Source organism: Paenibacillus sp. MZ04-78.2, assembly GCF_024213375.1.
GTDB lineage: Bacteria > Bacillota > Bacilli > Paenibacillales > NBRC-103111 > Paenibacillus_G.
Window position 1 is genome coordinate 115344 of the sequence record NZ_JANAVJ010000008.1, and the last position, 57671, is coordinate 173014.

General features: G+C 52.2%; 56 protein-coding genes and 1 pseudogene (2 of these 57 cut by a window edge). 10 read left to right on the top strand and 47 right to left on the bottom strand.

What is annotated here, in order from left to right; genetic code table 11:
• A protein-coding gene (locus tag NLX71_RS08940) for a response regulator (protein ID WP_254363265.1) crosses the window boundary here: on the top strand, positions 1-1151 show its 3' portion. It extends 481 nt beyond the left edge of the window; 1151 of the gene's 1632 nt are visible here — the last part of the coding sequence; the start codon falls outside the window, past its left edge; it ends in the stop codon at positions 1149-1151.
• Positions 1152-1560: 409 nt separating this feature from the next.
• Here NLX71_RS08940 and NLX71_RS08945 read toward each other — a convergent pair whose 3' ends face one another.
• Positions 1561-1734: a hypothetical protein gene (locus NLX71_RS08945; protein ID WP_254363266.1), complete on the bottom strand. Its 174-nt coding sequence runs from the start codon at positions 1732-1734 to the stop codon at positions 1561-1563.
• Between the two features lie 241 nt (positions 1735-1975).
• Between NLX71_RS08945 and NLX71_RS08950 the strand changes: the two genes are divergently transcribed.
• Entirely contained in the window at positions 1976-3550 is a 1575-nt protein-coding gene (locus NLX71_RS08950) for an alpha/beta hydrolase (protein ID WP_254363267.1), read from the top strand.
• Between the two features lie 98 nt (positions 3551-3648).
• Here NLX71_RS08950 and NLX71_RS08955 read toward each other — a convergent pair whose 3' ends face one another.
• Together NLX71_RS08955 and trmL are read right to left on the bottom strand one after the other, a co-directional pair.
• Positions 3649-3897 carry an AbrB/MazE/SpoVT family DNA-binding domain-containing protein gene (locus NLX71_RS08955; protein ID WP_254363320.1) on the bottom strand — a complete coding sequence of 83 codons (249 nt, stop codon included), beginning with the start codon at positions 3895-3897 and terminating at the stop codon, positions 3649-3651.
• Between the two features lie 140 nt (positions 3898-4037).
• Positions 4038-4502, bottom strand: a complete 465-nt coding sequence (trmL, locus tag NLX71_RS08960) for a tRNA (uridine(34)/cytosine(34)/5-carboxymethylaminomethyluridine(34)-2'-O)-methyltransferase TrmL (RefSeq protein ID WP_054977773.1) — start codon at positions 4500-4502, stop codon at positions 4038-4040.
• 127 nt (positions 4503-4629) lie between these two features.
• Here trmL and NLX71_RS08965 point away from each other — a divergent pair, with 127 nt between their 5' ends.
• On the top strand, positions 4630-5346 hold the full coding sequence (locus NLX71_RS08965; protein WP_302058141.1) for a response regulator transcription factor: 717 nt from the start codon (positions 4630-4632) through the stop codon (positions 5344-5346).
• Between the two features lie 118 nt (positions 5347-5464).
• Here NLX71_RS08965 and serC read toward each other — a convergent pair whose 3' ends face one another.
• Positions 5465-6553, bottom strand: a complete 1089-nt coding sequence (serC, locus tag NLX71_RS08970) for a 3-phosphoserine/phosphohydroxythreonine transaminase (RefSeq protein WP_254363268.1) — start codon at positions 6551-6553, stop codon at positions 5465-5467.
• Positions 6554-6658: 105 nt separating this feature from the next.
• Between serC and thpR the strand changes: the two genes are divergently transcribed.
• Positions 6659-7243 (top strand): RNA 2',3'-cyclic phosphodiesterase, encoded by a 585-nt coding sequence (gene thpR / locus NLX71_RS08975; RefSeq protein WP_254363269.1) that lies wholly within the window; start codon positions 6659-6661, stop codon positions 7241-7243.
• A gap of 67 nt (positions 7244-7310) precedes the next feature.
• Here the strand turns inward: thpR and NLX71_RS08980 are convergent, their stop codons facing one another.
• Together NLX71_RS08980 and NLX71_RS08985 are read right to left on the bottom strand one after the other, a co-directional pair.
• Positions 7311-7454, bottom strand: a complete 144-nt coding sequence (locus NLX71_RS08980; protein WP_254363270.1) for a hypothetical protein — start codon at positions 7452-7454, stop codon at positions 7311-7313.
• A 169-nt stretch (positions 7455-7623) separates the two neighbouring features.
• Entirely contained in the window at positions 7624-7965 is a 342-nt protein-coding gene (locus NLX71_RS08985; protein WP_090670648.1) for an XRE family transcriptional regulator, read from the bottom strand.
• A gap of 268 nt (positions 7966-8233) precedes the next feature.
• Between NLX71_RS08985 and NLX71_RS08990 the strand changes: the two genes are divergently transcribed.
• Both NLX71_RS08990 and NLX71_RS08995 read left to right on the top strand, forming a co-directional pair.
• A complete protein-coding gene (locus NLX71_RS08990; RefSeq protein WP_254363271.1) occupies positions 8234-8605 on the top strand; it encodes a helix-turn-helix domain-containing protein in 372 nt (123 codons plus the stop codon).
• Positions 8606-9198: 593 nt separating this feature from the next.
• Complete coding sequence (locus NLX71_RS08995) at positions 9199-9567, top strand: helix-turn-helix domain-containing protein (protein ID WP_254363272.1); 369 nt, start codon at positions 9199-9201, stop codon at positions 9565-9567.
• Between the two features lie 56 nt (positions 9568-9623).
• Here the strand turns inward: NLX71_RS08995 and NLX71_RS09000 are convergent, their stop codons facing one another.
• The 20 genes from NLX71_RS09000 to NLX71_RS09095 form a co-directional block, all read right to left on the bottom strand.
• Entirely contained in the window at positions 9624-10139 is a 516-nt protein-coding gene (locus tag NLX71_RS09000) for a DUF4916 domain-containing protein (protein WP_254363273.1), read from the bottom strand.
• A 12-nt stretch (positions 10140-10151) separates the two neighbouring features.
• Complete coding sequence (locus NLX71_RS09005) at positions 10152-10985, bottom strand: SGNH/GDSL hydrolase family protein (RefSeq protein ID WP_254363274.1); 834 nt, start codon at positions 10983-10985, stop codon at positions 10152-10154.
• 182 nt (positions 10986-11167) lie between these two features.
• Positions 11168-11506: an XRE family transcriptional regulator gene (locus NLX71_RS09010; protein WP_254363275.1), complete on the bottom strand. Its 339-nt coding sequence runs from the start codon at positions 11504-11506 to the stop codon at positions 11168-11170.
• Between the two features lie 114 nt (positions 11507-11620).
• On the bottom strand, positions 11621-12823 hold the full coding sequence (locus tag NLX71_RS09015; RefSeq protein ID WP_254363276.1) for a glycosyltransferase: 1203 nt from the start codon (positions 12821-12823) through the stop codon (positions 11621-11623).
• Between the two features lie 24 nt (positions 12824-12847).
• Complete coding sequence (locus NLX71_RS09020) at positions 12848-14092, bottom strand: O-antigen ligase family protein (RefSeq protein ID WP_254363277.1); 1245 nt, start codon at positions 14090-14092, stop codon at positions 12848-12850.
• A gap of 32 nt (positions 14093-14124) precedes the next feature.
• Entirely contained in the window at positions 14125-15450 is a 1326-nt protein-coding gene (locus NLX71_RS09025; protein ID WP_254363278.1) for a UDP-glucose dehydrogenase family protein, read from the bottom strand.
• Between the two features lie 35 nt (positions 15451-15485).
• Positions 15486-16904 carry a sugar phosphate nucleotidyltransferase gene (locus tag NLX71_RS09030; RefSeq protein WP_254363279.1) on the bottom strand — a complete coding sequence of 473 codons (1419 nt, stop codon included), beginning with the start codon at positions 16902-16904 and terminating at the stop codon, positions 15486-15488.
• 42 nt (positions 16905-16946) lie between these two features.
• The gene (locus NLX71_RS09035; RefSeq protein WP_254363280.1) at positions 16947-17537 is read right to left on the bottom strand and encodes a WcaF family extracellular polysaccharide biosynthesis acetyltransferase; all 591 of its coding nucleotides are present in this window, start codon (positions 17535-17537) and stop codon (positions 16947-16949) included.
• Positions 17538-17563: 26 nt separating this feature from the next.
• Positions 17564-18445: a glycosyltransferase family 2 protein gene (locus NLX71_RS09040; protein WP_254363281.1), complete on the bottom strand. Its 882-nt coding sequence runs from the start codon at positions 18443-18445 to the stop codon at positions 17564-17566.
• Positions 18438-19730, bottom strand: a complete 1293-nt coding sequence (locus NLX71_RS09045; protein WP_254363282.1) for a glycosyltransferase WbuB — start codon at positions 19728-19730, stop codon at positions 18438-18440. Before NLX71_RS09045 ends, NLX71_RS09040 begins: the two co-directional genes overlap by 8 nt.
• A 15-nt stretch (positions 19731-19745) precedes the next feature.
• Positions 19746-20954 carry a glycosyltransferase gene (locus NLX71_RS09050; RefSeq protein ID WP_254363283.1) on the bottom strand — a complete coding sequence of 403 codons (1209 nt, stop codon included), beginning with the start codon at positions 20952-20954 and terminating at the stop codon, positions 19746-19748.
• A 33-nt stretch (positions 20955-20987) separates the two neighbouring features.
• Complete coding sequence (locus tag NLX71_RS09055; RefSeq protein WP_254363284.1) at positions 20988-21995, bottom strand: O-antigen ligase family protein; 1008 nt, start codon at positions 21993-21995, stop codon at positions 20988-20990.
• A gap of 205 nt (positions 21996-22200) precedes the next feature.
• Positions 22201-23883: a murein biosynthesis integral membrane protein MurJ gene (gene murJ, locus NLX71_RS09060; RefSeq protein ID WP_254363285.1), complete on the bottom strand. Its 1683-nt coding sequence runs from the start codon at positions 23881-23883 to the stop codon at positions 22201-22203.
• A 120-nt stretch (positions 23884-24003) separates the two neighbouring features.
• Positions 24004-24996 carry a GDP-mannose 4,6-dehydratase gene (gene gmd / locus NLX71_RS09065; protein WP_254363286.1) on the bottom strand — a complete coding sequence of 331 codons (993 nt, stop codon included), beginning with the start codon at positions 24994-24996 and terminating at the stop codon, positions 24004-24006.
• On the bottom strand, positions 24993-25958 hold the full coding sequence (gene fcl, locus NLX71_RS09070; protein ID WP_254363287.1) for a GDP-L-fucose synthase: 966 nt from the start codon (positions 25956-25958) through the stop codon (positions 24993-24995). Before fcl ends, gmd begins: the two co-directional genes overlap by 4 nt.
• A gap of 25 nt (positions 25959-25983) precedes the next feature.
• Positions 25984-26640 carry a sugar transferase gene (locus NLX71_RS09075; RefSeq protein WP_254363322.1) on the bottom strand — a complete coding sequence of 219 codons (657 nt, stop codon included), beginning with the start codon at positions 26638-26640 and terminating at the stop codon, positions 25984-25986.
• Positions 26641-26664: 24 nt separating this feature from the next.
• The gene (galU, locus tag NLX71_RS09080; RefSeq protein ID WP_254363288.1) at positions 26665-27558 is read right to left on the bottom strand and encodes a UTP--glucose-1-phosphate uridylyltransferase GalU; all 894 of its coding nucleotides are present in this window, start codon (positions 27556-27558) and stop codon (positions 26665-26667) included.
• Positions 27559-27796: 238 nt separating this feature from the next.
• Positions 27797-28483, bottom strand: a complete 687-nt coding sequence (locus NLX71_RS09085) for a CpsD/CapB family tyrosine-protein kinase (protein ID WP_254363289.1) — start codon at positions 28481-28483, stop codon at positions 27797-27799.
• On the bottom strand, positions 28464-29219 hold the full coding sequence (locus NLX71_RS09090; RefSeq protein WP_254363290.1) for a YveK family protein: 756 nt from the start codon (positions 29217-29219) through the stop codon (positions 28464-28466). Before NLX71_RS09090 ends, NLX71_RS09085 begins: the two co-directional genes overlap by 20 nt.
• 478 nt (positions 29220-29697) lie before the next feature.
• Positions 29698-30453: a tyrosine-protein phosphatase gene (locus NLX71_RS09095; protein ID WP_254363291.1), complete on the bottom strand. Its 756-nt coding sequence runs from the start codon at positions 30451-30453 to the stop codon at positions 29698-29700.
• Positions 30454-30743: 290 nt separating this feature from the next.
• Here NLX71_RS09095 and NLX71_RS09100 point away from each other — a divergent pair, with 290 nt between their 5' ends.
• Together NLX71_RS09100 and NLX71_RS09105 are read left to right on the top strand one after the other, a co-directional pair.
• Entirely contained in the window at positions 30744-31025 is a 282-nt protein-coding gene (locus NLX71_RS09100) for a helix-turn-helix domain-containing protein (RefSeq protein ID WP_309248929.1), read from the top strand.
• Between the two features lie 100 nt (positions 31026-31125).
• On the top strand, positions 31126-32592 hold the full coding sequence (locus NLX71_RS09105; RefSeq protein ID WP_254363323.1) for a glycoside hydrolase family 55 protein: 1467 nt from the start codon (positions 31126-31128) through the stop codon (positions 32590-32592).
• A 68-nt stretch (positions 32593-32660) separates the two neighbouring features.
• Here NLX71_RS09105 and NLX71_RS09110 read toward each other — a convergent pair whose 3' ends face one another.
• The 8 genes from NLX71_RS09110 to NLX71_RS09145 all read right to left on the bottom strand — a co-directional run bounded on the left by NLX71_RS09110 (position 32661) and on the right by NLX71_RS09145 (position 42462).
• Positions 32661-33782: a twin-arginine translocation signal domain-containing protein gene (locus NLX71_RS09110; RefSeq protein WP_254363292.1), complete on the bottom strand. Its 1122-nt coding sequence runs from the start codon at positions 33780-33782 to the stop codon at positions 32661-32663.
• Between the two features lie 336 nt (positions 33783-34118).
• A complete protein-coding gene (glnA, locus tag NLX71_RS09115) occupies positions 34119-35543 on the bottom strand; it encodes a type I glutamate--ammonia ligase (RefSeq protein ID WP_254363293.1) in 1425 nt (474 codons plus the stop codon).
• A 258-nt stretch (positions 35544-35801) separates the two neighbouring features.
• The gene (gene aroF, locus NLX71_RS09120; RefSeq protein WP_254363294.1) at positions 35802-36848 is read right to left on the bottom strand and encodes a 3-deoxy-7-phosphoheptulonate synthase; all 1047 of its coding nucleotides are present in this window, start codon (positions 36846-36848) and stop codon (positions 35802-35804) included.
• Between the two features lie 128 nt (positions 36849-36976).
• Complete coding sequence (locus tag NLX71_RS09125) at positions 36977-37510, bottom strand: DUF2062 domain-containing protein (RefSeq protein WP_254363295.1); 534 nt, start codon at positions 37508-37510, stop codon at positions 36977-36979.
• Positions 37511-37540: 30 nt separating this feature from the next.
• Entirely contained in the window at positions 37541-38494 is a 954-nt protein-coding gene (locus NLX71_RS09130; protein WP_254363296.1) for a 4-hydroxy-3-methylbut-2-enyl diphosphate reductase, read from the bottom strand.
• A gap of 37 nt (positions 38495-38531) precedes the next feature.
• Positions 38532-40049 carry a sensor histidine kinase gene (locus NLX71_RS09135; RefSeq protein WP_254363297.1) on the bottom strand — a complete coding sequence of 506 codons (1518 nt, stop codon included), beginning with the start codon at positions 40047-40049 and terminating at the stop codon, positions 38532-38534.
• Position 40050: 1 nt separating this feature from the next.
• On the bottom strand, positions 40051-40743 hold the full coding sequence (locus NLX71_RS09140; RefSeq protein WP_254363298.1) for a response regulator transcription factor: 693 nt from the start codon (positions 40741-40743) through the stop codon (positions 40051-40053).
• 114 nt (positions 40744-40857) lie between these two features.
• On the bottom strand, positions 40858-42462 hold the full coding sequence (locus tag NLX71_RS09145) for a S1C family serine protease (RefSeq protein ID WP_254363299.1): 1605 nt from the start codon (positions 42460-42462) through the stop codon (positions 40858-40860).
• A gap of 221 nt (positions 42463-42683) precedes the next feature.
• Here NLX71_RS09145 and NLX71_RS09150 point away from each other — a divergent pair, with 221 nt between their 5' ends.
• Positions 42684-42863, top strand: coding sequence for a hypothetical protein (locus tag NLX71_RS09150; RefSeq protein WP_254363300.1), 180 nt, complete (start codon positions 42684-42686; stop codon positions 42861-42863).
• Positions 42864-43132: 269 nt separating this feature from the next.
• On the opposite strand, the gene NLX71_RS09155 is transcribed toward NLX71_RS09150, so the two are convergent.
• From NLX71_RS09155 to ytxC, 11 genes and pseudogenes are all read right to left on the bottom strand, one after another.
• Positions 43133-43549 (bottom strand): YugN-like family protein, encoded by a 417-nt coding sequence (locus NLX71_RS09155; protein ID WP_254363301.1) that lies wholly within the window; start codon positions 43547-43549, stop codon positions 43133-43135.
• A gap of 213 nt (positions 43550-43762) precedes the next feature.
• Positions 43763-44647: an oligopeptide ABC transporter permease gene (opp4C, locus tag NLX71_RS09160; RefSeq protein ID WP_254363302.1), complete on the bottom strand. Its 885-nt coding sequence runs from the start codon at positions 44645-44647 to the stop codon at positions 43763-43765.
• Between the two features lie 3 nt (positions 44648-44650).
• Positions 44651-45622 carry an ABC transporter permease gene (locus tag NLX71_RS09165; RefSeq protein ID WP_254363303.1) on the bottom strand — a complete coding sequence of 324 codons (972 nt, stop codon included), beginning with the start codon at positions 45620-45622 and terminating at the stop codon, positions 44651-44653.
• A 52-nt stretch (positions 45623-45674) separates the two neighbouring features.
• Positions 45675-47339: a peptide-binding protein gene (locus NLX71_RS09170; protein WP_254363304.1), complete on the bottom strand. Its 1665-nt coding sequence runs from the start codon at positions 47337-47339 to the stop codon at positions 45675-45677.
• Between the two features lie 40 nt (positions 47340-47379).
• Entirely contained in the window at positions 47380-48336 is a 957-nt protein-coding gene (locus NLX71_RS09175) for an ABC transporter ATP-binding protein (protein ID WP_254363305.1), read from the bottom strand.
• Between the two features lie 27 nt (positions 48337-48363).
• Complete coding sequence (locus NLX71_RS09180) at positions 48364-49326, bottom strand: ABC transporter ATP-binding protein (RefSeq protein ID WP_254363306.1); 963 nt, start codon at positions 49324-49326, stop codon at positions 48364-48366.
• A gap of 265 nt (positions 49327-49591) precedes the next feature.
• Positions 49592-49914: pseudogene (locus tag NLX71_RS09185) on the bottom strand (M3 family metallopeptidase); the annotation flags it as partial.
• A 229-nt stretch (positions 49915-50143) separates the two neighbouring features.
• Positions 50144-50290: a hypothetical protein gene (locus tag NLX71_RS09190; protein WP_167670167.1), complete on the bottom strand. Its 147-nt coding sequence runs from the start codon at positions 50288-50290 to the stop codon at positions 50144-50146.
• Between the two features lie 65 nt (positions 50291-50355).
• Entirely contained in the window at positions 50356-51009 is a 654-nt protein-coding gene (locus NLX71_RS09195; protein ID WP_254363307.1) for a 3D domain-containing protein, read from the bottom strand.
• Positions 51010-51202: 193 nt separating this feature from the next.
• Positions 51203-53140, bottom strand: coding sequence for a threonine--tRNA ligase (thrS, locus tag NLX71_RS09200; RefSeq protein ID WP_254363308.1), 1938 nt, complete (start codon positions 53138-53140; stop codon positions 51203-51205).
• Positions 53141-53469: 329 nt separating this feature from the next.
• Positions 53470-54402 (bottom strand): putative sporulation protein YtxC, encoded by a 933-nt coding sequence (gene ytxC / locus NLX71_RS09205; RefSeq protein ID WP_254363309.1) that lies wholly within the window; start codon positions 54400-54402, stop codon positions 53470-53472.
• Between the two features lie 211 nt (positions 54403-54613).
• Here ytxC and NLX71_RS09210 point away from each other — a divergent pair, with 211 nt between their 5' ends.
• The gene (locus NLX71_RS09210) at positions 54614-56146 is read left to right on the top strand and encodes a L,D-transpeptidase family protein (RefSeq protein ID WP_254363310.1); all 1533 of its coding nucleotides are present in this window, start codon (positions 54614-54616) and stop codon (positions 56144-56146) included.
• An 88-nt stretch (positions 56147-56234) separates the two neighbouring features.
• Here the strand turns inward: NLX71_RS09210 and mqnC are convergent, their stop codons facing one another.
• Both mqnC and NLX71_RS09220 read right to left on the bottom strand, forming a co-directional pair.
• Positions 56235-57374 carry a cyclic dehypoxanthinyl futalosine synthase gene (mqnC, locus tag NLX71_RS09215; protein ID WP_254363311.1) on the bottom strand — a complete coding sequence of 380 codons (1140 nt, stop codon included), beginning with the start codon at positions 57372-57374 and terminating at the stop codon, positions 56235-56237.
• Positions 57375-57509: 135 nt separating this feature from the next.
• Positions 57510-57671 carry the 3' end of an EAL domain-containing protein gene (locus NLX71_RS09220; protein ID WP_254363312.1) on the bottom strand. Its footprint extends 1212 nt past the window's final position, so 162 of the gene's 1374 nt are visible here — the last part of the coding sequence; the start codon falls outside the window, past its right edge; it ends in the stop codon at positions 57510-57512.

Genomic DNA, 57671 nt, shown 5'->3' on the forward strand with positions numbered 1-57671 from the left:
ATGCCCAGCACGCCAAAGCCTTGGACGCAGAGTTCGGGCTTGGACCTGCGGTAAAAGAGTGCCGGATCGCCATCTTGAGCCTGGATACGATAAGCCTCAGCTTCAAGGACAAGTTTATGGCCGATTACGAGCTGCTCTTTTTCTCGCTCACGAACATCTGCAACGAGCTGCTGTCCGCGCGCGCGTCCGGAGGCCCCCGGCAAGGCATCGCCTACCGGTATTGGAACAGAGACAGCGAAGCGATCCTGCTGCTTTACGGTGAACTGGACCAGACGCAAGCATTGCTTGAACGCATTCGGGAAGGCATCCGGGACACGTTCCGCAGCTCCTTCGATACGGGCGTCAGCCGGGTGCAGCTGTTTCCCGAAGGACTGACGGCCGCCTATCTTGAAGCCAGGCAGGTGCTTCGCAGACGGAATCTGCTGATCCGGGAGAAGCGCACGCTGATCGCCGGACCCGCAGCGGCGGCGTCAAGCAGCCGGCAGCTTTCTTTTACGGATTACGCCGAACCGATCCGGCTCTCGGTGCAAAGCGGCAGCGAGGAGCAGATCCGCCGCGCGGTCGCCGCGTGGTTCGCGAACGTGCGCAAGCTGGATTGTATCGACATGGAGCAACTGGAACATTGGTGGCATGAGTACAATGTGGTGCGCAGCCGCTGGCAGGCCGAGCTGTTCGAGGGCGACGGGTTCCGCGGCGAGGAGGAGCACAGCGCGTCGTTCGTCGTTCCGCTGGACGAGGAAGGCTTTCTGTCCCTCGACCGCTGGGAGCAGCAGCTCGTCCGCAGCTTTTCCGAGCTCTCGCGGCTGCTGCTGTCGCATCAGCGGCAGGATAGCAACGTTATATTTGAAATTGCCAAATTTATTCAGAATCATTACCATCAGGACATTACGCTGCAGGAAATCGCCAACCATTTTTACTTGAGCCGCGAATATATTTCCCGTAAGTTCAAGCAGGAATTTCATGTGAATTTATCCGATTACATCAGCGGCATCCGCATCGATAAAGCGAAGCTGCTGCTTTTGAACCCGAATCTTCGCATTTCCCAGATCGCAGCCATGGTCGGCTACGACGACGAGAAATATTTCAGCAAAGTGTTCAAGAAGACGGTTGGCGTCTCTCCTAACGAGTACAGGAAGGTGAACCAACCATGAGTGACGGACAGATAATCAACCAGCCGGCCGATGCCGGAGGGCGCCTGCGGCCGCTGGCGACGCAATTCTTGTTTTTCAAGTAATATTCACATATTTAGCGTTTTCTTTTGCCAATCGGTTGGTTATAATATAGGCGGGAGGTGCTGAGTACATGTCAGTCACATTTTGGATCGTGATCCTTGTTTTTCTTATGTTTATCGTCTCGATGCTTACAGCCTCATACAATGATGACAAAACCAAGGGACTTTAATCATACGCTTCCTTCGCCTGCGGGTTGAAAGACTCGGCTTCCGAATCAATCAAGGTAGGTTACAGCACCTGATTGCATTTGCGGCCGACATCTTTCAACCCGTTTTCGCGCTTCGCGGATACATTCTGTATCTATCCCCATAAAAAAAAGAACCCCCGGCTAACGTGTGTCTTCATTCTCCTCCGCAGCTGGCTGCGAAATCTGGCCAAGGGTTATCGGACTGCTGCTGAACTTTTGCCAATCGAGCGGATTGAGCCCAAGCTGCCTCATGATTTCATGGATTTCCAAATGTATAACGTTTTCATTTTCAGTAGTCATTGTGATTCGCTCCATCCGACAAGTCCACCTCTATATAGTTATGTTTTTGTATGAGCTTGACCGAAAAATCTAAAAATCCTTTACACGCATTCTAGCATAGCAAGCGTTACAGAATGGTTACAAAAATTAAAGAATTCATAAATTTTCCTTTTGCTTTATTAAATTTTGGCTAAACATTTGATATAATATCCAAAGACCTAGTCCTGTTAGACTAATTTTAATGAAAACTCAAATCCAACTGGGGGACTTTGGGCTTATGGCATTTTTCATTTCCGCCGATTCTCTGATGTATTACGAACTTTACGAGTGCCCCGCGAAGGGAGCGAAAACTTTGGTTATGATCCACAGCGCCGGATTGAACTCCACCTTCTGGCAGTCCATTGTCCCGCTTCTCGAATGGCGTTATTCCATCCTCTTGTACGATTTAAACGGCCACGGACAAAGCAGTGAAAGACACACGGACATTTCATGGGAGCTGCTGACCGGAGAACTCCATGCTCTGCTGCACTTTCTTAGATTGGAGCGTGTCACCCTGCTGGGTCACGACTTCGGGGCACACCTCGCCATCCAATTCGCATCGGCGTACGGCTCAATGGTTGAAAGCCTCATTCTGATCTCGCCGTTCGCCCACCTTCCGCTTACCTCACTTCATAAAGAATACAAGCTGCGCATCTCCCTCGCCAAGAAACTGGCCCGTCCAACGCTTGGGGAAGCTATGGCGAAGCGCATGTCTGTCAAGCATATGGATACGGTCTTGATGCAGCGAATCGTGCAAGCCTTTGAACGGGTCCATTTCCCCACCTATGTTCAAATGCTGGAACTCGCGACAAAGCCCGTATTTCTAAAAGATTTCCTCGTCCTCCAAAAGCCTTCGCTGCTGCTCTCCGGCGAGCAGGACCCTGTCTTTACGCCGGCGCTGGCCGGTCTGACGCATGCGCAGTTGGAGACGACGGCCTTCTTGGTCGTCCCGGACGCCTCAAGCCTGCTGTTCGTCGATCAGCCGATTTATTCGTCCGACTGGATCGATGCCTTTATCCGCAAGCCGTTTTCCGGACAACGCAATAATGCCATAAACCGCGAGCTGCGGCAGCACGTGCGGCAATTGACCAAACAGGGCTATGAGCATTGGGGCGGCAACCGGATTCGCATCCGCTGCTTGGGCAAGTTCGAGGTCTGCCTGAACGACCGGATCGTGCCGGACGGCTGGAATACCCGGTACGCCAAAAGCCTGATGATCTATCTGGCCTTTCATCCGACCGCTACGCGGGAGCAGCTGTGCGAAGCTCTCTTCCCGGAAGTCGAGCACCCGAATGCGCTGCGGAATTTGCGGGTCTATTTAAGCCACTTCTCCAAACTGCTGGAAACGAATGATACGGAGAAGCCGTGCGTGACCATCGGAAGAGATGTCGTGAAGCTTCATTATCTTGTCGATTGCGATTTAATGGAATTTCTGAACGATCTGCAGCAGGTCGCCGCGGAGCAGGATAACGAGGTGAAGTACGGGCTGTGCGAAGATTTGCTTAGCCGGCTCAGCGGCAAGCTCTTGCCGGGATGTTACGATCCTTTTGCTTTATCGCTGAAAGAAAAAGTCGAGCAGCTATGGGAAGGCATCACCTTATGGGCGGCCGACTATTGCATGCTGACCGAAAGAAGCGGCCAAGCGATTCCATTCCTGCTCAGCGGACTACAGCACGGCATGGCGGACGAAACCTTGTATTATGACCGGTTGATCTCCATTTATCAGCAGAACGGCAACGCCAAAGAGCTGCGCAAATGGGTCCGTAAAAAAAGAAGCAGCTTATCCGCGCCCCCGGCGGAGGAAAAGCTGTAACGCCGCTTCGATAGACGGAAAAGCACGGCCGGCGTCCCTTACGGAACGTTCCGGCCGTGCTTTTCCAGTTGCGGATTATCCCTGCGTGGCTGCGCGAATTACCCTTTCAATAGATGCATCTCGCCCAGACATTCGTTGCAAATGTGTCTTTCCTTAAAATCGGTCACTTGCTCCATCGAGCCGCAAAATACGCAGCGTGGACGATACCTCTCCAGAATGATATGATCACCGCTTACCAATATTTCAACAGGATCGCCTTCGTTCATTTGGTATCTTTTGCGCAGCGACTTCGGAAGTACAATTCTGCCGAGTTGGTCGACTTTTCTTACTACTCCTGCCGGTTTCATCATCAATTCACCTCACTTTCGCACGATTACACTTGCCCTCCATATAGTTCGACGCTGATGTCAAAATTCCTTCCCAAAATTGCGAGTTTTCTCGGTTGATTTCGATAAGAGTCGCATTTTTGCAACGAATAGGCCAAGCTTCAGGACAATTCTGGAAATCCGGTCTGCCGGAGCGCTTCGAACAGAACAATCGCCGCGGCGTTGGACAAGTTCAACGAACGGACGGCGTCCGTCATCGGCAGCCGCATCAACGAATCCGGGTGCTCTGCCAAAATCTCGGGAGCAAGCCCTTTCGTTTCTTTGCCGAATACCAGAAAATCGCCGTCTTGAAATGTCAAATCCGTGTAAACTTTAGACGCCTTGGTCGTAGCAAAAAAGAAACGGCCGTCCTTGTATTTGTCCTTTACTTCCTGAAACGAATCGTGATACTCCAGCTTGACAGCGTGCCAATAGTCCAGTCCGGCCCGCTTGAGGGTCCGGTCGTCCGTGTCGAAGCCGAGCGGACGGACCAAGTGCAGCCAAGTGCCGGTAGCGGCGCACGTTCTGGAGATATTCCCCGTGTTGGCCGGTATTTCCGGCTCTACCAGTACGATATGAAAAGCCATGCTGCTCCTTTTTCCTCCCGAATGCCTTTTTTAATTTTACATACGTTTTACCTGTTCTTAATACGAAGATGATAGTGGCCTGAGATAATGAATTCATCCAAGCGACTACAAAGGAGACTATCCGAAAATGATGAAGAAGAAAATTCTTGTCGTCGACGACGAACCTTCAATTTCGATGCTCATAGAATTCAACCTGAAGCTGGTCGGCTTCGAAGTGCATTGCGTCTACGACGGCGAAGCGGTATTCCAGGCGATTCAGCATTTCCGCCCCGATCTGATCGTGCTCGACCTGATGCTGCCCAAGATGGACGGCATTCAAGTGTGCCGGAAGCTGCGCGGCCAGAACAATCTCGTGCCGATCATTATGCTGACGGCGATGCAGGACTTGTCCGACAAAATCGCAGGGCTCGATAACGGCGCCGACGATTACATGACGAAGCCTTTCAGCCCGCAAGAGCTCATTTCGCGGATTCAAGCGATCCTGCGCCGCATTCAAACTTTGCCTTCCGCAAGCCCGAACACGCCGGTCTCCATCGGGCAGATCGTCATCCAGCCCGATCAGCGGGAAGTGAAGATCAAGGGCAAGCCGATCGAGCTGACGCCCAAAGAATTCGATCTGCTGCTCTTTCTGTGCAAGCACCGCGGCAAAGTGCTCAGCCGCCAGCAGCTGCTGCACGGCGTCTGGGATTATCATTTCCTTGGCGATACGCGGATCGTCGACGTGCATATCAGCCATTTGCGCGACAAAATTGAGACCAACGCGCGCAACCCTGAATATATCGTAACCATTCGCAATGTCGGTTACAAATTGGCCGAGCCTGCCATGAAGGAATCTTACGCCTAATATTCGATACAACGAGCGCCGCCCAAGCTTGCCGCGGCGTTCTTGCCATATTCGCGCCGTACAAAAAGCAGCCTTCGCTCGGCTTCATGCCGTGGCGAAAGCTGCCGGACGGGTTCGATTACCCGTTGCGTTTTTGGAAATCAACCATGAATTCGGCCAGCGCGGCGCAAGCTTCGTAAGGAACCGCATTGTAAGCGGAAGCGCGAATGCCTCCAACGCTGCGGTGACCGGCCAAACCGACGAAGTTGTTCTTCTCCGATTCCTTGACGAAGGCTTTCTCCAGCTCTTCGCTCGGCAGGCGGAACGTAACGTTCATGATCGAGCGGCTGTCCGGGGCGATGTTTCCGGTATAGAATCCGCCCGATGCATCGATGACATCGTAGAGCAGCTTCGTTTTGGCGACGTTCTGCTTCTCCATCGCCTCTACCCCGCCGTTCTCCTTCACCCATTTTAGCATCAGGTTAACGACATAGATCGAATGTACGGGAGGCGTGTTATACAGCGACTGATTTTTGGCATGCGTCGTATAGCGCAGCATGACGGGTACATGCTTCGGCTCTTCCTGGAGCAGATCGTCGCGGATGACCGCAACGGTTACGCCGGCAGGACCGAGGTTTTTTTGCGCCCCCGCATAAATCATCGCGAATTTATGGGCATCGATCGGACGGCTCAAAATGCCGCTGGTCATATCGCCGATCAGCGGAATGTCTCCGGTTTCCGGAATGTCGGACCATTGGGAGCCTTCGATCGTATTGTTCGTTGTCATATGCACGTAAGCGGAGTTCGGATCGATCCGAAGTTCTCCGGCTTTCGGCAGACTTCTCCAGTTCGTTTCTTTATTGGAGGCGGTGATGACCGCTTCCCCGACAATTCGGGCATCCTGATAGGCCTTCTCGGAAAAGCTACCCGTTACGAGGTAGCTCCCGACCTTGCCAGGCTTCAGGAAGTTGAGCGGAATCATTGAAAATTGCATGCTGGCGCCGCCGCCCAAAAATAGTACCTGATAGCCGGACGACAAACCGAGCAGTTCGAGCATCAGCTCTTGGGTTTCACGGTTCAGCGCTTCATATTCCTTGCTGCGGTGGGAGATCTCCGTCAGCGACATGCCGATGCTGTTGTAATCGACGAACGTTTCCTGAGCTTTCTGCAGCACTTCGAGCGGGAGCGCAGCCGGGCCGGGATTGAAGTTGTAAGCGCGCTTGGACATGTTTAAAACCCCTTCGCTTTTCATATGATATGGCTATGATAGCAAAGGTTGCATCGTCGCATCAAGTGTAAGTTTCTTGAACATCCGAAAGGAGAGAAGACTCCAATGGAAGAGAAGACTCCAATGGAATCGTCCGACCGCCTGTTCGTCGCCGTCCCAGCTCCGCCGTCCGTAATTTCCTCCGCCGAGTCCTGGGTCCTGCGACTGAAGGACCAGATCGTCTTCGCCAAATGGGTCCATCCTCAGGATTTGCATCTTACTTTGCAGTTTCTCGGCGACGTTGCGCGGAACCGGATCGATCGAATCGCGCAAGCAGTCGAACAAGCGGCTGTGGGCGCAGCTCCCTTCTCGCTTCATTTTCAAGGCTTGGGAGTATTCGGCAAGCCGAGTGCTCCGTCGGTGCTGTGGGCCGGGGTGCAGGGAGAAGTGGAGAAATTAGGGCAGCTTCAACGCCAGATAGAGGACATGATGACAACGCTGGGGTTCGTAGCGGAAAACCGTCCGTATAAACCGCATTTGACGCTGGCCAGAAAATTTACAGGTCCGGCCGGAAGCCAAGCTGCAATGCTGGACATTGCGCTGCCCGACGAATGGCAGACGCCTTGGCGGGTCAAGGAGACCGCTCTTTATCGCAGCCGCTTGGGCAGCCGTCCGATGTACGAGCGTGTCGCCTCGTTTCCTCTCGGCTGAAAGAACGCGAACAAACGGTGAGCTTGGCAGAGGAAAGGCAGCAGGACATCGTACCCTGAGGCAGGGCCTATTCGTCGGTCTCATCCGGCGGGTCCGTATCTTCGGGCGGAGGATCGGGCTCCTCAATGGTCAAAAACTCCATGGCTTTCATCGGATTTATGCCTAACTGACGCAGCAAATCTCGAATATCGAGCAATATGGTTTTGTCCATAGCTACCTCTCTTCAATGGTTATCCTCAGGGTCTCCTTGTCTATGCTTATGTATTGTAACGGAATGTTCATCTTTTTTGATAGTCTAAAATGGTTATTTTATCGACTCTAAAGTTTTTTTTAGCAGGTCTGTCAAATCACGACAATAAGCGCGCGTATGGATGATTTTGTCACTGGGCCTGGTCGTAAGTCACCGTTTGTCTCATCTTCAGCTGCACGACGATTTTGCGAAGCGACTCTTTGTTCAAGCCGAGCTCGTTCAGCTCCTGAATCAATTGAACCCATTCCTGGTCCAGCATCTCGGGCTTGTCCCCCTGATCGTGCAAAATAAGCGTTTGTACGTTTACGCCGAGTACGGGCGCAAGCTTCCGAAGAAACTGGATGGACGGATTCGATTGCAAGTCCCTTTCGATCGAACTCAAATAAGATTTGGCGACGCCGGCGCGGGCTGCAAGCTCCGTAAGCGACATGCGTTTCTGATGTCGAAGGGACTGAATTCGTGCCCCGATCATGATTAATTCCTCCTTAGTTTTCCCGAAGGCCGAGTTTAATAGTTTTAGTTCTATATTCATACTAATTGTATCATATTTCGATACGCTTTGTATCTGTATTTGAAAAATTTTATTATTTTTTGCCTATTGACCTCAACTTTTTTTTGAAATAGGGTTCTTCACAAACTTTGCTACGTAATGTATAATCTAGTCAAGCTTGAATTCAACAGATTTCGACAAAAGTCACACGGAGATTAGTACATCGGCAATGTTTTGGAGGGAAACGGAAATGGTCAGAATCGGGGACAAAATCGCTCTGCTCCGCGAAAAGCAAGCGCTCACTCAGGAAGAGCTTTCCAGCAAAATCAACATCTCGCGCGCTTCGCTCTCGCATTACGAGAAAAACCGAAGGGAGCCGGACTACGAAACCGTGGTCAAAATTGCAGATTTTTTCAAGGTATCCATCGATTACTTATTGGGAAGAACGAAGGACCCAAGAGTCGTACTGGAGCCGGAAGTACGGGCTTTCGTAGATAGTTTGGAGCTGTCCGACGAAAAGATTATCGACCGATTCTCCTTAACCGTAGACGGCATGAAACTGACTTTTGACGAGGCAAAGCGGTTCATCGCCTTCGTAAGGGCCGAAAGATCGCTCAAATAACGCTTCCAGCTTCCCCTCCTGTCAAGCAAGCAGCCTGGCTCGATCCTCATTTCCATACAATCAGGTATACATGCACCCCGCAATGGCAATAATGGGCAATTGAGCGCTCTGCACGGTTCGCCGCGGATCGATCCTTATTCTGGCTTCATGTGGCTTGGCGATACGGACGGACGCTTGGGTTCTCCTGTACAAGGTTTGGGCACAACGGCATCAAGTATACTCATTGTATCACAAAATAGATACAAATTGTAACTGTTTTTTTGTTTTCTTTTCCATTCGTTAACAAAATATATCCAAAACGGGGAGAACCATCCTTCACAAACGTCGATACGTAATGTATAATTTAATTACTTCCTAACACAGTCTGGGAGCTTGACTCTTCGTTACGGCCGTTCTTTATAGAAAACAAGCCCCGCTGTGACAAGAGAAGCAAACGCATTCAATTGGTCTGGAAAGTTTGCTCCTGAAACGGTTTTCTCCGGATTGTGTTTTAGGTACAACGACTCATCGCAACGATTTGACAGACCTGGAACGAGATATTTCTTCCTATCCGGAGGACTATCGTATACTTAAGATGATCGGGGTGAGAACAGTTGGGGCAAATTGGAAACCGCATCGCTGCATTAAGGGAAAAGCAAGGATTGACGCAAGAAGAGCTTTCCTTCAAACTCGACATTTCCCGCGCCTCCCTCTCTCATTATGAGAAGAACCGCCGGGAACCCGACTACGATACCCTGGTGAAAATCGCCAATCATTTCAAAGTATCGATCGACTATTTGCTTGGTCGCACACAGGACCCGGAAATGGTGCTGGATCAGCAAGTCAGACAATTCGTCGACAGTCTGGAGCTGTCGGATGAACGAATTTTGCAGCATTTTGCGCTTACGATTGACGGAAAGCAGCTCACGCCGGAGGAAGCCAAGCGGTTCATCGCCTTTGTCCGGGCAGAGCGGTCCTTTTAAGCATACAATATCGGAAAAGCTGACCTTGGGCTTGCCCCAAAGGCCAGCTTCTTTGTTTATCCGCCTCTTAAGAGCCTCAAGCACCGGTTAAGGACGTGCTGCTGATCGAACCCGATTTCTTCCGCAGGCGGCAGCCGCTCCGGCTTAAACCACGCAAAAGCGAGCGCCTCGTTCCGCGGCTCGATATCGCCGGCCACCTGCACGACATACGTGAGTCCGATCGCATGTTTTCGGGGATCGATCGCATCGAATCCGCTGACGGGGGCCGCCGATGGGGCATACTGCGCCACATAGAGCGGCCGTCCGTCGTCGACAGGGCTCGTGACGGCCAACCGTTCCCCCAGCGTCTCGCTTAACTGCCGTCGGATGCCGCTTCCGATCGTTTCTCCATAATGCAATCTGCCGCCAACGGTACACCATTTGTTTCCCTGATGGGGCGTTGCCCTCCATATTAACCCGATGCGGAGAAGGGTGTCCGCTTCGTCTAATTCGACAAGAAGCACGTCAGTGCAGACAATGGGAACCAAGGATTGGACCTGCTCCCACATCTGCGGTTCAATCCACGGAGCCAAGTCGCTTCACGCTCATTTCTTCTGTTCAAAATAGGCTTTCACAATATCGAACCAAATCCTGTAGCCGACATTGTTAGGATGAACGTTATCGGCGAGGAAGGCGTTGATGTTCGAATTTACCTCCATCATCCGGCTGTAAATATCGATATAATCCAACTTGTTGGCGGCGGCAAACTCCTCGGATACGGCGACATAGTCTTTGTAATAAGCGCCTGTGCTGTTCTTGGCTTCGCCTTTCTTCGGATTCGGCGATAGCACGATGACCTTGGCCTGCGGCAAGGCCTCTTTGATTTTTTGAAGCATCGACTCCAAGTTCTCCCTCGTTTTCTGGAGCGGAATGGATTGTCCATAATCGTTAAGCACGAACGTTTCAAACAAAATAATGTGCGGCTTGGCCTCGATGACGTTGTTTACATAATTTTGAAGTATGATCATCTCGGTAGAATGGCCGGGAAAACCGTTGGATATCAGCGCCGTATTCCGCAAACCGTCGGTTCCCTGAATGTAACGGATTAGAAGATTGGCCCATTTATACTCCGGGCCGCTGGCTCCGTCCCCATTGGTTACGCTGCTGCCGAAGGTCGCTATTTTCACTTCCCCTTGGGTCAGCGTCATATAATATAAATCGTCGATGACGGATCTGGGATTCCCGTTCGGCTTGTATTTATTAATCTCGGCGATTTTTCTCTCTTCGCGGCGAATCAGTTCTTGTTCCCAAGCCGATCTGGCTTCCTTCGCCTGAATGGCGCTTACGGCTTCCAGATGCTTTTGCCCGTAGTATAAGACCCCGATAATCATCCCGAAGCTGATTACGCTTATGGAGAAAAATTTCGTCGTTATTTTCAACTTATGCCTAGTCTTTCTACCCCCAACCAACACCTTACACCTCCGTTGTGTATCCGAATGCCAAGAAGTGGGCAGGGTGTTCGGAAGGCACCTCTTCGCCTCGTCAGGCTATCCCACAGATACATATTGTAACATAATACGACTTTAAACAAAACATTTCGTATCAATTTAGTTTACGTCGTTCATCCTTCGGTCGTTTGCTCGATCAACTTGCATTTCTCCACATAGTGGCGGACGTCGTGGATGCTAATTCCGGCGCTGCTCGCTTCTCTCGCGAACTGAAGCCATTCCAGGTCGTTTGAGGATAGCTGATAGCCGTAAAGGGGAACGTCATGAATCAAGGCTTCGACCTCCACGTTCAGCACAGCGGCGATCTTGTGCAAAAATTCAATGGACGGATTTTTTTGAATATTTCTCTCCATCGAGCTCAAATAAGATTTGGCCACGCCGGCCCGGTTGGCCAGCTCGGTCAAAGATATACGCTTTTGCTTGCGATAATGCTGAATGCGATTACCAATCATGAAATCACCTTCGTTCGCCCGCTTGGTGGGACGTATGTGATATCTCATTTATGGTTAATCCCGAACCGGAGACGTAATGCAGTCCCCGGCACAGGATATTATTTCGGACCGACGTTAGACCAAGGCCCCCATGACGTTCAATCTCGATTTGGTTGAGTTAATAATTTTTTTGTACTCTTCTTCCAGCACAACGCCGATTTGGCTCCAGTTATAATATTCGGCAACAAATTGTTTGCCCAGCTCTCCCATCTTTTCGCAAAGGTTCGGATTCGAAAGCAGCAATGCCATTTCTTTGGCAAATTGCTCCGCATCGCAGGAAGCCGCTCTTCCCGCTTGATGTGCGACTACCTCTCTCCAAATGTTCACTTTGTCCGAGATCAACACCGGAGTGCCGCAGATGAGCGCTTCGATGACCGAGATGCCAAAATTTTCAGAATACGATGGAAGTACGAAGAGATCCGCTTCCTGCAACACGGCCAGCTTTTGCTGTCCGGTCACCATGCCGGTAAACAGCACCTTATCCGTCAAATGCCGCTCCCTGATCCACTCCTTGACCTTGCTGCCGTAATTCTCGTTATCCGGTCCGGCAATAACCAGATGCGCGTCGGGATGGGCATCCTTTATTTTGGCGAAGGCTTCGATAAGGATGTCCAGCCCTTTTTTGAAATTCAGACGGCTGAAAAACAACACGATTTTTTTACCATCCAGCTCCGGATACAGCTCCCGGAACGTGCCCTTGGGAGGCAGCGTCTTGTATTCCGACAGATCGACCCCGTTCGGAACCACGAATCCTTGACTGTCGAAGGTGTAGGGTTTGGCCAGGACCATTTCCTCTTCCGTTGTGTAATGCAGCGCCGAGGCCCGCTTGATGTTCTGATGTTCGAACAGCCACTCCATCACTCGCTTGCGGCCCCGGTTCCGTTGATAAATATAAGGGTCCAGCGTCCCGTGAGGACGGACAATGTAGGGAACGCCGAACTTCCGGCAGTAATGGCCGCTCACCCAGTTGTGAAACAAGTATAACGAGTGCGTATGCACGATGTCGTAGTTCGGAATGTGCTCTTCGATCGCTTTGGCAAGCCCGAAGGAGGTCCCCCAAAATTTAGGCTGCTGGATCGGAAAATACCGGATTTCTACGCCATCCTTGTACACCGGCTCGTTCAAAGGGACGTCAAGCGTTCCAGGCCCGTCCTGATTCGTCGTGAAGATCGTCACTTGATGTCCCCGTTCGACCAGCGACCGGGTCATTCCCATGATTGCCTTTGCCGGTCCCCCGTATCTTGGCGCCAAATTCGCAATCACGTGCAGGATTTTCATAATCTCCATTCCTTTCCGACTAAACTACAAAAATGTGGGTCTTCGTTTCAGCTTCACCTGCTGAAACGGACTGGGCTTTACGGATCGCGCAACATCTGTATCTTTTGCGCGCCGGCCCGTCAAGTGGATGCCGATGGAACACCATAGGAAGAAGCTGACGGCATTGCCCAGCGTGAACAGAATGCTCTCCGCGAAGGAGTATAACAGCAGAACGATAAAGATGGTCAGCAAAATTTCCAACGAGACGGAACTCTCCCGGATATATTTCTTAAGCAGAAAGTACAGAGCCGACACCGCCATAATCAGAAAGCAGATTAACCCCAGTATGCCGGTATTCAGCAGGACGACCAAATAATAGTTGTCTCTGGAAACGCTCGCTTTCGCCATGCCCTGGCCGAATATATATTCGTTGATCGTTTCGGTGCCGGCCCAAAAGTTTGACCAGATGGTCAGCCGGTTACTGAGAAGTTTATCCACATCGGCGATCAGGCTTTCTATATCGACGAACTGTATGAGGCAGATCACAAATATAAGCAGCATGCACACGCTGATGACCGATGTTCGGATCGACCAATAAAACAGACGGAACACGTACTTGCGGACCAGATACACGGCGAGCAGCAGCACGACGCACAGCAGCGCCGTACGACTGACGCTTAAGTAGATCAAGTACGCGAAGAACGGTACGGTAAGCAGGTACCTCTTCTTTTTCGTCATGCCGTAAATCAGCATCGATACCGCAAAGCCGAAAAAGGCGTACAATCCCATAAAATTGGGGTGGCGGAAATAGCCCAAGTACCGGTTGCGCAAGCTGAACGGGTCCAGGTGAAACGCCTTCGGATCGGACAGCCCGAGCACGACGGCGAGCGCCATGCAGCAAACGATTGTAAAATAGGCGACTTTGACGAAGCTGACGTACTCGATCTGGTGCAGCCGCATATAATTGGGAAGCAAAATCATACTGTAGAAAAAAAGCAGGATATATGTTCCGATCGACATCAGGCTGCTCAATGTCTGTGCGAACGTCGTGCTGTTGGTCAGGCCGATGCACATGACGATGGTCCAGCAATGAAAGACTGCGATCAAGTACTTCATCATCGGCGTGATCGAGACCGGCTGCTTGATCATATGCAGCAGCAGAATCAAGAAGTGGATGAAAATCAAGCCGAATTTGAGCGCATAGATCAAGTCACCTTCAAATTTCATGAAGGAAAGCATATTGCTGGCGATGATCAATATAATCGAAACATGAAACGCTAAGCTTCTCATTATGACACAACCTTTATGCGAGCTTGTGACGCTTATCCTACCGGCTGGACTGTTTTCCGGACAGCGGGTCTCCCCACCGACACGTAATCGATACCGGCCGACTCCGCGGCGGACAGCTTGAAGCAGTTTCTTCCGTCAAACATCGCCGAACGTTTCATCAGTGAACGAAGCATGCGCAAATCGATTTGCTTGAACTCCTCCCAATCGGTCAGCAGGAATACGCCGTCGGCCTCCCGGAGCGCTTCCTCCCACGATGCGGCATACTGCGTGGCCGGATGAAGCCATTGCGGCGCTTTATCCATCGCAATCGGATCGTAAGCGACAACCTCCGCTTCTTCGCTCACCAGCTGTTCGATGACCCGAATGGACGGCGCCTCGCGCATATCGTCGGTATTCGGCTTGAACGCAAGCCCCAGCACGGCAAATCTTAGTCCCTTCAAGCTTCCATAGTACGCTTTGGCCTTCCCGAGGATGCCGGTCTGCTGCTTCCCGTTCACTTTAACGACAGAGCGCAGCAGTTCGAAGTCGTACTGCATATTCCCGGCAATTTGAATCAGCGCATTCGTATCCTTCGGGAAGCACGAGCCTCCGTAACCGATGCCGGCCTTCAGAAATTGATTGCCGATCCGTTTGTCGAGCCCCATCCCTTCGGATACGTTCTCCACGTTTGCGTCAAGCATTTCGCACAAATTCGCGATTTCGTTAATAAAGCTGATTTTCGTAGCCAAAAAAGCATTGGAAGCGTATTTGATCATTTCGGAGCTGCGCCGGTCGGTCATGACGATCGGAATCCCGAGCGGCTCGTGAACCCGGCGGACCGTTTCACCGGCGCTGTCCCGATTGGTCCCGATGACGATCCGGTCCCCATGGAACGTATCGTAAATGGCCGTGCCTTCCCTCAAAAATTCCGGGTTCGATACGACTTCAATCTCATAGTCCGGCGAAATCCGGTCGCGGATCAGCGCTTCCACGTGATCTCCCGTTCCAACAGGTACGGTGCTTTTGATAACGAGGACCGCCTGCTTTTTCAAGTAAGGTATAGAGGATAAAGCGGCGCCTTCCACAAAGGAGATGTCCGCCATCCCGTTCGCTTGGCTCGGCGTCCCGACCGCTATAACGATCACGTCCGCCATCGGAATGGCTTCCTCATACGAATCGGTGAATCTGAGTCGGCCGCCGGTAATATGTTTTTCGAGCAGTTCTTCCAATCCCGGCTCGTAAATCGGCGAAACGAAACGGTTTAATTTCTGAATTTTATCGAGATCCAGATCAAGACCGACAACCTGATGCCCAATTTCCGCATAGCAAACCGAACTGATGAGTCCGACATAACCTGCGCCGATGACAGCAATATTCATAAGTTTTCTCCTCCCGTTTCCGCGGCAGCTCGAAATCAAGCGCCCTCCATCAGATTATCGTCTTTTTTCGGGGAGCCCGAGTACGTCTCAAAATGCTGTTCAATCTCAGCCCATTGGATAAGCAGGCGAGTCGTGTTCTCGGTATGAAGCTCGCGCCCCATATGAACCTCAAGCCACTGCATATCGGTCAGCGCCCTCAAGCTGTGCGGCGCTCCGGCTGGAATGTGCAGCATGTCGCCGGCGCGTACGCGGAAAATTTTTCCATCTAAGGCGAATTGTCCGGCTCCCGATACGATGGTCCAGCATTCGCTGTAATGCTCGTGCGAGTGATAGCTGAGGCATTGTCCTTCCGTCATTTGAACGAGACGGGTCAGTACCTCGGTGCCGTCCTGCTGTTTTTTAAAATCCAGGACTTTATATTCCCCCCATCGCTTCTCTTCGTACATCGGAGGCTGATCCGTATGCTTCAACAGTTCTTTCAGCCGCGGGCTGGAAACTTTGTCTGCAACCAGAATGCCGTCCGGGCTCGCCGCCACAACGATGTCCTTCAAACCGATTACGGTTACGGGCACGTCCAATTCGTTGACCACGTGCGTATTGGAGGAGCGTTCGCAGATTACGGCTTTGCCGATCATGTTCTGGCTCATCTCTTCTGTGAGCGTATTCCAAGTTCCCAGGTCCTTCCAATACCCTTCATACGGAACGACGACCACCCGTTCGGCCTTCTCTACCACTTCGTAATCGAAGCTAATGTTCGGCGTTTTATGATACTGCTTGAGCATCTCCTCGTATTGGATCGGAAGTCCCTTTTCCATCAGCAGGTTGATGACGTAATTGAGCTTGAATGCAAATACGCCGCAATTCCACAGCGCCTGCTGCGCGATCAGGCCTTCGGCTTCGTGCTCGCTCGGCTTTTCCGTGAAGCGGTGAACCGGCCGGTACCAAGCGTCCGCTTGCTCTCTGCCCTGCTTCGGAATGATATAGCCGTATTTGCCGGAAGGATAGGTCGGCTTCACCCCGATTAAAGCGAGGTCCGCCCCCGTTTCCTGAATGCAGCCTTCAAGCCGTTTTATATAATGAAAGAAATCATTTTCTACGTAAGGATCGACCGGCAGGACCGCTACAACCTCGTTTAATCCCGTCCCGACAATCGAATACAGATAGGTTGCCGCCAAGGCAATGGCCGGGAACGTGTCCCGGCGTTCGGGCTCGACGACGATTCTTGCCAAATGGCGAAGCTGCCGCTGCAAAATTTCGGTCTGGCTCTTGCCGGTAGCGACAAGCACATCGTCGGACAAGCCTGCGGATTCGAGCTGCCGCCATACCCGTTGGACCATCGATTCTTTTTCGCCTTTGTCATTTTGAAGAACTTGCAGGAATTGCTTGGATCGCGCATCGTTGGATAAAGGCCACAGCCGTTTGCCGGAACCTCCGGATAACAAAACCAGCTTCATGTTCCCCACTCCTTTTTATCTATGGTTCGAGCCTGCGCACAATCAAATCATGTGCAGCCGCGCTTTTTCCTGAAGCGCTTTTTCCTGAAACCGCTCTTTGACAAACTTGGCCGGCGTGCCGGCGAATACCTGGTTGGCAGGTACGTCCTTGACAACTGTGCTTCGGGCAGCTACTACCCCCATCACTCCTACCGTTACGCCCGGGTAGACGAAGACGTCGCTGGCAATCCAGGCGCCGTCCCGGATAACGATCGGACGGATGAGCAGGCCGAAGGCTTCGTCGGTCATATCGTGGCTTCCCGTGCATAAGTAGCAATGCTGGGAAACGACGCAATGCTCGCCCACTTCGATCCGGTCCAGACTGTAAAATTCGACGTTGTCGCCGATCCAGGAATAATCGCCGATGGATACTTTCCAAGGATACGTAAATTTCGCCGTGGCCCGGACCTGCACGCCCCTTCCGATTCTGGCCCCGAACATTCGGAGCAGGAACCGCCTCCATCCGTACATATTGTGAAGCGAGAAGCGAAACAGCGTCCCCTGCACGAGCCACCACAGCAGCACGACGGCATTGCTTCGGCCGCGGGAATACCAATCCTGATTGTAAAGATCAAGCCGAATCCTATTCTTCATCGCTCGATGACTCCCATTCGAAATAATTAGGCTTTCGCGTTCGTTTGCTGTACGAACGGGACGGACGCTTGATCCGATTTGCGCCGAAGCTCGGCGATCTTGATCTCGACCTGCCAGTAATACACGGAACGTGCAAATGCAAAATGAAATCCGGCAGAGCCGTCCAGAAAGCCCAGTTTAAAGAAATAGGAATGCAGGAAGGCAAAAGCCCATTTCATCGGGAGCGCGTTGAACACTTTTTTCTGCAGCGCCCGCGACGCTTTCTGGGATTCCTGCGGGTTGCTCAGCAGCCCCTTCAGGCGAACCGTCGCTTCCCAGTCCGAATAACGGTTATGCCGGGCAAAATAGTCGAATATCGCATCGTGGTCGAAGTGCAGCATCTTGTGGCGCAGCAGCTCCACCTTGCCGTTAATTTGCGGCTGATAATGCCCCTCCACCTCCCACATGTTGGCTGCGCCCAAATCGTCATAATCGAGAAACCGGCCTTCGTGCCGGTTAAACAGCACGAGCTTGTGCACTTGATGGCCGTGCTTCAGCACCTTGTTCATAAACACGTAGTCATAGCCGACAAAATACCCGTTGTGGGCCGGCGTCTTCTCCATCACAGCGGCAATTTCATCGGAGAGGCCCGACGTCACTTCCTCGTCGGCATCGACATACAGAACCCAATCGTTGCTGAAAGGCAGGTTTTCCAAGGACCACTGCTTTTTCTTGGGATATTTGCCGTCCCAGGTAAAGTTTACGACCTTGGCGTCCAAGCTTTCGGCGATCTCGACGGTTTTATCCGTGCTGTTCGAGTCGACGACGAAAATTTCGTTGAACTGGCTAACGGAACGAATACACTTGGCAATGTTTTTCTCTTCGTTTTTTGTCATAATAATGACCGATACGGGAATGAGCTTAGCCATGCACCTTGATACCACCTTCATGAACGTTTTCTGTTTTTTGAAGCAGCCCCTTGAACGCTACATCCAAATCTTGCATGATGGATTCGATGCTCAGCCGATGTTCAGCATAAATTCTTGCATTGCTGCCGAGCATCGCCCGGCGTTCCCGCTCAATCGACAGCGTGTATACGGCATCCGCCAGCTTCTCCGCCTGCTCGGCCGGAACGGTGATGCCGGCTTGCGATTCCGTTATCACCGCATGGACGGACGTGCCTTCGTCCGCTGTCGCAAGAACCGGTTTCCCGCTGGCCAGCATGCCGGTCAGCTTCGAAGGCATGACCAGATCGGAGGCGCTGCCCTTCTGAATCAGCAGATGAACGTCGGCTGTATTCAGCAGCGCATTAAGCCGTTCTGTCGGCTGGAGAGGAAGAAAATGGATCTTATCCAATTGCCGTTCCTTGGCCTGCCGGACAAGCTCCGCTTTGGCGACGCCGTCTCCGCACATCATAAATTTGATGTGCGGAATCGCTTTTGTACGCTCGGCTGCGTCCAGCACGATTTCGAGGCCCTGCTTCGCCCCCATATTGCCCGAGTACAGGAACACGACGTCGTCCGGAGCAATGCCGAGCTGCTTCCGGTAATCGTTCACCGGTTCAGGAAGCGGATAAATGGCAGACGTATCGACCCAGTTCGGAAAAAACTTTATTTTTTTCTCCGGGACGCCCTTGCTAAGCAATTTCTCCGTCATTTTGGGAGAAATGGATGACACCGCGTCGAATCGTTTCATCAGCCACCGCTCCATGCCGAGCACCGCTTTTTTCAACGCCGGCTTTTGCGGAAGCAATCCTAAATCGAACGCGGCATCGACCTCGAAATCCTGAACATGCAGCCAAGTCTTGGTCCGAAACAGCTTCGAGAGCAGGACGGACGCCGGCGAAATAACCAACGGCGGCTCCACCGCAAGCAGGATATCCGGACGCCTGAGCAGTTGGGCGATTAAGACCGGAAGGCTGGAGACCGCGAACGAGGCCAGGTGAATTAGTCGTTTGACGCCCGAAGCCTTGGCCGGAACCCAGACCGGACACCGCCATACCTTGACGCCCGGGGCCCATTGTTCCTTCGCGTATTTGGCCCCGGAGTAGCCTTCCTTCACTTTCCACTGGGGATAATAAGGCGGAGCAGTAATGACCCGGACGTCATAGCCTTGCCCGGCAAGCCATTCGGCCATTTCCCCGTTGTATTTGCCGATCCCGGTCAGCTCGGGGGCAAAGTTGATGCTGTAGAGCAGGATCTTCACAGGTCTCATCGTTCTCCTCCTTTCTTACGAGGTAGGGGTGGTTTCTACCAAGAGGTTCCCTGCCTCTCCCGTCTGAATGATATGCTGGTATTCGCTTTCGAGCGATTGCCCGATATGGTCCCAGTGATACTGATTCCGGACCATCTCGAGGCCGCTGCGCCCCATCACTTCCCGCTTTCCGGGATCGTCCAGCAGCGCAATGATCTGCTCGGCGACCGAAGCCGTCTCGCACTTGCATACGAGACCCGCCCCATGGGAGACGACTTCCCGCCAAATGTTCACTTTGTCCGAAACGAGCACCGGGGTGCCGCAGACCAGCGCTTCGATGACCGCAATGCCGAAATTTTCGGAGTACGAGGGCAGCACGAATAAATCGGCGTCCTGCAGCACCGCCAGTTTGTCTTGTCCGGTCAGCATCCCGGTGAACAGCACATGGTTCGTCAGGTTCTCCTCCCGGACCCACTGCCGCACCTGCGCCCCGTATTGTTCGTTGTCGGGCCCGCTCAGCACCAGCGCCGCATCCGGATGCGCCTGCAGGACGGAGCGGAACGATTGGATCAGCAAATCCAGTCCTTTTTTGAAATTCAGTCTGCCGAAAAACAGGATCATTTTTTTGCCCGTCAGCTCGGGGTAGCGCGTTCGGAACGCCCCTTTGTCCGGCATGTGGGCAAACTCCGCCAGATCGAGGCCAATCGGAACGACCATTCCCTGTTGATCGAAAGACACCGGCTTGGCAAGATGCATCTCCTCTTCGGTAATGAAATGCAAAGCGGCCGCATTCCGGAAGTTGCGGTTCTCGAACAGCAGCTCCATCAGCCGTTTGCGTCTCCGGTGGCGCTGATAAATGAACGGGTCCAGCGTGCCGTGCGGACAAACGATATAAGGCACTTTGTATTTTCTGCTGTAATAGCCGGCTGCCAGATTGTGGAACAAATATAGCGCGTGAATATGCACAATGTCGTATTTGGGAATATCCCGCTTTAATGCGGCTGCCATCGGCAAGGACGTGCCCCAAAAGCTCGGCTTTTGAACCGGGAAATAGGTAATTCCCACTCCGTTTTTCAGGACAGGTTCACCCAGCGGAACGTCAAGCCGGTCCGGCCCGTCTTGATCGGTTGTAAAAATGCTGACCTGATGACCCAACTTCGCCAACGCTGCCGACATCTCCAAAGTCGCTTTTGCCGGTCCCCCGTACCGGGGAGCCAAGTTGGCAATCACATGAAGAATTTTCATGAATCATCCTCTTTCCCATGGTTTGGATATGTTTCAAGTGACTGTGATCGCATACGACGGTTGGGCCCCACCGCTTTCCTGCATCCGCCGTATGATTCGCACGTCCTGAAAACAAATGCCGACGGAGGACCAGAGGAATATACTTGCCGCATTGCCAAGTGTAAACATCACGCTTTCGGTAAACGAGTACAGCGCAAGCGAAATCATCATGGCGATAATCATCCCCAGCGTCTTCGAGGGCGTTTCGTTAAACTGTTTAAGCAGGCCATAGAAGGTATTCATCAACATGATCACGAACATCGCGAGCCCCAAAAAACCGGTGCTGGTCAGGACGACCAAATAATAGTTATCCATACTTTCGTCGGTTTTGAGCGTTCCCTGCCCGATGATAAAATTCAGAAGGCTTTCGTTTCTTTCCAGAAGGCCGCTCCATATGGAAATCCGGTTGCTTAGCGCTTTATCGACGGCTTCGAGCAGCGTGGCCCGGTCCACAATCGTCAACATTCCGAACAGGAGGCATGCCAGCATCGGGAAAAAGATAAAAGGGTATTTCAGCACCAGCAGCATCCCCGTATACAGAATCCGCTTGAGCATAAAAATCAACAGCATCGCGATGACGGTATATAATGCGGTCCGGCTTCCGCTCATCACAATCAGCGTAAGGTAGAACGGGACCGTCAACAGATACAGCCGGCTGCGGCCTAAGGAGTGCATGATGATGGAAACGACGCTCCCCAGAAACGCATAGAGCCCGAGCGAGTTCGGATGCTGGAAGCAGGCCAAATACCGGTTGCGCAAGCTGTACGGATCAAGATGAAACGATTTCGGATCGCCGAAGCCGGCCACAATCGACACGCCGATCGAAAACAGGATCGCAAAATAAAATATCCGAACAATCTCGGCATAGTTCTTATTTTCGTAGCTGACATAGTTGGGCAGCAGGACGATGGCAAAGCCAAACAGCATGATGTAAGAAAAGATGGTCATGCCCATGGACACGATATCACCGATCGAAGTGCCGTTCGTTAAACCCAGACACATGACGACCACCCAAAGGTAGAAGATGAGCGGCATCATTCGCGAGTACGGAGTCATCCGGATTTTCTTTTTTTGAGTCGCCAGGTAGATCAGAATGAACACGGTGCAACATAAAACAAGCACAAATTTGCCAATGTAAAATACATTAACGGCGTCGAATCTCATGAACGCAAGAACATTACAAGAAACCAGTAAAAACATTAAACTATTAAAGGTTATGTTTCTCACTCGATCCAACCCTTGCTTCCCTTTTCTGATTCTTGGCCATTACGTAGCCGGACAGCTTCCTCGGCAAAAACTTACTTCCCATGTGCAGAGCCGTCTTTAAGCAAAACAGCAATTCATCCGACTTCAGCAATAATGAAACGAAGAGATAGGCAAGACCCGATGCGATAACGATCAAGCCAAGGTCGAGGGCAAGCGCAAAACTGGACTGGACGGTTCGGTCGAACAAATGAAGCTCCAGCAGATGGGACATTCCAAAAATAACGGCGACCATGACCCCCACGGAGACGAGCGATTTCCAAAACGGAAAATGCGCCACTTTGACGCCCGTTTTTTTGTACATTCTTCTTCGCAGGACGTTATATAGAACAAAAAAGCTAACCATCTCGGAAATGGCTGTACTTAAAGCAAGTCCCTTAATCCCGAATATCGGCACGGAGATCGAATTCAGCGTCACGTTGATACCGATCTGCATCGTCGTATTCAGGACCGGCGTCCTTGAATCTTTCATCGCGTAAAACGAGCGCAGAATGAATTCCTTCCAGGACAGGAAAGGCAGCCCGATGGAGTAAAAGCATACGATCGACGCGGTAATCAGCGTCGCCGTTTGGTTGAACGCTCCGCGCTCGTACAGGAATTGCGTAATCGGGATCGCCATGAGCACAAGAATGGCGGCAATCGGAAGCATGAAGAAGGATAATATGCCGAGTCCTTTGCGGATCAGACTCATAAATTCCTCTTCCTTGCCGAGGCCTGCCTTCTCGGACAGCTTCGGAAACAGCACGACCAGAATCGGCATTTGGACGACGCCGACAAACAGGCTGAATATCCGCTGGCCGTATCCCAAAGCGGCCACGCTGCCCACCGCCAGACCGGACGAGAAGAAGCGGTCGACGATGACGTTGATTTGTCCGCCCATGCCGGTAGCGATGGTGGACGGCGCCATGGTGATGATCTTCTTGAAATCTTTATCTTTAAGATTGATGAACCACTTATAGCCCGTCGTTTTAAACACGGGAAGCTGAATCAAAAATTGAGCAGCGACCCCGAGCACATAGCACACCGTAACCCATTCGATTCCGCCCAAAAATCCTGCGGCAAACATCCCGACAATGACAACCGCGTTATTCGGAATGTTGCTTAGAGCGGAATAGCCGAACTTGTTTTGCGATTGAAGCACCGTCGTCGCCCAACCCGCAAGCCCGAGGAATATCGTGACGGGCATCATCATGCGCGTCAGATGGATGGCCAGTTCCGCCTGGTGCCCGGTAAACCCCGGAGCGATCGTATGGATCAGCAGCGGAGCCATGCCATAGCCTACAAGCGTAAAGCCGACCAGCACGATGACGACGACATGCAGCAAGCTTAAGCTGACGTTCCGGAAAGCTTCCACTTTGCGATCCGCATGCAGCACGGAAAGCACGGGAATGCCTGCCGTACCGATCGCCGGACCCAGGAAGCTGAACAAAATGTAAGTCACCGTCTGGGCCATAATAAAGGCATCGACTTCCGGACCTACCCCGAAAAATGCGGCCAACGTCGATTCCCTGACAAAACCGAGCATACGCCCCAGTATGGTTGCCCCGAAAATCCAAATCGCCGGTTTGCTTAATCTCTCGATCGCTTGGCTCGATTGGCCTTCATGTTTTTGTACGGATTCCGACAATATGGTTTCCCCCATAAAGCACCGTTAAGACCGCCTTCGATTTGCGCAGCCTTAACGGCTCGTTAGTAACAACGAAGTCCGGTAAATGGCGGGACGCTCTGACCGTTATGTTCTTGACGATCAGATGACCGACGTGAGGACCTTGTTCTTCATCTCCTGCTCAACGCGGGCCATATCCGCATCCATCATCATATGAATCATGCTGCGGAAACTGACCTCCTGCTGCCAGCCAAGCTTGTTTTTCGCTTTCGTGCAGTCGCCGAGCAGCAAGTCGACTTCGGCCGGACGGAAAAATTTCGGATCAATCACGACGTGATCCTCATAATTCAGATCGACATACGAGAAGGCGATTTCCAGCAGCTCCCGCACCGTATGCATTTCATTCGTCGAGATGACGTAATCGTCCGGCTGCTCTTGCTGCAGCATCAGCCACATCGCTTTGACGTAATCGCCGGCAAATCCCCAATCGCGCTTGGCGTCAAGGTTGCCCATACGCAGCTCGCTCTGCAGCCCCAGCTTGATGCGGGCTACCCCGTCCGTTACTTTGCGGGTGACGAATTCAATGCCGCGTCTTGGCGATTCGTGATTGAACAATATGCCCGAGCAGGCAAACATATCGAAGCTTTCGCGGTAGTTAACCGTAATCCAGTGACCGTACACCTTGGAGACGCCGTACGGGCTGCGCGGATAGAAGGGCGTCGTTTCCTTCTGCGGCGTTTCGACGACCTTGCCGAACATCTCGCTGCTGGACGCTTGGTAGAACCGGGCATCCGGGCCTGCAAGCCGTACGGCCTCCAGCATGTTGGTCACACCGAGCGCGGTAATTTGACCGGTCAGAAGCGGCTGCGGCCAGGACGCCTCGACGAAGGACTGTGCCGCAAGGTTGTACACTTCTTCCGGCTGACTGGCGCGCACGGCCAAAATTAAGGAGGCAAGATCAGTCAAATCGCCCGAAATCCACTCGATTTCGTTGCGGACATGCGCGATATTTTCATAATTCGGAGTGCTGGTCCGGCGGCGAAGGCCGTACACCTTGTATCCTTTTTCCAGCAGCAGTTCCGCAAGATACGACCCGTCTTGGCCGGTTATACCTGTAATTAGAGCTCTCTTCATACGATCCTCCTGTAATTGGCGGCAGTTTTCAGTTGTCCTTGATTTTCCTGGTACCAGGCATACGTTTGGCGCAAGCCTTCCTCCAAGGATATGGTCGCTTTCCAGCCGATTCCGTTTAGTTTGGTTACATCCACAAGCTTTCTGGGAGTGCCGTCCGGCTTCGACGGATCGAAGGTAATTTCCCCCCGGTAGCCGACGGTATCCTTGATTTTCTCCGCCAGCTCCCGGATCGAGATATCTTCGCCGACCCCGACATTGATGATTTCATCGCTTTCGTAATGCTTCATCAGATACACGCACGCATCCGCCAAATCGTCCACATGCAGAAACTCGCGCTTCGGCTGCCCCGTGCCCCAAATTTCCACGTAAGGCGCACCCGTCAGCTTCGCTTCATGGAACTTCCGGATCATCGCCGGCAGCACATGGGAATTTTGCAGATCGAAGTTGTCGTTGGGCCCATATAGATTGGTCGGCATGACCGAAATATACTTGGTGCCGTATTGGCGGTTATACGACTGGCACATTTTGATGCCCGCGATTTTAGCGACTGCATACGGCTCATTGGTCGGCTCCAGTCCGCCGCTGAGCAAATAATCCTCTTTCATCGGCTGCGGCGCGTATTTCGGGTAAATGCAGGTGCTTCCCAAAAACAACAGCCGTTTTACGCCGTAACGATAAGCGGCATCGACAACATTCGTTTGAATCAGCAGATTGTCGCGTATAAAATCGGCCGGGTATTCGTTATTGGCAACAATACCGCCTACCTTGGCGGCGGCCAGAAAGACGACGTCGATTTGCTCTTCTTGAAAGAAGGCGTCTACCTTGCGTGCGTCCCGAAGGTCGAGTTCGACCGATGTTTTGCATACGATATTCTCGTACCCTTCGCTTTGCAGCTTTCTAACGATCGCGGAGCCTGCCAAGCCCCGGTGACCGGCAACATAAATTCTGGACGTGGTTTGCATCGTTGTGGAATTCACCTTCCTGTGGCTAATATGCGTTTTTCGAGCCGAGCAGCATGCTCACCGTTTTTAAAATGATTTTCAGGTCGAGGAGGAAGCTTCGATGTACAATATATTGGATATCCAACTCGATCATTTGTTCGAAGCTCAAGCTGTTCCTGCCGCTAACCTGCCATAACCCCGTACATCCCGGTACCACCTGAAGACGCTTCATATGATAGGAAGAATATTCCTCCACTTCCCTGGGCAGCGGAGGCCGGGGACCCACCAGACTCATATGGCCCTTGAGCACGTTGAACAATTGAGGCAGCTCGTCGATACTCGTTTTGCGAATAAACTTTCCCACTTTCGTGATGCGGGGATCGTGCTTCATTTTAAACATGTGGCCTTCAATCTCGTTTTGACTGAGCAACTGAGGCAGCAGCTCCTCCGCATTGGAAATCATCGAGCGAAATTTATACATTCGAAAATGCTTGCCGTTTTTGCCCACCCTGATCTGATGAAAAAACACAGGGCCCTTCGGGTCCTCCATCTTTATAAGAAGCGCCACGACAACGAATACGGGCAGCAGAACGACAATTCCACAAACGGCGCCAAGAAAATCCAGGATTCGTTTCGCAATTAAGTACGTTTGGCGGGCCTCGTCCAATGAATGGTTCATTGAATCGTCCAAACGGGCCTTCATATCCGAACTCATTGCCTTTCTCCCCTAACCATGCAGACTAATGGCCTTTTCCCGATCTACGATTTCTTGAAGCGCATGAAGCAGCGGAGACCGCAGTTCTTGGTTCATCAAAGCAAAATCGAGCGAAGTAAGAATAAAGCCGAGCTTTTCGCCCACATCGTAACGAACGCCCTCAAAATGATAAGCGAATACTTGCTGAAGCTCATTCAACTTCTGAATGGCGTCCGTCAACTGAATCTCCCCGCCGGAGCCCGCTTCCTGCGCCTCGAGAATATTGAAAATTTCGGGAGTCAGGATATAACGGCCCATGATTGCCAGATTGGAGGGCGCTTTGCCTCTCGGCGGCTTCTCGACGAATTGTCTGACTTTATAAAGTCGTCCCTGCTTATCGATCGGATCGATGATGCCGTAACGGCTCGTTTCCTCTTGGGAAACCGGTTGGACGCCGATCACGGAGCTTTCCGTCTTCTCGTAATACTGAATCATCTGCTTCAAGCAAGGGGTCTCTCCATGCACGATGTCGTCACCGAGCAGCACGGCAAACGGCTCATCGCCAATAAATTTGCGCGCGCACCAAACGGCATGTCCAAGGCCTTTCGCTTCTTTTTGACGAATATAGTGAATGTCGACAATTCGCGAAGGGTGCTGAACCTTCTGCAGCAGCTCAAGCTTCCCTTTCTCAAGCAAGCTGTGCTCAAGCTCGAACGCATTGTCGAAATGATCTTCGATCGCGCGTTTCCCTTTACCCGTTACAATAATGATGTCGGTAATGCCGGATTGTACCGCTTCTTCGACAATATACTGGATTGTCGGCTTATCGACGATCGGAAGCATTTCCTTGGGCATCGCTTTCGTAGCCGGTAAAAAACGCGTACCTAACCCGGCTGCGGGAATAATGGCTTTTCTTACTTTTCTCATAACACTACCTCCCCGAACTCCATATATTTCTACTTCTCATCTCGCAGCCTGAATATTGTGTACAAAGCCTTTACAATCGGCTTGGGCATCTAACCCACCCTCACAACATACCAGCGACGATGTACGTCTAAGGCGCTGCCGCCCACAGTATGCCCGAGTGCCTACAGTGGTAAAGGTGCAGTAGACATTACCTGAAAGCTTTTTCGGTTGTGAGGAACCTTCCCGGGCTGCTTCACGATTATCTGGAAGCCCCGTAATAGGCGTATGTCTCTTCGTTGTTGGTGTTGGGTTTGTTATTTAGAACAACGCCAAGGATTTTGGCATTGACGTGCTGCAAGCGGGATAGCGCCTTATTTGCCCGGTGCCGCTTCACTTTGCCCGACTTTAGGACGAATACGACACCGTCGCATTTGGTCGCTACGATTTGAGCATCCGTAACCGCCAGAACCGGCGGAGAGTCCAATAAGACAACGTCGAACGTTTGAAGAAGATCTTCCAGCAATTGGTCCATTCTTTTGGAAGCGAGCATTTCTGCCGGATTGGGAGGGATCGGACCTGAGGTAAGTACCGTTAAATGCTCGATATGGGTTTCGCTGAGCGCTTGCTTGACATTCAGTTGACCGGCGAGCAGATTGGACAGCCCTTGCCGGTTCGACTTCATGAAATAATGATGCAGAGTCGGATTCCGCATATCCGCATCGATGAGGACGACATTTTTGCCTTCCTGCGCAAAGGTGACGGCGAGATTCGAGATAGTCGTCGATTTTCCTTCGCCCGGTTCGGAGGAAGTCGCCAGAATCGTGCGGATTTGACGGTCGATTTCTGAGAACTGAATGTTCGTTCGCAGCATTCGATAAGATTCGGAAATATAGGATCTGGGATTCTCGTGAGTAATCAGCTTGAGATTATTGGCCGGTGCTGGCATATTCCGTCTCACCTACCTGCTTCATATTTTTATCGAGCCGATGTTTTTTGAAGTTATCTTTCGTCGTTTTGTTGATCGTCACCAGCACCGGCAGCCCGAGGTAGTTGTCCACATCCTGCTCGGTTTTGATCGTGTCGTCCAGATTCTCCAGCAGGAAGGCCAGACCGACGGAAACGACGAAGGATACGACAAACGCAATAATGAGATTAATCAGCGGTTTTGGCCGGACAGGCTCCGGATTCTCGTCGACCTTGGCTTCGTTTAGTATCATCACGTTGTCGACTTTCATAATGAGCGGGATTTGAGCCTTGAATACATCCGCGATTGCATTCACGATGCGGATCGCACGGGCTTGAGAGCCGTCCTCGATACTGACGCTGATCACCTGCGTCTCGTTAACGGAACTCACCTGGACCTTCTTGATCAACTGCTGTGTCGTCAGCCCGAGATCCGGATTCTGATCAAGCACTTTATCCATAATGGCCGGGGATTTGATGATTTCCTTGTATGTATTGACCAGCAACAGGTTCGAACGGACCGAGTCGGGATTCAAGTAATCCTTCTCGCTGGCGATGGTCGATTTGTTGACGATCAATTTGGAATTGGCTAAGTACACTGGTTTGATGACGTAGAAGCTAAGCAGACTCGTTACGACACATGAAATAAGAATAATGACGACGATCATCCGAATTCTTTTTCTTATGACACTGAAGTATTCTTTCAGTTCCAGTTCCATCTATTCTCTCTCCCTGCCACCGCAAACTTTAATAATGGGTTCGTGCTGATCATTAGCAAAAATCGGTTTTATTATCCCCCTTCCATGATGTAATGGCCTACCGTTCTTTACTAAGAACAATTTCAATATTTTGATACAATTCGTATCATTTATGACAATCATTACTCTATGACACTTCATAAAAATTGTCAATCCTTTTTTTGGAAGGATACTCCAGAGGGAAAAGAGGGGAAAATGGAGAGCGGACAAACTGTCCCGGATCGCTGTTTTTTTCAAGAAATCTCCGCTTGGACAGCACTTTACCGACATCCATACGAATTTGCTTCCATTCGCAAGTTTGACCGCTCATCGACGCTCCTTTCATGCTGCGGCAACATGAAGGATGGTTCAACCGATTTATTTATCCCACTCTATGATACATTTTGTAACTTGTCAATAGGCCATTCCATGATCTACAAAACAATATACAGGGACATCTTCAAAAAAATAACCATCGGCGTTTTTTCGGAGCTTCAAAATTTTGAATCGTCATCGAATGAACGACGGCATGGGCATTATCCTGAAAGTACAGCGCCATCGGCTTCCCGTAACGCTGCTCGATCAGCTCGTAAGCTTTGGCCAAATGGTCGATTCCCCGAATCCGGTTATGAGCGTCGGAGGCAATAAACTGTACCATAGATTCCCGGCAAAACAGGAAGCTAAGCTTTTGAATTGTACGTCCATGCTTGCCGAGCAATGAACCGGCGGTTAGTTGAAATAAGGCGCCCAATTCTTTTAACCGCCCGACAATGCGAGGGTTTTGGATGATCCCGACGTTTCGTTCGGGATGAGCAATAACGGGAATCAGGCTGCGCAAGCGAAGTTCGTGGAACAGCTCTTCGATCCGCTCGGGAACGTACTGATGCGGAAATTCCAAAAGAATATACTGGGAGTCGTTCAAGGTGATTAATTTGTTCTGATCCAATTCCTCAAGCAGTTGATCATTAACGCGAATTTCCTGTCCCGGCAAAAGGAGAAGTTCAGATTGCCGTTCCCGTAATAACGCATTCGTCCGGTCCACGCGTTCCCTGATCGCAAACGCCTCGTTCTCATAGTGCCCGTCGGCATGGTGCGGAGTCGCAACGACCGTGCGGATTCCATGCAGTTTGGCCATTTGAGCCATGTCCATCGTATCATCCATAGTCTGGCAGCCGTCATCCAAGCCCGGGAGTATGTGACAATGGAGATCGATCATAAGTTCCTCCGTTACGTTTGATAGTTAATCTGCAGGGCACAGCCGGATAAACGGCTTGTCCGGCTACCTTGCTTTCATTTCTCATCTTCCCATACTCCAGATTTTTAGGTAAAATCAGTCCAATGATACAAATTGTATTGAATATCACAAAATTTTTTTGTATATTTTTAAAATACTATACTTTTTGTATCATTGTAAATAGTTGGAAAACGCTTTCGTCATTTTTTTTTAATTTTTGTCATTTTATTTTAATTTTTGTCATTTTTTCATTTGAGTTGGAGGTACCCTTAATGAAATATGGGGAGCGAATTGCATTACTACGTGAGAAATATTCCATGACGCAAGAGGAGTTATCCTTGAAGCTCGGGATTACTCGCGCCTCTCTGTCGCACTATGAGAATAACCGAAGAGAACCTAGCTACAATACGATCACGGCCATTGCCAACTTCTTCAACGTTTCGATCGATTATATGATCGGCCGGACCGAAAATCCCCATCGGGTATCGGAGCAAGTGCAAGCTGCCCATGAACTCGAGGAAAAGATCAAGCCGTCCGGCGACAAAGTCGTCTAAACGAAAAACTGGTTCATAGGGTACACTTGTTCCTGTAAACTCCATCTTCGTCAGCATATAATGAAAAAACGGAATTGAAGGTGGTGATTTTTTGACTGCGATGTCTAGTATCTACGACGTGAACGATTATGGAGCAGATCCGCAAGGGGTGAGCGACAGTACGACAGCGATTCAAAATGCTATAAATGCAGCCCACAAAGCTAAGGGAGGCACCGTCTACATCCCTGCGGGCACTTACTTGGTCAGCTCGCCGATCGTCATCGAGGAGAACAATGTCGGATTTATCGGTACGGGCTACGGCAGCATTCTCAAAGCCAACGCTTCCCTCGATTTTATGTTGAAAATTACGGGGAATACCGCATTCGGCAACCGCGGGGCTCCGGTAAAGGACTTTTTCTTGAACTGTCAAAGAAAGACGACGAACGGACTGCTGGTCGGTTCCACATCGCAAGGCACGGTCGTTAATCGGTATTTTCGCAACGTCAATGTCAGCTATGCATTAAACTGGGGGCTTGTGATCGATGCGGCGCAGAACAATCTGTTTATGCTAATCGATCTCGAATACAACGGCGGACAACTGAAAATGATTAACGGCGCGGGGAATAATGTTTTTTTGCGGTGCGAATTCAATCAAAGCACCATCATGCCTCATGCCCTGTTCGGTGCGGACGCGAATTATCCGGGGTTTAACCGGAACGACTTTAACAACGTGCCGCAAAATAACCAGTTCGTAGGCTGCATTTTCGAAAGAGGCGGCCCGTATTCCAATAATGTCAAGCTTGAGCTCGGCAAAAACATCTTTTTCGAAAGCTGCGATTTCGCCACTCAGAACTCCACCAACGCAGGCGTGGAAATTTCAGCTCAGGCCGCGTTCACATATTTTAGCGTGTGCCGGTTTAGCGGCTTGGCATCCAATCCTAACGTTGCGATTAACAATGACGGTTTCCGAACTTATGTGCATCAATGTACGTTTGAAAACTACAGCGATGCCGACATTCTCACCTCGAACTATATCCACATTAACCATAATTCGTCCAACAAGGCAAGGGGAGTCCCGCTCATCCGCAATACGGGCGGCAACATCGCGGCCAATATCAAGGACGGTTCGTCTCCCTACTACATTGACGGTGCCGATCCGGCCACCCTTTCCATCTATCCATCCCAATTCGTATACAACGATGATTCCTTATGGTTTCAAAGCAAATCGAACTTGTATAAAGTGTTCTTTAACGACAGCATGTCCGGCTCGGCTGTAACGACCGGAACGAAGCATACCGTCACGTTCAAGCTGCCTTCGAGCGGAAGCTGGCTCGTCGACATTTATGCCGCCAACGGCGACTACAACCACGGACGGGCGGCTACGTTTATTGCCAGATTCCGGGACAACTCCGTCTATGATTTGCAAACCATGAATAAAATGACCTCTTCCGACGCCACCTCCGGCCAGTTGGTTAAAGCTCTGAACGCTACCGTCAATGCGCAGGGAACGGTTACCGTAGCGATTACGACTTCGAACAGCCAAACGGTCAATACAATTTACCGGGGCATCAAGCTGAATTCGTTTTGACGGGCTTGTTTGCGCCCGATCATAAATCGCCTTCCAGCCCGAAAACGGCGATTTATGATCAGGCAAGCTTAATCGGTTTTGAGCACCCTATTATGATTAGGGTCGCCTTCGACACTAACGATCTGATAGGATGGATCGCCAAAGTGAGGGTATTCGATGATCGTTCGGCCGGACAGCTGCATCACCTGCGCACCTTTTTTATAGCTTTCGAAGCAGCATTGCTTGAAATAGTTTTTGTGGCCTTCTTGGATAACGGCGGGTTTACTCTTGAGTCCGCCGGGAAAATTACAGTTTTCGAAATAGTTCAGATTGCCGTCCTTCTCAATCTTGACGATCGATTGACCATCGACACCCAGAACGATATCGCAATCCCGGAACGTGTTTTTGTTCCCTTTTTTGATATAGATGCCGTGAACGGCTTTTCCTCTTTCGATGACCGCTTTCTGAAAGCTGTTGCCCGTCGGGATATTGGCGAAGCCGTTATTGTTGTAGCCCGGCAGCGATGCATTTACATCGAACAAGACTCCGTACTTGTTGATTTTCTCGATTTCAATCCGCGAGAACATATTGTTGCCCGCTCCGTTGTAAAGCGCCATGCCGATCAATGCGTTCTCAATATGAATACTTTGAAAATTGCAGTTTTGCGTAGCGTCCATTTGAAAAGCCGCACCGTTCACATTAAAGATCTGCACGTCGTAGAAGCTTCGGCCGACCACCACGTTATTCAGCACGATCCCGGCCGTCGCCTTCCATGCTCCGTCCAAAGACAAATCCCGGATGACACCGTACCGATTGCCGAATTGGTTGGAAGAAGAGAGCTCCAGCATGGGAACGGAAGCCGTGCATTTGATTTTGGAGCCGTTTCCTTCACCTATAAGCGAGGAGTACGCAGGTACGTTAATCGTAGAAGAGATGCAATAAGCTCCTATCGGGAAAAACACGCTTTTATTCGCGGCTTCCTTAAGAGCGTTTTGAATCGCAGTCGTATCGTCTGTCTTACCGTCACCTTTAGCCCCGTAGGCTTTCACGTTAACCCATGGCGATACCGGAGCTTCGGCGGCGGTACTGTCAGCCGCTTCCGCATAGGTGCCGCCGAACCTCCCTGCTGTTCCTCCCGCCAGCATTCCAACCCCGATTGCACCCAAAAACTTCATGAACTTCCGTCTGCTCAACTCTCGTGTTGTCTCCATATCTCCGCTCCTTCGAATAGGGTTTCAATGGGAAGGTTGTCCGAAATTTTAGGTGATTTTCTAGAAAACAAAAAAAAGATGCTGTTTGTCCCATTATACTAGTTATCGACAGGATTTTCCAAACTCATAAGTCTTATTATGGATCATTGCCAACGTCTCTATGCAAGCCCCGACCGCAGCTTACATCCCGCCTTCCCGACAATTTCCGCCTTCGTATGGAACGGTCCGGGGATACCCCCAGAACGCTTCCTCTCATCTTAAATCCAAGCGCACAAAAGAAGCTCCCTGCTTTGAGCAAGGAGCTTCTTCGTTCGAATCTATACATAAGGCCGAGGCTTACAGATCGAAGTACAAGGAATACTCGTGCGGATGGATGCGGATCGATACCGCTTTAGCTTCATCACGCTTCAGAGCAACGTAGTTGTCGATGAAGTCTTTGGAGAACACGCCGCCTTCGGTCAGGAACTCATAGTCCGCTTCCAGAGCGTCGAGCGCTTCGTCCAGCGTACCCGGTACGCTGCGGATTTCTTTCCTCTCTTCTTCCGGCAGCTCGTAGATGTTCTTGTCGAGCGGGCCGTAGCCGAGTCTGATCGGATCGATTTTCTTCTTGATACCGTCCAAACCGGCGAGCAGCATCGCTGCGAAGCACAGGTACGGGTTAGCCGTGGAGTCCGGCGTACGGAACTCGATGCGGCAGCCTTTCGGCGTTACGGCAGCAACCGGAATACGCACGGCTGCGGAACGGTTACCCTTGGAGAACGCGAGGTTAACCGGCGCTTCGTAGCCAGGAACAAGACGCTTGAACGAGTTCGTGCTCGGGTTGGTCAAAGCGATCAGCGCCGGAGCATGGTACAGAATACCGCCGATGTAGTGCAGCGCCATTTCGCTCAGGTTCCCGTAACCGCCTTTTTCATAGAACAGCGGAGTATCGCCGTTGAAGATCGATTGGTGAACGTGCATTCCGCTGCCGTTGTCGCCGAACAGCGGCTTCGGCATGAAGGTCGCCACTTTGCCGTATTGACGGGCGGTGTTTTGCACGATGTATTTGTATTTCATCAGATTGTCGGCTGTTTTGGTCAGTGTATCGAAGCGGAAGTTGATTTCGCCTTGGCCTGCAGTAGCCACCTCATGGTGATGGCGCTCGATGCGGAGGCCGGATTCCATCAGCAGACGGCACATTTCGCTGCGGATGTCTTGCTGCGTATCCGTCGGGCCAACCGGCACATAGCCGCCTTTGTGGCCGACTTTGAAGCCCAGGTTGCCGCCTTCTTCCTTGCGGTTCGTGTTCCAGTGCGCTTCTTCGGAATCGACAAAGTACGAGGAAGAGTTTTGCTTGCTTTCGAAGCGAACTTCGTCGAAGATGAAAAATTCGGATTCCGGTGCGAAGAATACAGTCGTACCCACGCCGGTCGTTTGCAAATATTCTTCAGCCTTCTGGGCGATGCTGCGCGGATCGCGATCGTAGCGTGCGCCGTCAGGCGTATGGATGTTGCTCATGATAACCAGTGTCGGATGAGCGGTGAACGGATCAATGTAGCTGGTCTCCGGGTCCGGCATCATGACCATGTCGGACTCTTCAATGCCTCTGAAACCGGGGATGGAAGAACCGTCGAACGCTACGCCGTTTACGAAAGTTTCTTCTTCTACCTCAGATGCTGGTAAAGAAATGTGATGTGCTCTGCCGTTCAGATCGACAAAACGAAAATCTACCCACTCGATGCCTTTTTCCTTGATGGTGTTTAATACGTTTTGTACTGACATTGAATTGCTAACCTCCTAATTTCCGAACATTCTCTTCATTTTGTTCGCTCATTGTTCAAGTTTTCGTTGATCACGGACTTATTATAAATCGTCTTTGCAACAATCGTCAATACTTATGTCAGGTATTTTTTACGATAATGTAAGGTATCCTTACACAGCAAAGATTTTTGTCACACTCTAGACAAATAAAAGGCTTGATTTCCCAAGAAACAGGAGAATCAAGCCTCTTCGCTAAGAAACTTACCTTAAAAATGCGAACTATCGCGCCAGAACCGCTTCTTTCTTCGTATCAAACCGCTTTCCGCACAGCGGCGCCAATTGCTCCAAATCTAACATGAGTTTGGCAAATTGGTCCGGGAACAGCGATTGCACGCCGTCTCCGGTCATCGAGTTGTCGGGGTCCGTATGCATTTCGACGATCAGACCGTGCGCACCGGCCGCGACGGAAGCTTTACACATCGGCTCCACCAGTTCGCGGCGTCCCGTGCCGTGGCTCGGATCGGAAATGACCGGCAAATGGCTGAGCGTCTGCAGCGCTGGAATGGCCGCGAGGTCGAGCGTGTTTCTCGTGTAAGGTTCGAATGTTCGGATTCCGCGTTCGCAGAGCATGACGTTCGGATTGCCGCCCGCCAAAATATATTCCGCCGCATTCAAAAATTCGTCGTACGTCGAACTGAAGCCGCGCTTGAGGAGCACCGGCGTTTGGATCGTGCCGAGCTTGCGGAGCAGATCGAAGTTCTGCATGTTCCGGGTGCCGACCTGCAAAATATCGGCGTACTCGGCGCACACGTCGACGTACTCCGGCGTCATGACTTCCGTGATGGTCAGCAGTCCGTGCTTTTTGCCGGCTTCCGCCATCATCACCAGTCCCTCGACACCGACGCCCTGAAAACTGTAAGGGCCGGTTCTCGGCTTGAAGGCGCCGCCGCGCAGCACTTGAGCGCCAGAGGCTTTGACCAAGCGGGCGATTTCGTCGATTTGCTCCGGCGACTCGACCGCGCAAGGTCCGCCCATAATGACCAGCTCGTCACCGCCGATCGATACGTCGCCCATTCGGATCACCGTGTTGTCCGGATGAAAATCGCGGCTTGCCAGTTTATACGATTTGGAGATTTTGACGACCTGCTCTACACCGGACAACTGGCGAAGCTGCTCGGCCAGCGCCGGGCTCGCTTTGCCGATAATGCCGACGACTGTGCGGTCTACGCCTTTGGACACATGAGCCGTTACCTCGTGCTTCTCGATATGATGAACGATTTCGGCAATACGCTCTTCGGTAATTGTGTTGGATAAAATAACGATCATGACAATCCACGCTCCTCAATGACATGTTCATACTTAGACGCTTCGACGCTTATACGCTTTTAAGCAGTAAAGTAACTATACAACGAGAAGCCGCCCCCCGTCAAGAACGAAGCGAAAGATGATTTCTTTCAGCTTTCGGACCCCGAGGAGAGCAGCATCTGTTCCTTGCGTCTTCTCCGTTTTTCCTTGCGCTTGCCGTCGTACCATTCCAGCAGCCATTTCATCGGGTAAAAGGCGATAAGCCCCAAGACAGCCCCGTCGATAACCCCGCCGACAAGCAGCTTCAAGTTGAATTTGATAAACGTATCGAGCCAATCCGGCAGCATGGACAATAAATGCCCCCGGATGCCGCGCGGAAGCACCCAGCCTCCCACTTGCCGGTTCAGGAAGGACATCGGGATGTAGATCACTTTGCCGAACACGAATCCGAGCAAAGCCGCGGCCATGCTGGCCCGGAATACGTAGACCAAAGGAAAGATAAGAAAAAAAGCAAGCCCCGCCGTAGGCAGGGTAAACATTTCGACAAACAAACCGACAGAGAAGCCGAGCGCGACGATGGCCGGCCCTCCCTTGGCTCTTGTCAGCAGCAAGTACTTGTATTTAAACCAACGCCCTACATTGCGAAGTTGAAAAGGTTTTTTGCCAGTTGTCGTTTTGCCCAAGGTGTGTGTCCCTTTCCTTCCGTCAGCAGTCTACTCCGCGCTTGCTTTTTGCTTGGCGACCGGGATTAAGCGGTTCATATTGACCGTACGCCGCAGCTCCCAGGTCGCGGGATCGGCAGCATCGTATTGTTCCAGATACGCAATGACTTCCTTGGTGATCGGCGTAGGCGTCGAAGCCCCGGAGGTGACGCCCACGCGGCGCACCGGCCTCAGCCACTCGGGGTTCAACTCGGAAAGGTCGGCGATGCGATATGCCTTGACTCCCGCGATCTCCTCCGACACTTGCTCAAGTCGATTCGAATTGTTGCTTCGCGGGTCGCCGACGACGATGACGAGATCGGCATCCTTCGCCTGCTCCGCGACCGCTTCCTGCCTTACTTGGGTGGCAAGGCAAATTTCGTTATGAATCTCCGCATGCGGGAATCTTTCCAGCAGCCGGTTCATGATGTGCTTGATATCCCACTGGCTCATCGTCGTCTGGTTCGTAATCAGGATGCGCTCCGACGCGACGTTAAGCTTGTCGATTTCTTCCGTATTCTCGATCAGATGCACACGGTCCGGCGCGACGCCCACGGCGCCCTCCGGCTCGGGGTGGCCTTTCTTGCCGATGTAGATGATCGTATAGCCCTCGGCCGTCTTCTCGCGGATCAAATCATGCGTCTTCGTCACATCGGGGCACGTCGCGTCCACGACGGTCAAGCCTTTGTCCCGCGCCCGGCGGCGAACCTCCGGCGATACTCCGTGGGCGGTGAAAATGACCGTCCCCTTGTCCACCTGCTCCAAAATCTCCAGACGGTTCGGGCCGTCAAGCGTAATGACGCCTTCTTTTTCAAAATAATCAGTGACATGCGCATTGTGCACGATCATGCCCAATATATATACGGGCTTCGGCAGATCCAAATTTTTGGCGGTCTGCATCGCCAGCGCCATCGCGTCGACGACGCCGTAGCAATAGCCGCGGGGAGATATTTTAATAACGTCCATGCTGCACCTGCCTGTCGAATTTTCACTTATTCTTTCATTATACCTGATTCCTCGGATGGAGGAAATGATCCTCGGCTTGCGCTGCCCGTCTGCTGAATTCGGCTGCAACCGGAAACCAGATAATGAAGGTCGTTCCCTCGTCTTGTCGCGTCTTGACCTCGACGGAGCCCTGATGCTCGTCGATAATCCATTTCGCGATGGACAAGCCCAGCCCCGTTCCGGACTTGCGGCCCCGCGACGGGTCCGCCCGGTAGAACCGTTCGAAAATATGCGGTATCTCGGATTTGTCCATGCCGATGCCCGTATCCTCGATCCGGATGCCGATCTGTTCGCCGTGCCGCAACGTATCAAGCCGGACGTAGCCCTGCTCCGTATACTTGAACGCATTTTCCAGAAAAATGAACAGCAGTTGTCTTAAATAATCTTCGTTGCCGTAGACGTAAATGCCCTTGGCCGCCTTCGTCTGCCCGACGATCCATTCGGCCGTTTTCGGCAGCAGCTGCGCTTTCCGCGCAATCTCATCGAGCAGCGGCTGCAGCTCAACCTCGCCCTTGGTCATCTGGAACCCGGCGTCGGCGCGGGCCAGCGACAGCAGGTCGTTCACGAGCCGCGACATGCGCTCCGCTTCGCCCGAAATATCGTGCATCGCCTCCAGCGTCAGCTCCATCTTCGCATCGTCCTGTTCTCCGGAGGGAAGCGCCGTTTGCTTCCACATTTTTTCCAGTAACTCCATGTTGCCGCGTATCGTCGTCAAAGGGGTCCGCAGCTCGTGCGACGCATCCGACACGAACCGGCGCTGCGCGCCGTATGCCTCTTCCAGCTCGGAATAAGCGTTCTGCAGCCGTCCGAGCATGCCGTTAATCGTCTGCGTCAGTTCGCCGATCTCATCGTTCGGACCGGTGTATTCGATCCGCTTGTCGAGATCGACCCCTTTTTCAATCCGGTTGGTGGCCGCAATGACCTGCTCGATCGGCCGAAGCACCTTGCGCGCGAGAAACCAGCCGATCGAGGCGGCGATCAGCACACTGATCAGCCCGATGACCGTCAAAATCAGACGCAGTTGCGCCAGCAAGCTCTCGTACGGCTCAATCCAGTATGCGGCCTGCATGACACCCAATACGTTGCCGGTGTACTGCTGAACGAGAGGCACATAATAAACCATGAACGAAGAACCCTGAATACTCATTGTCTCGAACTGACACTGGCCGCTCAGAATGCATTGGACCTTTTCTTCGGTCACATCGGGAATTTTGATCCCCGTCTGTTCCGCGTCGGGCAAAGAGATGACCTGCCTCGTACTCAAATTCGTCACCTGGTAAAAAAGGTTGTTTGTCTTCGGCAAATCGCGAATGTTCGGAATCAGAACGTATTCCCCATATATATTTAGCTGGGGCTTGATGCGGGACGCCACGGCCCCTGCTTGCTGCTGCAATTTGGACTCTAAATCATTGTAGTAAAAATAATGCAAAAATAAGTAAAGTCCCAGCCCAAGCAGCAGCAGGGTTGCGGATAATATCGCCGTATACCAAAGGGTCAGGCGCAGGCGAATGGACATGTCAGCTTTCCCCTCTCAGCACATAACCGGCGCCGCGAACGGTCTGAATCATCCGTTTGTGCCCATGCTCCTCCGTTTTCTGCCGCAAGAGAGCGATATAAACCTCAAGCACATTGGATTCTCCACTGTAATCGTAGCCCCAAATTTTCTCCATAATCACGTCCCGCGAAAGCACTCTTCTCGGATTCTGCAAAAACAAGTGCAGCAGCTCGAATTCTTTCGTCGTCAGCTCGATGAGCTGCCCGCCTCGGTACACCTCGCGCGTATCCAGATCCATAAAGGTATCCTGGTACTGCAGCTTGTTGGAAGGCTGCTCCGTTTTGTCCGCCGCCTTGCGGCGCAGCAGAACGCGCACCCGGGCAAGCAGCTCCTCCAGTGCAAACGGCTTCACAAGATAGTCGTCCGCGCCGAGATCAAGCCCTTTCACCCGGTCGGACACTTCGTCCTTGGCCGTCAGCATGAGCACCGGCACGACCGAGCCGCCTTCGCGAATCCGGCGCACGACCTCCCAGCCGTCGAGCTGCGGCATCATGACATCCAGGATGACCGTATCCGGTTCGTTCTCCAGAATTTGCTTTAACCCGTCCATCCCGTGGTTCGCCGTAAATACGGTATACCCTTCGAACGCCAAGCTCCGGCGCAGCATAGATGTAATTTTTTCGTCATCGTCAATGACTAGTATTTTCTCTCTCATAAAATCGTATCCACCCGCCTTTCCTTTCTCCATTGTACCAGAATAATGAGGATTGCAAAAAAAAGAAGCGGAGCTTTCATTGTCGTCCGCTCTGCTTCTTTTTTCAATATTGCTTTACTGTTGCTTCTGCGGGTCGATCGTGTTGCGGTCGCCGATCGTAATGTCAACGTTCTGCTTCTTGCCGTCACGCATGATGCCAAGCGTTACTTTGTCGCCGGCCTTCAATTTCTTGATGGCTGCGATAACTTCTTCTTTCGTTTTGGTTTTCGCTCCGTTCACGTCCGTAATGACGTCGTAAGGACGAATGCCTGCTTTAAAGGCCGGGCTTTTGCGCTCGACTTCGGCAACGATCGCCCCTTCCGTATTTTCAAGCTTGAGCTCCGAGATCCAATCCTTATCGATATCTTGCAATGCCACACCGATGTACGGAAGCGGTTCTTTCGGAATTTTCACATTGTTTTTCAGGTTATCCAGCACCGCAGATATCGTGCTTGTCGGAATCGCGAAGCCGATGCCCTGCGCTTGCGCGTTGATAGCCGTATTGATGCCGATGACTTCGCCGTTGAGGTTCAGCAGCGGGCCGCCGGAGTTCCCCGGGTTGATCGAAGCGTCCGTTTGCAGCAAATGCTTGTATTGGCGCGTTCCGTTTTTATCCCGGATATCGATCGGACGCTCTTTGGCGCTCAGCACCCCGACGGTTACCGTATGATCGAAGCCGTATGGGTTCCCGATGGCCACGACCCAGTCGCCCACGTTCATGCTGTCCGCGTTGCCGATCGGTAGCATCGGGAAATTCTCGCCGTTTTCCGGCTCGATCTTCAGCGCGGCCAAGTCAAGATCGTAGCTGTTGCCCAGCAATTGGGCTTTATACGACTTCTCGCTGCCATTGGTATTTATTTTCACCCAAATTTCATCCGCGCCGTCAATCACGTGTTCGTTGGTCAAAATGTAGCCGGTCTTCTCGAAAATAAAGCCGGTCCCCATCCCGCCGGGCTGCAGTTGACCTTCGTTGCTTTTAGGCTGCTGCTGACTGCCGCCACCGGAATCGTCGCCGAAAAATTGGCGGAAGAACGGGTCGTCGAACAACGGATTGCTGGAGCGCCCGTTGCTTTTCGTCTTGACTTTTGTCTCGATCTTGACGACCGCCGGACTTGCCTGCTGCACGATCCCCGAAATATTCATCGGACGGGCCAAATCGAGCGAAGAAGGCTTCACGTTCCCGTTATTATTGGCTACCTGCGCCGATGCGGGGGAACCCTGATTACTGTTTCCGGCCATCATGCCTTGAGCGCCGGTGAACAGGTTCATTTTGTCCGAAGCGAACATCAGCGTGCCGACCACGAGCACGCCGGCCATAAACGCGACGAACATGCTGCGGAAACCGCTCGACTTCTTCGGCGCCGCGCCGAGCTGCCAATTCCCCATCGGACCTTGCTGCTCCTCCCCGGAGTTAAAGCCGAACGTTCGCAGCGCCTTCGGCGGCGTTACTTCCACCGGAGCGGAGCCTTGACTGTCGCTAACCGTCGTGTCCGAGGTACCGGATTTGTAAGGACCGTAGGAAAAGTAATGAGAGCTTTGCTCGCGGCTCGCCGCCGTTTCCTCCCCTCCGGTTACCTTTCGGTTATCCCCCTCAGACTCGCTATGCTTCAACTCGTCGGTCGGGCGACGAAAAAGATCGTTTACGTTGTTGTTATTATTATTGTTATTGTTGTGATCCATCAGAAAAACCTCCGCTTCATATAAGGCTTCAGGATGATTGCTATTCTTGTCTTGCTGTCATGCCTTTATCTTGCACGGGCAACCTTAAAGAAACCTTAAAGAAAAATAAAATGGAGGTAAAAAGAGAGAGCAACCCCCTAAATCCCCCTTAGTAAGGGGGACCCCAGGAGCTGCGCCCCTGGACCCGCAAGGTTGTCTGGGGAGGGAGTGCGGCACGTTTTTTGTTACTATGGATGAAGGAACGCGTCTATCCGGCGGGCCTCGGCCCGCCGGATACGCTTACATTTTGGTGCGGCAAAGTTCCGCGCAGCCGTGCGCCGCATGGAAGCGAGGACGCACGCTGCCTGCCGTCAGGCCAGGCGCGGGCGGACAGTCGCGGTCCTTGCTCGGCGTACCGCTAGTGCTGGTGCGCCGCATGGAAGCGAGGACGCACGTCGCCTGCCGTCAGGCCAGGCGCGGGCGGACAGTCGCGGTCCTTGCTCGGCGTATCGCTAGTGCTGGTGCGCCGCATGGAAGCGAGGACGCACGCTGCCTGCCGTCAGGCCAGGCGCGGGCGGACAGTCGCGGTCCTTGTACCAGCGATTCCGATTATGGCGACGCTCCCCCTCCCCCGACAACCTTTCGTCGTCCAGGGGGCGAAACCCCTGGGGTCCCCCTTACTAAGGGGGATTTAGGGGGTTGTATATCCCCTTTCGATCTCCCGCAGCAGCGAAGCCGCCTGATCCACCCACTTGTCCTCCACGGTGCCGTCTTTATCGAGCGGCTCCTGAAACTGATCCACTAACGCTCCAAAGGTCCGGACCTGCGCCTCATGATCCAATCCTTCGTTATAGACATGTTTGAGTACGAACGGGGTACCGATTCGGACAAAAGCGTCCGTAGAATCCGTGTCTCCGTCCAGTACGCCGCTCGTGACTTCAAACGGGATGCGCAGCCACACTTTATGTCCCTCATCCAAATAGCGGTCGAAGGAACCGTGCTCATAATCCCAGTTGCCGCCTAATGTGAATTCATGCTCATGCAAATAGCTTCGCACATGTTCAAAAGGCTCTTCCCGCCCTTGCAAAGTCGAGTCTAAAGGAACCATCGGCATCTCCTCCAAAATATGATCGCTGCAACAAAATCACGCTTAGCATGTACCGGGTCAAGTAAAATTATGCCCATCAAGTGGAAAATAAACGCCAACAGGTTCATCGGAACGACCGGCTTTGCTTGTCCGTTTTCATACCCTGGTCTGCAAAGAAAAAAGAAGCCGCTCCTCAAATTTCCGGAACCGCTTCTTTCCTTTACGCTCTTTGTTTTATTTCGAATCAAAAGCGCTGCGCAATCCATCGCCAATGAAGTTGAAGCACATGATCGTCAGAAAGATCATAAAGCCGGGGATGAACGGATACCAAGGCGCATTGTTCAAAATCGTCAAGCTTTGCGCGCTCTGCAGCAAATTCCCCCAGCTCGCGGTAGGCGGCTGAATCCCCAGACCGAGGAAGCTAAGGCTGGACTCCGTCAAAATCATGGTGCCCATCTGCAGCGTTGCGGAGACGATGACCGGGGCGATGGCGTTGGGCAAAATATGCACGAAAATAATCCGGAAATCCGACATGCCGATCGTCCGCGCCGCATCGACGAACTCGCGGTTTTTGACCGAAAGAATTTGCCCTCGTAGCAGTCTCGCTTTGGACATCCAGCCGAATACTACGAACACGACGATAATATTGAATAGGTTCGGCTTCAGGACAGTAACGACCGTGATCAGAACGAAGAAGGTCGGAAAGGCCAGCAAAATATCGACGATCCGCATCAGAAAGCCGTCGACTTTCCCTCCATAATAACCGGCCAGCGAGCCTACGGTAATCCCGATCAACAGGTTAAGGATAACGGAAAAAATCGCGACGGCGAGCGATACCCGGGCGCCGTAAAGCACCCGGCTGAACAAATCCCGCCCTAAATCGTCAGTCCCGAACCAATGCTCGGCGCTTGGCGGCTTCAAGCGGCTCATCAGATCCTGTTCCGCCGGATCATGAAGTGCTATGACGGGCGCAAACAACGCGAGTAGAATAAGTACCCCCATAACCCACAGGCTGACAAAGGCCAGACGGTTAGCCTTGAATCGTTCCCAAGCCCGACGTTTCGGTTTGGCGGCGGCCGCAGGAAGCTGGGCCTTATTCGTAGTTACGGCTTCATTCATGGATTATACCTTCGCCTCGCTTTTGCTGTAGCTAACCCGGGGGTCCAGGATCGCATAAGATAGGTCGGCTAATATGCTGCCGAAGACATAGAGAAAAGCAGTCATTGTCGTAATGGCGAAGATGACCGGATAATCCCGCTGGAAAGCCGCTTCCGTGAACAGCCGGCCGATTCCGGGAATGCTGAAGATCGTCTCGACAATAACGGAGCCCGCGAAGAAGCTGGGCAGCGATAGCCCGAACAGCGTTGCCAGCGGAATCAGTCCGTTGCGCAAGCCGTGTACGGTCAATATCCTCCCATCCCGCAGCCCTTTGGCTTTGGCCGTGCGCATGTAATCCTGATTGATGACCTCCAGCATGCTGGAGCGGACATACCGAATCCAGACCGCCACTTCAGAGCAAGCAATCGTAAACACCGGCAAAATCAGATGAAGCACCCGGTCCCATAAGCCGGACGGCGCATTGATCGTCTGCAGTCCGCCCGACGGCAGCCATCCGAGCTTTACGGCAAAGAACATCATCAACAGAAGGCCGAGCCAAAACCCGGGCAGCGAAATGCCGACGAACGTAATGCCGGATATGAGCTGGTCGAGACGCGAATTCGCTTTAACCGCGCACAAAATGCCGAGTGGAATCGCGATGGCCAAGGCTAGAGCAAAGCTTGTGACCGTCAGCAGCAAGGTATTCGGCAGCCGGTCCCAGATCAATTCCGAGACCGGTTGGTTTTTTTGAAACGAAGTGCCGAAATCCCCTTGCGCCAGGTCGCTGATCCATTTCCAATACTGAATGTATAACGGTTGATCCAAGCCGTAAGCCTTGATCATATTCTCTCTATCGATGGCCTTGATCGTCGGATCGTCAACGTACTGGGAGATCGGACTGCCCGGAGCCATATGGATAATCAGAAAAGAAATGATCGTAATGCCGATCAGAATCGGAATGGCGTTCAGCAAACGCCGAAGGGCATATCGGGCCACCGGATGTCACTTCTTTCATCATAATTTCGATCATAACGATCAATGGATTTTCTTATTTCGTGAAATACCACTTTTCGATTTCCTTCAAGGAGTCGCGCTTCGGATTAAAGCCTTCGAGATTAGCCGGATAAGCCATGGTAGACGTTGGCGAGTAAAAGAACGTATACGGCTGCTCTTCCGCAATTATAGCGTCGATTTTGGCCATCAGCTCTTTCCGTTTATTCATATCGAAGGTTTTCAAATCCTCGTCGATCAGCTTGTCGACCTCGGGATTTTTATAAGAAATATAGTTCGATCCCGTCTCAATCGCCGTGGAATGCCAAATGCCTTGCGGGTTCGGGTCTCCCGAAATGCTCCAGCCATGGAATAGAGCGACGAAGTTTTTACCCATCCAGTTTTTCGTAAAAGCAGAACCCTCGACAATTCGAGGCTGAACGCTGATGCCGACTTTTTTCAACTGCTGCTGAATTACGGTCAGCGCCTTCTCGCGAACCTTGTTCCCTTGAATCGTTTGCATTTCAAACTCGAATTTTTGACCGTTTTTGTCCAAAATATTGTCGCCGTCCGTATCTTTCCAGCCTGCATCAGCCAAAATCTTCTTCGCCTTTTCCGGATCGTACGGGAATTTCGGCACATTATCCGTGAACGACCAGTAGGACGGAGACGTTTGGCTGTGTACGAGCTTTCCTTGTCCTTCGACGATGTTGTCTACGATCCCTTGACGGTCGATTGCCATCGTAAGCGCCTGACGCACCGATTTATCCTGGAACAGCGGATTGGTCAAATTCCAGGCTGCAAACATATAGACCCCTGTGCCAATCTCTTTTTGCAGCTTGATTTTGCCCGACGCTTTGGCAAACTGCTCGATAGCTTGCAAATTGTCGGCCGGCACTGCAACGACATTAATTTCACCGGCTTGCAGCTGTGCCATCATGGCATTTGCGTCAGGGATAATCTTCGACGTTATTTTTTCAATGGCCGGCTTGCCGCCGAAATAGCTGTCGTTACGAACGAAGCGCAAATGTTGGCCTTGCTTCCATTCTTCCAGCTTGTACGGGCCTGATCCGACGGGCTTCTTCGCGAAGGTCGATTTTTCCATGTCTTTTACGGCAACATCCTTCAGCAAATGCTGAGGCAAAATATTAAAAGTTAACATATCGATGTATCCGGCATGCGGCTCTTTGAATGTAAATTTAACAGTCGTATCGTCCGTTTTCTCAATCTTCGCCAATTTTTCGAACGTTCCTTTGCGCGGTCCTTTGTAATCCGGATTCATCGGAATGTTGTATGTAAATACGACGTCGTTGGCCGTTACCGGCTTGCCGTCGCTAAATTGGGCATCGTTGCGGATTTTAATCGTCATTTCTTTCTTGTCTTGCGAGAACACAGGCTGCCCGACCGCCAGATCGGGGACGATTTCCTGCTTGTCGTTGACGCGGTACAATGAGCTGAACACCAAATCAATCACTTCACTGGAAACCGTAGTGGTTGCCCAAAAACCGATAAAACCTTGCGGATCAAGCAAATAAGCCGTATTGATTTCGCCGCCGTCCACCTTTTCTTTTTTACTGCTGGTAGCCGACGCCCCATCGACCGGCTTCTCGCTCGTTGCGGCGGTTCCGCCGCCTCCGGACGTGCAGGCGCTCAGCAACAGCGCGGTGGTCATCAACGTGGCAAGAGCGATATTTCCCGCTTTGCCGATTTTTTTGAACAACATAGGCAAGTTCCCCTCTCTTTTCGATGCCTTCTGTAGGCGTTTATATGAAATGGCACGAGGCGTAATGCCCCGGCTCCGCTTCCCGGAAGACTGGCTTCTCGATCCGGCAGCGCTCCACTGCATGCGGACACCGCGGATGGAACGCGCAGCCTGTCGGCGGATTTGCTGCGTTCGGCACTTCTCCGCTTAAGATGATCCGCTCCCGCTTGCCGTCCACATCCGGTTCGGGAACGGACGACAGAAGCGCCTGGGTATACGGATGCTTCGAGCTGCTGAACAACTGGTCCCGGCTGGCCAACTCAACAATTTGACCCAAGTACATGACGGCGACCCGATCGGAAATATGTCGGACGACGCTAAGATTGTGCGAAATGAACAAGTACGACACTTTCGTCCGCGTCTGCAGCTCCTCCAGCAGGTTGACGATCTGCGCCTGAATCGAGACATCCAGCGCCGAGACTGGCTCATCCGCCACGATGAGCTTCGGACTTAACGCAATGGCGCGGGCAATCGCAATACGCTGCCGCTGTCCGCCGGAAAATTCATGCGGGTACATGCTAATCGCATAAGACCTTAGTCCGACCGTATCCAAGAGCTGCTCCGCCCGCTTCATCGCGTCCGACCACTTCAAGCCGCCTTGGACCACAAGCGGCTCAGCAATCGCTTTACCCACCGTCATTCTCGGATTTAACGATGCATACGGGTCCTGAAAGATGCACTGCATCTCTTTCCGAATCGGCCGAAGCTGCCGTTGATTCCAACTGCCGATCGAAGTTCCGTTAAACACGATTTCACCTTCGGTCAGATCAAGCAAGCGTAAAACCAACCGTCCGACCGTCGACTTGCCGCAGCCGGATTCGCCCACAATACCCAGTGTTTCCCCTTTAAATATCGTAAAGCTGACATTGTCAACCGCTTTGACGGCTCCATTTTTCAAGTTGCCGCCGATGCCAAAATATTTTTTCAACCCTTTAATCTCCAGAAGCGGAGCCCCCACGTGTCGATCATCTCCCTCTAATCCGTACTAGGTCAAAATGCAGCGAACTTGATGTCCCGCTCCAATCTCCCGCAGCTCGGGCAGCCGCTCGCTGCATTCCGCTTTCGCCATCGGACAACGCTCGGCAAACCGGCAGCCGGCCGGAAAAGCACCTGCGGGCGGAACGCTTCCCGCTATCGGGACAAGCCGCTCTATAGCCCCCTGCATGCGTGGCGTCGATTGGAGCAGGCCTTTCGTGTACGGATGTCTGGCATCTGTAAACAGCGTTCTAACGTCTGCCGTCTCGACGATTTGACCGGCATACATGACGATGACGCGCGTAGCCATTTCGGCAACAACGCCCAAGTCATGCGTGATGAACAGCACGGACATGTCGGTCTCGCGAAGCAGCTGTCGGATCAGGTCCAGCACCTGAGCCTGAATCGTCACATCCAAAGCCGTCGTCGGCTCGTCGGCAATAAGCAGCTCCGGCTTGCAGGCCATCGCCATCGCCAGCATGACACGCTGCCGCATGCCGCCCGACAGACGGTGCGGATACTCTTTCCGAATCCGCGAAGGCTCTGGAAATCCGACGCGCCGCAGCCAATCCTCCGCGGTTGTAACCGCTTCCGATTTACTTACGCCGAGATGCCGGGTAATCGCTTCGGTTAGCTGCTTCCCGATGGAAAGCACCGGATTCAACGAGGTCATCGGCTCTTGAAAGATCATCGCGATTCGGCGTCCGCGAACGCCTGACATCTCCCGATTGCTGAGGCCGACCAAATTGCGACCGCCGAAACGGACTTCGCCGCTCGCAATCTCCCCTACTCGGGGAAGCAGTTGCATGATCGACAAGGAAGTCATGCTCTTACCGCAGCCGGATTCGCCTACGAGCGCAACCACTTCGTTCGTTCCGATTTTAAAATCGATGCCATCGACAACTGTCAGTTCCCTCTTTTTGTCTTTAATTACCGTTTTAAGCGATTTCACTTCCAAAAGTGCCTCAGACAAGGGATCACCTTCACTTCCACATTCATTGTGTCATAAAAATTCACTTCGCTGGAATTATTTCGGATGACAGCATCAAGTCTCATTATGAAGTTAATTGACGTACTTGTCATTAGAAATTTTAAAATTTTACAATTTTTTTTGAATTCTCCTGAAACACCAGTAAATTAAAAACAAAAAAAGAGATGAAAATGTAAATTGTTTTCATCTCACAGGAAAATATATGTTAGTTTCCTCAAAGCAGGCTTTCCAAGTTCCAAGTTCTAGTACCGTAAGGAATGAACAGGATCGCCGCGCTCAATGCTTGTACTTGTATTTGTCCGTATCTTCGCGGAAAAACAGCTCCATCCAAGGCCAGGAAAAAAATTCCATACTCATCGAATGAATTTCGCACGCCTCAAGTGTCGGATGCATGTATTCCGGCACCTCATGGTGGCGGCTCATGTAATGCTGGAACGCATGTCCGGCCTCATGCGTCAGCACGTCGACATCTCCGCTCGTACCGTTAAAGTTGGAGAATATAAAAGGTACCTGCTCCGCTTTGATATACGAGCAGTAGCCGCCAACCGCTTTGCCGGTTTTGCTGACGAGTAGCGTGTAGGGTTCGAGCTGAGACCGGGCGTTCGTATACAAAATCTTCGAACTTCCTGGTCATCATCGCTTCATCCCTTCTGTAACTATTGGCCGGATAAGCATTGACCTTCGTTAGAAACATAAGGGAGCAAGCTATTTTTGTCAATATACGGAAGCAGATGAGTTCGAAAAAAAGGAAGCCGCGAATTTCCATTCGGGCCTCCTCCTTGGGATCTGCGGTATTTCGTTATTGTCTGGCCGATTCGCTGGCGCTCTCGCTCGCATTGTTTTGAGCCGGCTGCTTCACGTTATTAGCCAAAACTTCTTCCGAAAACTCTGTATCGGTTTTGAGATTTTTATTTAGATTCACATTTTGATTTTTATTTTTAGCCATCGCTATCACCTCCCCTGACACCCTTTATTATGGGTTTCAAGAAGAGACGTTATGCTAGAAAAATTTTAAAACAGCAGCTCGCTTTTCAGCTGCTTCCAGAGCGCTTCGTTAATTTTCCCGTCGCCCTTCTTCACCACGAAGACGTTCAGCGTTTTTTTGCCCCACTCTTTGTAGACCTGATTCTTTGTCTCGAAGTACAAGTCGATCCGGTTGCCTTTGATGGCACTTCCCGTATCTGCGACAACCCCGTAGCCGTAGCCGGGAATATAAAGCACCGTTCCGATCGGAAACACCTTCGGGTCAGCGGCGATCGTAGAGAACGCTTCGACATCCCGGGTAACCTTCATTCCGGAAAACGTAACTCCGTATTCGGGATGTCCAGGGTTTTTGCCCGTCGATTCCCGCCCGGCATAGTATCCGGTTGCCGTCACTTCAACGGCTTTATAGCTGGATAAATCTTGTCCTTCGTGGGGAAACAGCTTGTAATTCATCTTACGGCGGCCGCTCGCGGCAGATACGGGTTTCGAGTCGGGAGACTTGACCTCCGGCTTGCTGACACCAGGCGAATGCAAGGATACGGGTAAAGCGGCGATCGACAGCTCGTTGTTCAGCGCCGTAGACCGTTTGTAATCCTGTTGTTTTTCAAACCATAGCAAGAAGGACAGCATCAACGCGATGAACAAGATCCATTTGGCATGGCTTGCGGTTTTTGGTAACATGAGCTTGGTTTAAACCTCCCCTTGTTAAAAGAGGGTCTCCAACATTCGCAAGTTCTATACACAGTCTCCCGCGAAACAAGCAAGCCGTAACCCCTCAACCTACAAGCCCCCCCAGCTTCCCATGGACAAATGGAAAGAGCCTGCCCCTTCAACAAGGAGCAGGCCTTTCTGCCAAATCATATCGTATAGCAGCTTACGCTTGCTTGGTCCGAATGTTTTCCCGGATCATCTCGATGACGCTATCTACGCTGTGTGCGCCGAGGTCGCCTTGACCGCGCTTGCGGACGGAAGCGCCGGACGCTTGCACCTCGTTTTCGCCAACAACGAGCATGTACGGAATTTTCTCAAGCTGCGCTTCGCGAATTTTGTATCCGAGCTTCTCGTTGCGCAGATCGGCTTCGACCCGGATACCAGCGTTTTGCAGCTTCGCTTCGACTTCCTTGGCGTACTCGTCGAAGTTGCCGGATACCGGAAGCACCTTCGCCTGTACCGGACACAGCCAGGTCGGCAGCGCGCCGGCGAAGTTCTCAAGCAAGAAAGCAGTCATCCGCTCCATGGTCGAAATAATGCCGCGGTGAATGACGACCGGGCGGTGCTTCTGACCGTCGGCTCCGACGTATTCCAATTGGAAGCGCTCCGGCAGCAGGAAGTCGAGCTGCGCGGTCGACAGCGTCTCTTCTTTCTTAAGCGCCGTCTTGATCTGCACGTCCAGTTTCGGACCGTAGAAGGCCGCCTCGCCTTCCGCTTCGAAGAATGGCAGACCGAGCTCCTCGACCACCTCGCGAAGCATCCGCTGCGACATTTCCCACATTTCGTCGTTTTGGAAATATTTCTCAGTATCCTTTGGATCACGGTACGACAGACGGAAACGGTATTCCTTGATGCCGAAGTCCTCGTACACTTGACGGATCAGGTTCACGACGCGCGCGAACTCTTCCTTGATTTGATCCGGACGGCAGAAAATATGCGCGTCATTGAGCGTCATCGCCCGGACGCGGTGCAGGCCGGTAAGCGCTCCGGACATCTCGTAGCGGTGCATCGTGCCGAGCTCGGCGATTCGCACCGGCAGATCTCGGTAACTGCGCATATCGCTCTTGTACACCATCATATGGTGCGGGCAGTTCATCGGACGCAGTACAAGCTCCTCATTGTCCAATTCCATCTTAGGGAACATGTCTTCCTGATAATGCTCCCAGTGGCCGCTCGTTTTGTACAATTCCACGTTGGCAAGCACCGGCGTGTATACGTGCTGGTAGCCGAGACGCTCCTCCAGATCGACGATATAACGCTCCAGGGTGCGGCGTACTTTGGCGCCGTGCGGCAGCCAGATCGGTAGTCCTTGGCCGACTTCGTTGGAGAAGGTGAACATTTTCAGCTCTTTGCCGAGCTTGCGGTGGTCGCGTTTTTTTGCTTCCTCCAGCAAGTGCAAATGCTCGTCCAGCTCCGATTTTTTCGGGAACGCCGTGCCGTAGATGCGCTGCAGCATTTTGTTCTTGGAATCGCCGCGCCAGTAAGCGCCCGCTACGCTGAGCAGCTTGAACGCTTTGATCCGTCCGGTGGACGGCAGATGCGGTCCGCGGCACAAGTCGAAAAATTCGCCTTGGCCATAAATCGTAATCACCGAATCTTCCGGCAGGTCGCGGATCAGCTCCAGCTTGAGCGGGTCCTCCAGCTCACCGAAAATGCTCAGCGCCGCCTCGCGGCTGACCACCCGGCGGCGAATCGGCAAGTTTTCCTGAACGATGCGTTCCATTTCTTTTTCGATTTTGACCAGATCCTCCGGAGTGATCGACGTTTCCATATCGATATCGTAGTAGAATCCGTCTTCGATTACCGGTCCGATGCCGAGCTTGACGCTTTTATTGCCGTACAGCCGTTTAATGGCCTGCGCCATCAAATGCGCCGTACTGTGACGGTATACCTCCAAGCCTTCCTCGCTGTCCAGCGTAACGATTTGCAGCGCGGCGTCTTCTTGCAGCGGCGTGCTCAAATCGACCAATTTCCCGTTCAGTTTGCCTACGACGGCATTTTTTTTCAGTCCCGAGCTGATCGAGCCTGCTACTTCTTCCACCGTCGTTCCCTGCAGATATTCCTTCACCGCTCCATCAGGAAAAGTTACTTTTACAGCCATGTCCACTACCTCCAATATATTGTAGAAAATACAAAAAGCGTATCATCCCGAAAGGGACGAGTACGCTTAGCTCGTGGTTCCACCCAAATTCAATCCGCAGCTCTTCGTTCCAACACACGACCCGTCTGCGAATCCTTCATTCATTCGGTAACGGGAATGATCCGGCGATTTATACTACGCGTCTCCGGCTGCTGATCGAATCAGGCAAGGGGACACTTTCCAAATCACGGCTACGAAGGGGTAACCGATTGACGTTCGCTGAAGGGGATTGCAGCCGGCGTCCCCTCTCTCTGGACAGCACTTCAACCGATCGTGTCTTCGATCTTTGCCTATCCCTTATTATATTCAGCCGCTGTCAAACGGTCAAGGTTTTGGCACAGCCGGCAGTATCCGCACAGCTCGACGCGATTTTCGAAAATTTGCCGGATCGTCTTAATTACCTGCAAATCCGGCTCGCGGGTATGGATATAAATCTGCTGTGGAGACACCGTAATCAGCGTGCTGACAATCATATCCTCGAAATTCATATCCTTCTCCAGCGTCTCGACCGTCACGACGGCATCCGTATCGTTCGTTTCGATCTTCTCCAGATGCTCGCCAAGCAGCATAAACTCATTGCCGCCTTTATGAATCAGATGAACGAACGGAATTTTCGCTTCCTGAATATAGACGAAATATTGCAGCAATGAAATGAATTCGCGATACTGCCGGTCCATAACAAATTCGTCGACGGCATATTCGACCACTTCGCGGAGCTCGTTCAAGTAATCCGGCGCCCGGAAGCGCAGAAAGCCGTCCAAATTCAGCTCCGTATGCTCTTCAATGTATTCGGTAAGCAGGGCGGTCAGCTTGTTTTTCCGCCGCAGGTACGATTCACTCTTGTCCGATTTGATCGCCGCCGAATCGCCCCGCTCCCCCAGCATTTGGCTGCAAAAGCCCAAGATGCTGTCCGTCTCTTCGTCCTGCTTGTAATGAAACTCATGGCGGATCATATGACGCAGCAGACGCCGCTCTTCTTCAGCCAATAAATAGTCCGCCACGGCGCCGGCTGCCGCTGCATATAGCGCGTGACCGTCGGCCTGCAGTTGAAAAGCCGGCATCACCGCGCTCACTTCGACTCGCTGCAGACCGTTCCGCCGGTCCAGAACGATCCGGATCTTGTTCTCCTTATGTAGCTGTTCGCCGAAAAGCTCGACAAGACGCAAAAGCCGGTCAGCCTGAGCTTCGGAGCGCTTCACCATTACGATCGTCAACAGCTTCATCCAGGGTCACACTCTCCTTTCGGGCCTTACGATTCCTTTAAAGTATATGGCTGGACCTTCGCAGATATACAAAATACAGACACCGGGGATGTAGCAATAACTGTGAGTAGAATTCGTCAAGAGCCACTCGCCATGATACTAATTGTATTTTTCCGTATACATATGATACAATACGTATCAATCACAAAAATACGATCCTCGGAGGTTTGGTATGCAGCATCTTCGCCAAAGGTTCAAATCGCCGGCTGCGGACAAGCTGGTTCGCCTGCACAAAAATATTTACCTTAACCGCAGCGATCCCAAATATCACGAAAAGGTGATCGCGTATCTCGACCCGCACTCTCCCGAGGCGCACTACAAGCTGGGACAATATTTCGAGAATAACGGCAATATCGGCAAAGCGCTTCAGCATTATAAAGAAGCGATGAGCACGTATCCATCGCCGTATTATTTTCCCGCTTCCGGCTCGATCCGGCGGCTGACGAAGGAGCAAGCACCGGCCATCCCCGAACCTCAAGCCGCTTCAGGCACAACTGCGCCACGCACGAAAAGAAATATCGCTGCTGCCGGTTTAAAAATGCTGCTGCTGGTGCTTCTGTTCATCAACGTGCTGCTGCTAGCCTTGCTGTACGGACCGACCGCCGCTTCGAAGGTCGTGTCGACGTTTATGCCTTGGAGCGTCGGGAAAGAAGTCACGTACGAAAGCGTCGAAACTCCTTTCGTCTTGCATTTCCCTTACGGGGAGCCGCAAAAAGCGGTGGAGGAGGCGCTTCATAAAAAAGCGCTGCAGCTAGCAAGCGATCGGCCGAAGCAAACGATTATCCTGTACGGCGTGGCTTCCGGCGTTCGAACCGCGGATAACCAAGCGGTGCCGCTGAACGACGAGCAGATTAAGATCAAGGCGTTTGTCGTGGCGGAATACAATCCGGCCGTCGATACTTCAGTCAAAATCCGGTTCCTTCACCCGGAATTTCAAAAGCTCCGAACGACGGCCGGAGCCCAATTGATCCGGACGGCGCTTGAGGCTTATGCTGCGGATCACGGATCGGCCCCCTCCTCCATCGAGCAGCTGTTTCAGCCTTATCCCCATAACTACGCCAGCTATATGCCTATAGAAACGATTACCGGTTCGGCTCATGTCCGAACCGTTTTTGATGGGAGCGGCGGATGGGTTTACGATGCCCGCGCCCAAGACCCCGCACGCAGGTTTTATCCGAATGTCGCATGGGGGGAAGGCGTATCCGGGACAACAGCCGCCTCCGCAAGCCTTCCTTTCGAGCCGATTACGGTGACGATCGACAAAAGCGCTCACTTGCTCCGGCTGAACGCCGGCCCGCTGGTGCTCGCGGAGCTGCCTGTCGGGCTCGGCGCCGACGGCCGAACTCCCGACGGCACTTTGGCTGTCCTGGAGCGGGTACGTGAGCCGCAAGGAAGCCGTCCGGGGGCATATGGCACCGCTGCCTTGGGGATGGGCGAGCTCGCGATCCACGGCACCTCCGACGAAGCATCGATCGGCGCAAACCGGTCGCTCGGCTGTATTCGGCTGACGAATGAGGCGATGTCCGCTCTGTATCCGCTTGTGCCCCGGGGCGCTCGCGTCGTCATTGGCAGCGGGGGAACGGGCGGAAGCGAAAGGGCCCCGGTTCTAGTCCAGCCGGAACTGCTGCTTCCGTCGGGCAAGGACGGCTTGGGCTGGGAGGCCGAGGAAACGGCTAAACACCGTGTCTTTCATTGGTTAGGCTAAGCGTTGGAGCGAGCCGGGAACGCGCATACGAAAAAAGACGCCTGCCTTCGAGCCCGAGGTCGAAGAGCAAGCGTCTTTACTTTTGCGGCTAATTTTGCATAATGAAGTCTTTGTGCACCTGAACCGTTTCGTCGTCGAAGCGGCGCAAAATCTCATAGCGCGTATTGCGCTGCGCGGGAATTTTGCCCGCTTCCCGAATGAGCTGCAGCGTCGAACCGATGTTCACCTTGTGCGTCGTCCCTGCCGCGGATACGACGTTTTCTTCGATCATCGTCGAGCCGAAATCGTTGCAGCCGTAGTGCAGCGACAGCTTGCCAACCTCCGGTCCCATCGTCACCCAGGACGACTGGAAGTTCGGAATGTTGTCGAGCATGATGCGGCTGATCGCGACGTTTTTGAGATAGTCTTGCGGCCCCAGCTTCTCCGCCTTCAGATTCGTGTTATCCGGTTGGAACGTCCAGGAGATGAAAGCCAGGAAGCCCGGCGTATTGTAGCCGTTCGCGATGCATTCGTCCTGCGCGTCGCGGATGCGAAGCAGATGCAGCGCGCGTTCCTCCATCGTTTCGCCGAAGCCGATCACCATCGTTCCGGTCGTATGCATACCGATCTTATGCGCGGTTTGAATGACATCCATCCACTCGCGCCACGAGCCTTTCATACGGCTGATTTTGCGGCGGGTGCGGTCGTCGAGAATTTCCGCGCCGCCACCGGGCAGCGAATCCAGTCCGGCTTCGTGAATGGCGCGGATGACTTCCTCAAGAGACAGACCGTTGGATACTTCTTTCATTTTCATAATCTCGGCCGGGGAGAACGAGTGCATCGTAATGTTCGGGAACCGCTTCTTTATTTCCTTTAGCAGATTGGTGTAATAGCTGAAAGGCAGGTTCGGGTTCGTGCCCCCCTGCATCAAAATTTCGGTTCCTTCCACGTCGATCGTTTCCTGTATCTTTTGAAAAATAACTTCGTCCGGCAACACATAGCCTTCGGCCGAGCCCGGTGCGCGGTAGAAGGCGCAAAAACGGCAGTAGACATCGCAAATATTCGTATAATTGACATTCCGGCCGATCACGAAGGTCGTCACCGGCTCCGGATGATGCCGCAGCATAATTTGGTTGGCCACATGGCCCATTTTTTCGATTTCGTCCGATTCGTAGAGCGCCACACAGTCTTCCAGACTGATCCGGTTTCCGGCCAGCGCGCTATCCAATATCCGGTCGATGGAACTCATCGCTTTCATCTCCTTTATGCTTTCATCCTACCATAAAATACTCCGCCCCTGCCATACTAAAAGACCGCCATTTTCCGTGGGGTGGAAAGCGGCGGCCGTGTTTGTGACCAATTTGTGAGCGTCCGGACAAAGCCATCAAGCGGGATGCGTATGCCGGTGCCCTACGATTTTTTCTTTGGCCAATTGAAGCTGCTGTACCCGTTCCTGGTCGGTCACGAGCGGCTGCGGACGGGCAAAATAAAAGCCTTGCACCATATGCACCCGCAGCTCTGAAAGCATACTGAGCTCTTCCGGCCG

Bases quoted from the DNA above. Each gene is read 5' to 3' on its own strand.
- NLX71_RS09030 (WP_254363279.1), bottom strand. From the start codon at position 16,904: ATGAAGCTGGTTTTGTTATCCGGAGGTTCCGGCAAACGGCTGTGGCCT.
- NLX71_RS09170 (WP_254363304.1), bottom strand. From the start codon at position 47,339: ATGTTGTTCAAAAAAATCGGCAAAGCGGGAAATATCGCTCTTGCCACG.
- NLX71_RS08980 (WP_254363270.1), bottom strand. From the start codon at position 7,454: ATGGACAAAACCATATTGCTCGATATTCGAGATTTGCTGCGTCAGTTA.
- NLX71_RS09050 (WP_254363283.1), bottom strand. From the start codon at position 20,954: ATGAAAATTCTTCATGTGATTGCCAACTTGGCTCCCCGGTACGGGGGA.
- NLX71_RS09075 (WP_254363322.1), bottom strand. From the start codon at position 26,640: ATGAAGGCCCGTTTGGACGATTCAATGAACCATTCATTGGACGAGGCC.
- NLX71_RS09140 (WP_254363298.1), bottom strand. From the start codon at position 40,743: ATGAGAGAGAAAATACTAGTCATTGACGATGACGAAAAAATTACATCT.
- opp4C (WP_254363302.1), bottom strand. From the start codon at position 44,647: ATGAATGAAGCCGTAACTACGAATAAGGCCCAGCTTCCTGCGGCCGCC.
- ytxC (WP_254363309.1), bottom strand. From the start codon at position 54,402: ATGAAGCTGTTGACGATCGTAATGGTGAAGCGCTCCGAAGCTCAGGCT.
- thpR (WP_254363269.1), top strand. From the start codon at position 6,659: ATGGAAGAGAAGACTCCAATGGAATCGTCCGACCGCCTGTTCGTCGCC.
- NLX71_RS08950 (WP_254363267.1), top strand. From the start codon at position 1,976: ATGGCATTTTTCATTTCCGCCGATTCTCTGATGTATTACGAACTTTAC.
- NLX71_RS09035 (WP_254363280.1), bottom strand. From the start codon at position 17,537: ATGAAGAATAGGATTCGGCTTGATCTTTACAATCAGGATTGGTATTCC.
- NLX71_RS09095 (WP_254363291.1), bottom strand. From the start codon at position 30,453: ATGATCGATCTCCATTGTCACATACTCCCGGGCTTGGATGACGGCTGC.
- NLX71_RS09055 (WP_254363284.1), bottom strand. From the start codon at position 21,995: ATGTGTCTGGGTTTAACGAACGGCACTTCGATCGGTGATATCGTGTCC.
- NLX71_RS09040 (WP_254363281.1), bottom strand. From the start codon at position 18,445: ATGGCTAAGCTCATTCCCGTATCGGTCATTATTATGACAAAAAACGAA.
- NLX71_RS09210 (WP_254363310.1), top strand. From the start codon at position 54,614: ATGCAGCATCTTCGCCAAAGGTTCAAATCGCCGGCTGCGGACAAGCTG.
- NLX71_RS09015 (WP_254363276.1), bottom strand. From the start codon at position 12,823: ATGAAAATCCTGCACGTGATTGCGAATTTGGCGCCAAGATACGGGGGA.
- NLX71_RS09195 (WP_254363307.1), bottom strand. From the start codon at position 51,009: ATGTTACCAAAAACCGCAAGCCATGCCAAATGGATCTTGTTCATCGCG.
- NLX71_RS09190 (WP_167670167.1), bottom strand. From the start codon at position 50,290: ATGGCTAAAAATAAAAATCAAAATGTGAATCTAAATAAAAATCTCAAA.
- trmL (WP_054977773.1), bottom strand. From the start codon at position 4,502: ATGGCTTTTCATATCGTACTGGTAGAGCCGGAAATACCGGCCAACACG.
- NLX71_RS09025 (WP_254363278.1), bottom strand. From the start codon at position 15,450: ATGAATATTGCTGTCATCGGCGCAGGTTATGTCGGACTCATCAGTTCG.
- NLX71_RS09110 (WP_254363292.1), bottom strand. From the start codon at position 33,782: ATGGAGACAACACGAGAGTTGAGCAGACGGAAGTTCATGAAGTTTTTG.
- NLX71_RS09010 (WP_254363275.1), bottom strand. From the start codon at position 11,506: ATGATTGGTAATCGCATTCAGCATTATCGCAAGCAAAAGCGTATATCT.
- mqnC (WP_254363311.1), bottom strand. From the start codon at position 57,374: ATGAGTTCCATCGACCGGATATTGGATAGCGCGCTGGCCGGAAACCGG.
- serC (WP_254363268.1), bottom strand. From the start codon at position 6,553: ATGTCCAAGCGCGCTTACAACTTCAATCCCGGCCCGGCTGCGCTCCCG.
- NLX71_RS09155 (WP_254363301.1), bottom strand. From the start codon at position 43,549: ATGGTTCCTTTAGACTCGACTTTGCAAGGGCGGGAAGAGCCTTTTGAA.
- NLX71_RS09135 (WP_254363297.1), bottom strand. From the start codon at position 40,049: ATGTCCATTCGCCTGCGCCTGACCCTTTGGTATACGGCGATATTATCC.
- NLX71_RS09045 (WP_254363282.1), bottom strand. From the start codon at position 19,730: ATGAGACCTGTGAAGATCCTGCTCTACAGCATCAACTTTGCCCCCGAG.
- glnA (WP_254363293.1), bottom strand. From the start codon at position 35,543: ATGTCAGTACAAAACGTATTAAACACCATCAAGGAAAAAGGCATCGAG.
- NLX71_RS08955 (WP_254363320.1), bottom strand. From the start codon at position 3,897: ATGAAACCGGCAGGAGTAGTAAGAAAAGTCGACCAACTCGGCAGAATT.
- thrS (WP_254363308.1), bottom strand. From the start codon at position 53,140: ATGGCTGTAAAAGTAACTTTTCCTGATGGAGCGGTGAAGGAATATCTG.
- galU (WP_254363288.1), bottom strand. From the start codon at position 27,558: ATGAGAAAAGTAAGAAAAGCCATTATTCCCGCAGCCGGGTTAGGTACG.
- NLX71_RS08965 (WP_302058141.1), top strand. From the start codon at position 4,630: ATGATGAAGAAGAAAATTCTTGTCGTCGACGACGAACCTTCAATTTCG.
- NLX71_RS09100 (WP_309248929.1), top strand. From the start codon at position 30,744: ATGAAATATGGGGAGCGAATTGCATTACTACGTGAGAAATATTCCATG.
- gmd (WP_254363286.1), bottom strand. From the start codon at position 24,996: ATGAAGAGAGCTCTAATTACAGGTATAACCGGCCAAGACGGGTCGTAT.
- NLX71_RS08985 (WP_090670648.1), bottom strand. From the start codon at position 7,965: ATGATCGGGGCACGAATTCAGTCCCTTCGACATCAGAAACGCATGTCG.
- NLX71_RS09105 (WP_254363323.1), top strand. From the start codon at position 31,126: ATGTCTAGTATCTACGACGTGAACGATTATGGAGCAGATCCGCAAGGG.
- fcl (WP_254363287.1), bottom strand. From the start codon at position 25,958: ATGCAAACCACGTCCAGAATTTATGTTGCCGGTCACCGGGGCTTGGCA.
- aroF (WP_254363294.1), bottom strand. From the start codon at position 36,848: ATGATCGTTATTTTATCCAACACAATTACCGAAGAGCGTATTGCCGAA.
- NLX71_RS08945 (WP_254363266.1), bottom strand. From the start codon at position 1,734: ATGGAGCGAATCACAATGACTACTGAAAATGAAAACGTTATACATTTG.
- NLX71_RS09145 (WP_254363299.1), bottom strand. From the start codon at position 42,462: ATGGATCACAACAATAACAATAATAATAACAACAACGTAAACGATCTT.
- NLX71_RS09020 (WP_254363277.1), bottom strand. From the start codon at position 14,092: ATGAGAAGCTTAGCGTTTCATGTTTCGATTATATTGATCATCGCCAGC.
- NLX71_RS08990 (WP_254363271.1), top strand. From the start codon at position 8,234: ATGGTCAGAATCGGGGACAAAATCGCTCTGCTCCGCGAAAAGCAAGCG.
- NLX71_RS09130 (WP_254363296.1), bottom strand. From the start codon at position 38,494: ATGGACGTTATTAAAATATCTCCCCGCGGCTATTGCTACGGCGTCGTC.
- NLX71_RS09085 (WP_254363289.1), bottom strand. From the start codon at position 28,483: ATGCCAGCACCGGCCAATAATCTCAAGCTGATTACTCACGAGAATCCC.
- NLX71_RS09090 (WP_254363290.1), bottom strand. From the start codon at position 29,219: ATGGAACTGGAACTGAAAGAATACTTCAGTGTCATAAGAAAAAGAATT.